Origin of the sequence: Campylobacter sp. P091, assembly GCF_002138935.1 — a bacterium.
In the GTDB taxonomy this organism is placed as follows: Bacteria; Campylobacterota; Campylobacteria; order Campylobacterales; family Campylobacteraceae; genus Campylobacter; species Campylobacter devanensis.
On record NZ_MJKZ01000001.1, the window covers coordinates 318,821 to 365,688 of the forward strand.

A 46,868-nucleotide genomic window follows, 5' to 3' on the forward strand; every position below is an offset into this window, starting at 1 on the left:
AAGATATTTTGTAAAGCCATTAGATGAAAAGGAAAATTTCTTTAATCTACTTCAATCACCTAGCTCTAAATCTCCAAATTGTAAAGAGAGATTTACCTATGATGAGCTAGAGCAAATCTTAAAAGACAAAGAGAAGATAAAGATAAGCCCCGATGCCCTAGAGCTAATACACAATATCAAAGTAACCATAGAGTCCCTAGCGACAAATACAGATCAAGCACTTAAAATCCTAGGTCTTAAATCACTCCCCGAAAATTTCAAAGCCCCTTATATATCAGACAGACGCTGGAAGCAGTGCGCTGAGCTACTCCAAACTGCTGCTTTACTAAGTGATAGAGATAAAGTGGAGAGATACGATCTAGCTCTTCTAGCTCACTTACTTTGGAGTAGTGAAGAAGATAAAGTGATAATAGAGAAAATTCTCTTTAATGTTTTAAATGAAAATTCAAATTTCGATAGTGAATTAAAGGCTTTAAAAGAAGATAATTTAAATCTTAAAAATCTAATAGAAAAAAACCTATACTCCCCAAACGGCAAACCCAAAAAAGTAGATAATAAAAAAGTAGGCGAATACCTACAAATATCCAAAGATCAAATCACAAAGGCTAATAATCTAAAAAACAATATAGAAGCCGAGTTTCAAAAAGCCAAAGCGAGTATCAAAAATCCATTTTTAAGCCAAAATGATATAGAGTTATCACTTAGTAGCTACACTCTATCACTCAAAGAGATTAATAACGAAATTCTAAAAGCCAAAGAGTTAGAAAGTAAATTTGATACCAACTCAAAAACCAAAGAAGAGCTTAGAGCGGAGCTAGTCACCATAATGCAAAACCGAATATCCCAAAAAACTTCAAACCCAACCGAGTATAAATACCACCCAAAAAATAATCAAGAGCTTAGAAAGCTAGTCTCTGATGAGAATGTAAAGCTAAGCGAGATAGATATAAGCGAAGTGAGTGATTTTTCTAGTTTATTTAATGGTAATAAAAGAAGCGATTTTAGTGGTATAGAAGACTGGGATGTATCTCATGTAACAAATATGAGCGGTATGTTTGCTGGTGCTGTAAATTTTAACTCAGATATATCTAGCTGGGATGTATCTAATGTAACTGATATGAGCTATATGTTCTACGATGCCACTAGCTTCAACCAACCGCTAAATGATTGGGATGTGTCTAAAGTAACAAATATGAGCGGTATGTTTCAAGGTGCCTTTAGGTTCAACCAACCGCTTGATAACTGGAATGTAAGCAGTGTAGCTGATATGCATTGGATGTTTTTTAGGGCTAATGGATTATACCGACTACCAAAATGGTATAAAAAATAATCAATAGGAGAGACAATGCAAGAACTACAAATAATAAACGAAATTTTATCAGCCAAGCCAAACAATCAAACTCTAAGCAGTTTCAACAAATATCTAAATAACTTTTATGATATTACCAAAAAAATAGCCGTAGAAAACGAAAGAGATTTGGTATTAAATTTAAAAGCTATTGAGAGTGAAATGGCTATTATCGCAGCTTATGCTGAGCTTTTCTCAAAGCATGTTATAGCAGTGGGCGGTGGATTTAGCGCAGGTAAATCAGCCTTTGTAAATAGCTTTTTAAAATCAAAAGATATCCAACTACCTATCTCTATAGACCCTACAACAGCAATTCCAAGCTATGTAATGTCAAGCGATAAAGACCAGATTATCGGAATTTCTAAAAACAATGGAGTGGCAAATCTAGGCAAAATTGCCCCTGATATTCTCTCTCGTCTTACACACAATGCAGATAGTAGACTAGATTTTAGCTTTAATCTAAAAGATATTTTACCTTTTTTGGTAGTTAGCAGTGAGTTTAATGACCCTAAATACCAAAATATCTGCTTTATAGATACCCCAGGATACAATCCAAATAGCGATGGCAACAGAGCCCAAGATTTCAATACAGCCAAAGAATTTCTAGCTAACTCTTCAAGCTTGCTTTGGCTCATAGCTTGTGATGCAAGTGGGGGCAATATCACTGAAAGCGATATAAAGTTTTTAAATTCAATAGGATTAGAGAACAAAAAGCTATATTTCATAATAACAAAAGCTGATAAAAGACCTAAAAGCGATTTAGATGAAGTGCTAGAAAATCTAAAAGATACCCTAGATATGGAGGGTATAGAGTATGAGGGAATTAGCCTATATAGCTCAACGGATATAGAAGAGTATGGATATCATAAGCTTTCTTTATTTGACTTTATCCTCTCTCAAATAAACAATAAGCACTCAAAAAGCCAAGAAAATGTAATGACAAATCTAATAAGAGTATATCAAAGCTACGAAAAAGCTTTGGTAAAAAAGCAAGACGATAATGACAAGATTTTCTCGGTTTTACACTCTATCACCATAGAGATGGCATATATCGATGATGAAGAAAACGAAGAACATACTTTTAAAGTAGATCAATACGCTAAAAATCTAAAAAGCATATTTAGTAGCACTTATAGCGATGAGTGTAAAAAACTTCTCAAAGAGCTAACAAAGGCTTTTAAAGAGCTTAAAAGTTCTATTGATGCTATTTTTGGTGCTGTGTATGATTGGGATGCTGATGCTAACAAAATCACCACAAAAGATATAGAGCAATTAAGTGACCTTAGAAAAACCATTGATTTAGATGGTGATGATGACTTGCCCAAAAAACCTAAAGGCAATACAAAGGCCATCCAAGAGGCAAACTCTGCTGTTCAAAAAACTGGTTTTTTCAACTTTGAAGTAAAATAGCTTATGAAAGCAAAAGCTCAAGAGATAAAAGGATAAATTATGCATAACCTCCTAATCCTATACAACCCAAGATATAATAGCGATTTGATAAAGGCGCATTTAGATATTCTAAAAGAGTGTGGCAAGGTGGCATTTGGCAAGGTGCGAGTCAAAAACAACAATATGCCACACCCCTTTAAGGGCGAATTAGAAAAGATATATAGTGATACAAATCCTGATAGCTTCACTCAGCTTTTTATCACGGATTATTCAAATTTATATGTCGCTAAGGTGGTAAAGATTAGTAGCGATGACCACACCGCCATAGCGCCTAAGTATTATCAAGAGCAAAATTTGCTAGTAGAGAGCTGGTTTGTTATCACAGATATGCGTGAAATTTATAGAAATGAATTTGAGAGTGTGAGGGATTATTTTTTGTCCCGTATCACCTTGCCTTTGCGTGATAATCACACCTACGCCCTATATGGCAATAACTATGTATATCCACTCATCATCGACCAAGACCAAAACTATTTCGAAGATGATACCCTACACCACACAGATATCTATAAAACCAAAAAATATCTAAAAACCAAAAAAACCCTATCTAGATACTGCTTTAGCGCAAATATCGATAAACTGATGAGCGATACCATAGATGCGGTAGTTTTGGCCGAGATCGAATACATACAAAACCAAAAAAATATGTCAAATGATTTTAGCTCTATTTTGGTGAAGTATTCTAAGAGCGTTGAGAGAGAATTTTACTCTCTTTTTAAAGCTCTTTTTGCCTATCTGTGCTATCATAATCCTGGACTTTTAACCATCAGATATGATGTCCAAGGGATCAAATATCAGCTAAAAGATATTTTCACACATAAACCAAATTTAGGCTCATATGGCTATTTGATGAAGCAAAGCGAGATATCTAGCACCTTTGAAAACCTAGTCCCAAATGATATAAAAAATGGCTTTTATTATAAAATACTTAATTTTATGTATATTTTAAAAGATATTAGAAACGAAAATATCCACGGCAAAAACGCCACCATAAAAGAGACCCAAAAGATCAGAAATGCGATTTTAGGCATAGGTCAAGAGAGTATTTTGATAACTTGTTTGGAGCTAAAATCCAAGCTAAATGCCCTATACAAAGAGTCCAAAATAGATCGCTCAAAACAAATTTAAAAAAGGAGAGAAAATGAACGGCTTTGTCCCACATATCCAAACCCTAAAATGCCCAAAATGTGGCAAGAAAAAGGTGATCACCGCTGGCTGTGTGATTAATTTTTATTCCTGCCCAAAATGCAATACAATAATGATCCCTTCTAGCGGAAATTTCATAGACAAACTCATAGGCAAACTCAAAGGCGGCCGATGAATTCCAATGGCTCAAATGGCGAAAATATGATCCGCAGACTCATGATAATGCTCAAAATGCTATATCTGGGTCAAGGGCTAAATCCTAGCGAGCTTTGTAGTGAGTTTAATCTTAGTTTGCGAACCTTACAAAGAGACATCGCACGCTTAAAAGAGTATTGCGCCGTAGATATACAAAAAGGCAAAGATGGAAAATACTATATCTCACGCACAGAATACGAAGATGGATTGCTAAGCTTTGGGGATATCAAAACCTTCGCCAAAAGAAGCGGTGTAGCCGATCTATACCCCAAGCTAGACACCCCAATGATAGCTGATATACTAAGCACCACAATCTCTAAAAGCCTTATCGTATCAAGCGAACCAAAGCAAGACTCCAAAGAGTTAAAAGATCTATTTGAGCTACTAAGCGATGCTATTTTAGAGCACTGCGTGATCAGCTTTTACTACAATGACTCACAGCGCACCATCAAGCCCTATAAGCTCATAAATACAGCTGGCGTCTGGTATCTCCTAGGTGATGAAAAGGCCAAATTAAAGCACTTCACCCTATCTAAAATCAAAAGCTACAAGCCACTAGACCAGCACTTCACCCCATCAAATACATTTTTAAAGCGGATAGAATCAAACAATCTCAAATGGTTTAGCACTAGCCTAAAAAACGCTAAAATCCTAGTTTTGCCCAAGGCTAGGGAGTATTTTGAGCGTAAGCAAGTATTTAAAAGCTATAAGTTAATCAAAGATGATGAAAACGGAATTTTGCTAGATGTAAAGTTTGCTTTTGATGATGAGCTATTAAACATTATAAAAGCTTGGATTCCATATATCAAAATCATAGAACCCCAAGAACTAGATACAAAGCTAAAAGATATCTTAAAATCCTATATAAATGATGAACCATAAGCGATCTAACTTAATCCGCCGCCATTTTAGCGGTAAATTTTTAGCCATTACAATTGCGGCGAATTTTAATCAACCTCGCCGCAAGAAAGCCAAATTTAACCAAATATTGTATTTAAAATTGTAAAATAATACCCAAATTTCACTTCTAAGGATAAATATGTAAATCTTCTTTTAAGTCGCTTTTTACTTTGGCTGTGCTTAACCCACCAATTAAGCTTTTTTAAGCTTCAATCAATCTTTTATAACTTGCTTTAATTCCCTTTTTATCATACTTTATTAGTTTTTTGATTATTCTTGATTTCAATTGCGGTATAATGATTTCCAATGAATTAGGTTAATTTTAGCGTAGTAAGGGTTTAAACTCAAAATATTGCTAAATATTTAGCAAAAGCTCTATATCGATAAAAGCGGGGAAACCCCGCAATGTTACCTAGCCTACTGTTTGATTTGTAATAAGCTAGTAAGCATCTGGTCGCTTGTGGTTATTGTTTTAGAGTTGGCTTGGTAGCCTCTTTGGACTACGATTAGCTGAGTTAGCGCCCTACTTAAATCCACATTACTCATCTCTAAAGCACTTGCTGTAATAGTCCCACGCCTGCTAGTTCCAGCTGCGCCAAAGATAGGATCGCCACTATTGGCAGTCTGGCTAAAGATATTTCCAGATCTACTCTCTAAGCCTTCGTTATTACTAAAGACTGCTAGGCTTACTTGTGCTAGTCCAAAGCTTCTACCATTGCTAAAGCTACCTATGATAGTACCAGCCTCATCAATTCTAGTACCTACTAGGTTACCAGCAGTATAGCCATCTTGGATTATATTATCAGTAGCGCTTGGGTTGTCGTTACTTCTTAGGCCATTAGAGTCACCGATTTTACCAAAGTTTAGCTCTATACCTTGTCCTGGTGCTGAGCCGTTATTTGCCGTAAATGATAAAGTAGTAGGTGTAAATCCTAGCAAGGTTCCATCATTATTAAATCTAGCTGAACCAGATACTACATTAGAAAATCCGCTACCATCAGTATTTAGTACACCTGGTTCTGGGACTTGGATTAGGACTGACCACTCGGTTCCATTTTCTGGACTGTAGCTTACCTTTCTCCACTCAAATTTAATCTCATGCTTAGACCCTAGGCTATCATATATCTCAGTAGTAGCTGCGTGGCTAGACATTGTTAGGTTGCTTGATACCTTTTCACCTGTACCTGTGGCCAGACTCCCGCCAAGAGCCTTAAATACATCAGCTAGAGCTGAGTTTTCATTTACATTTTGAGCTGCATTACTATAGCCGCTTACTGCTATTTGCATAGCGTAGTCGTTGGTGTATGTGTCTTGATTTGATGGGACTAGCTTTTGACCATTGGTATCAGTGTAGGCATCTGCGCTATCTTCTATCTTTGTACCTCCTGGTTGATTTTGAGCATTTTGGATTGTGTGTCCATCGTTTTGGCCGTAGCTTGCATCACCAGCTGGATTTCTAAAGACAAATTGTCCTTTTTCATTTACTGTTACTTGCACACCATCATTTAGGTTTATATCTCTATATGTGCCATTAGCATGAGAGCCGTCTGCTGCTGGGGCAGGCAAACCATCTGCAACATTTTTATCAAAGATATCAGCACCATCAGCATCTAGTGGAGAATCCCACTCATCTTGAGCCATTTGTGCTAGCTTATCATCTGTGATTAGTCCCCTTAATGCTTCTTTTAGATCATTTACACTATTGTATTGATTTCCAGCATCCGCACCGATAGCTTCTATATCGGTTATTATCTTTTTAATACTTCTTACTGCCGATTCTGAAATTGGCTCAGTTACTACGCCTTTACCTTTAAGGTTAGCAAATAAAGTTTTATAATCTATATTATTATTAAGATCTTCAATAGCTTGCTCTATTGTATCTTGACCCCCAGCAGGATTAAAACCACCTTGTCCGCCATCAATCCTAGCTATAACAGCATTTACAAAGTATGTCGCACCATTTACGGCATTTGAGACATTAGAGCCACTATAATTGACATACTCTCTAGCATCTGTTTGCATAGCACGCCTTAGATCCTCTGTAGTCTTTACCACTCTAGCAGCTCCGTCATTGTAGCTATGATCAGCAGTCTTTCCAGCGCCTGAAGAGTAGGTATACTTATAGGCTGTGATTACGTTAGTTGTCTGGATAGATGTGGTATCGCCTTCTAGTTTTTTAATCTTGATATTTTTAGTAGCATCGGTAGTACCTTGGTTATTTGTATTTGTTAGCTGAATTCCTTTATCACCATTTAAAGTAGCTATAACTCCAGTTTGAGGCGTATAGTCATTTATCTTTTTGACTACTTCATCCATCTTAGTTAACTCAGTAGCTGGTATCTCTATACCGTTGATTGAGATATGTAGCTTATATTTGTTAGTGCCTTGCCCAGCATTATTTGGAAGCTCGCCAAATGTAGCCTTTGCATCAGCGTAGCTAACCCATATACCTTGGCCCTCTCTTAGGTTTAGCCCTTCACCTGAGCCGTTAAATACTACACCTAGGTCTACGCCGGCTTCTTTTACTGCTACTTCTTTATTTGAGTTTATGTAGTAGGTGTTGTTGCTTAGGTCATTTGGATTCTTAGTTTCGCCATCTTCCCATAGGCCATTACCATTAGCATCTAAAAAATCATTATAATGGTCTAGAGTATAGATAGGTGAGTTTTTAGCTCCGATGTTTGAGCCTGAGTTTAGATTGGCTATTATAGCTAGCTCACTAGTAGGATTAGCCTCCATAGCCATACCAGGTTCTATTATGATATTGCTTAATGGGCTAGTAGGATCGATGGTGCCGGTATCTTCGTTTCTCATCCAGCCTTGGACTACATAGCCGTTACGATCTACGAAATTACCTTGAGAGTCTAGGCTGAAGTCGCCATTTCTAGTATACATATAGGTCTTGCCACCATCAGCTGATACGACAAAAAACCCATCGCCTTGGATAGCCATATCGCTTTGTTTATCAGTAGTTTGGATTGTACCTTGTTTAAAGATTTTAGTAACTGTATTAACCGTGGAGCCTAGGCCAATTTGCATAGAGTTTTTACCACCTAGGTCGCCTTGTGGGGCGGTGGCTACCTTTTGAGTTTGGCTAAATAGATCAGCAAAACTCGCACGAGAGTATTTAAAGCCTACGGTATTTACATTGGCGATGTTGTTACCTTCGACATCCATCGCTACTTGGTGTGCCTGAAGACCAGTAACTCCAGACCATAATGCTCCCATCATAATTTATCCTTTGTGTTAGAATTTATTTTAATTTTGGCTTATTAAGCAAATAGCATTCCAAATTTTAATTTTTGAGGCATTTTGTGTAATGGCGTAAGATTGTTGCACCTATTTAATGATATGCCAAATTTAAATCATAAAAAAGATCTTAAAAAATAGGATATAATGGGTTTGCCTTGTGGCATTACTAAATATAATAAAAAAGCAAATTTAAAACAAATTCCACAAAGCAAGGCTTTAGCCGTGGCTAGTTGCACCATAAAAATATAAAATCACCACAGCTTACTAGTATAATGCTTTTAATGGTGCTAGATTACTTCCAACCTAGTTCTTTATAGATTTTTTGTGCGTTTTCTAGCTCATTAGCAACTTTATTAAGCGATATGCTATCTTCTTTGAATTTGCCTAATGCTGCAATCTCTTTACTTGGTTTGGCATCTTTATTTACTGGGTATTCGTGGCTTGTGGATACTAAAATTTCTTGAGCCTCTTTGCTTAGCATAAATTCGATAAATTTAATTGCTGCATCTTTGTTTTGGCTAGATTTTAAAAGAGCGATTCCAGTGATATTAATATGCGTTCCACGGCCATCTTGATTAGGGAATATTACGCTTAGACTCTTGGCCGTTTCTTGATCGCTTTGCTTTTTAGAATTTAGTAGCGTGATAATATAGTAGCTATTCATCACGCCTACTGCTCCAATTCCTTCATATACGCCACGAGCCTGTTCTCTATCGCCGCCTTTTGGATCTCTAGCTAGGTTATTTAGAGTGCCTTTGGCCCACTCTTTGGCTTTATCTTCGCCATCATTTGCAATGATAGAAGCTAGTAAGGATCTATTAAATGAGACATTTGATGTTCGCATTAATAGCTTGCCTTTTAGCTCTGGTTTTGCTAAATCTTCGTAATTTTGGATTAGTTTTGGATCAATTGCCTTTTTGTCATAGACGATTACTCTAGCTCTTTTAGATAGCCCTATCCATTCATTATTTTTATCTTTTAAATTTGCTGGAACGATACTATCTATAATTTTAGATTTAGCTGGAGCAAGCTTGCCATCATTTTGCAATTTGGCAAATGTACTTACATCCATACCCATAAATAGATCGGCCTTAGAGTCTGGTGCGTTCATTTTAGCCATTTGCTCTTTATCTTTTATGATATTTATTTTAATTCCTGTTTGGGATTCAAACATATTAGCAAGTTTTGGATCTAGCCCTTTGCCACTATATAAATTTATCTCATTAGCTAAAGCCATACAAGCAAAAGCCACAGTTAAAAGTAATTTTTTCATCTATTTTTCCTTTTGTTGATTGGATTGCAAAATAGTAGCTAAAGAAGACTTATAATAATATTAATTATCAAAATTATGAATAAAATTATAAATTCTTTTTTATTAATATAAAAAGTGATAATAGTTGTATTATGATTATTAGATTTAATAGAATGAAATTTGATTTATAAATATAAGAGGCGGAGCCTAAGCCCCGCCTTATCTAGCTTATAGATTAGTCAAGTACCTTATGATTATAAGGTTTGTTGTTTTTGTCTAGCTCTAAAAGCTTCGCATTTGGGCCATCATTGATATTATCATGTTCATAATATCTATCACCAGCTTTATGACCTTTAGCTGTGCTTTGGCGAGCGTCGTTTAGATCTACTTTGTAGCGAATTTCACCTGGATTTAACTTTTGGATATCTTCAAAACCTAAATTGCTAGTTTTAAAATCGCTAAATCCGTATTGTAGCGCTATTTCAGCTAGTTTAGTTTGACCCATTCTAGCCATTTCTAGCGCTTGAAGTAGCATTCTACTAGCTTCTCTTGGGCTGTGGAAACCAGTTGAGTTTTCAGCACCTACGAAGTCGCCTCTCATTTGGCCTTTTCTGTGTAGTTCTAAAACCTCTTTTAATACTGCAGAGATTTTTTTGTCATCTGCTTTTCCATCTGTTTGGAACTCAGGAAGCGTAGCTAGTCTATCACGCATATTTTTGATATCGTTGATTAGGCTTACTGTAGCGTATTCTACTGATCTTAGGTCAAATGCGATTGATCTTTGGATATCTTGAATTTGCGCTTTTAAATACTCTTCGCTTTGAGTGTGGCAGCTTTTACAAGCAGCGTTAATATCTTTAAGCGGAGAAGTAACATTGTGATTTGTCACTTTGCTTGAGCCTTTTCTTACATATGGCATGTGACAATCAGCACAACTCACACCATTTGCTGCGTGAACTGAACTTGAGTATAGCTCTGTTTCTGGGTGTTGGATTTTTAGCATTGGTGCTTTTGTAATTTTGTGAGCCCAATCTTGTGGGAATATAGAGCGAGTTACATTCTCGTCATAATATTCATCAAACATCTCAATTCTAAATGGTTTATTTTTGCCCCATTGTTTCCATGGGAATACTAGCTCAATACCAGCAACTTCAATTTCAGTAGCTTTGTTGCCATCTCTCCAGCTATCAAATTCATCATAAGTTTTTTGAGTGCCGTTCCACCATTTTTTATCTGTATCACTAGCGATTGATTCACCGATAGTTTTAACTTTTTCACCTGTTGGGCGGAAATAGTACTCAACATGGCATTGCGCACAAACTAAGCTTCTCATCTCACTTCTAGTAGCTTTCACACCTGTTACAGGATCTGGCTCATAGCCTCTCCATTTTGTCAAAGCGTTAATTAGAGCTGTACGAGTTACACGAAGTTCCATTGTATTTGGTACATGGCAATCAGCACAGGCAACACCCATTCTTTTACCACCATGAGGGCCGCTGTGTTCTGGGCTATTTTCTGTGATGCCTTCTAGAGCTGGTATATTTTTGACCATTGTCCAGTATTTAGCACTATTAAATGAAACCCATTTTTCACGAGGAGTATCACCTAAAGCAGCGTTATTTTCTAACCATTTTGTCCAACCACTATGGCAATTCATACAAGCAGCTGGCTGACCATTAAAAGCAGCAAAACCATGTGAATTTAAGAAATCTTTATTGTTTCTTGCTGTATCCATTTGATCTACTTGAATCCAGAAGTGGCCACGCTCTTCATTTGCATCTATTGAAAATGGATATCCCGCCCATAAAATTGTAAGTTGCGGATATCTAATCAATTTAGAATAAGAGTGATTACCGCCAAATTCAGTCTCAAACGGTGCTTCGGTTTCGACTGTTTGATACATATCCATATGTTCAGGGAAATTTTTACCCCAGACATTAAAGCGTGGATCATCATCACTCATAGTCACCACATCTTTAGAGACTGCACCAGCCATATCAGGCTGAGCTTTTTTGCTTGAGATGTCTTTGTTAAATAAAACAAAGCCGATCAAAACAATAATGGCTAATATCGCCAAAAGAGCCTTTTTCATACTCTATATCCTTTCTGTGAAATTAAATTTACTTTGTTGCCAAAGTTCATAAATCAGCCTAAAATCCACGAGTGTGACCTACACTAGCGTGGCATTTAACACAGCTTAGCTGTTCATTAGCATGATTTATCTTTGTTGTTGGATTTACCACTACTGATACCATTTGAGAGTGGCAGCGAACGCAGTTTGCTTGAACCATATTTTTACTCATTTTAGTTGCAGTGAAATTTTGCGGTAAATCATCTAGCTTAAAGGTAAATGCATAAGCGTGAGATACGCCACTTTGGGCTTTGGCTATCCATTTATCTACAAATTCATTAGGCAAATGGCAGTCATTACAGCTTGCTATTGGCTTGCCGTTTATCTCTCTTGAGTGGGCGCTTTTACGCCAACTAGCATATACATCATTCATTACATGGCAGTTATTACAAGCAGCACTATCATCGCTAAAATACGACATACCCTTAGCATTGTAAAAAGTATATCCAGCGGCTATGATAATGATAGCTACAACAACTAAAAACCACATAAATGTAGAGTTTTTACTACTACTTTGCACTTTATCCTCCTTCCCCAAAAAGATAAAAATGTAAATGAAATTGTAATGAAATTTAATTTGTTTGTCAATAAAAATAAACTTAAAGTCGATTTTACGATGGTTTAAAAGCTCAATATTCGCATTTTTTTCGTCTAAATTCAGTTTAATTTTAATTAATATATTTTTTATCTTATTTTATACAACGGCTTTGGTTTGCCACTTTTTGCTCTTCCAACGCCAAGAATTTGTAAATCCACGAAGCGCCTCATCAGCACAAAATCCAATCCAAACCCCCAAAATACCAAGCCCAAAATTAAAGCATAAAATATATCCAACAGGCAGTGAAACCCCAAACATAAACACCACTCCACTAAAAAAGCAAAATTTCGCATCGCCACTAGCACGAAGTGAATTTACCATTATAATATTAAATGTCCTTGCTACTTCAAGAAAAATTGATAGCGTAAATAGCGGTATCATCAGCTCTTTTAAGCTTGGATTTAAATTTAGTGCGTTCATTGTCTCATCTTGGGCTAAAAAGCTAGTAAATGCTACCAAAAATGACGCCAAAACGCTAACATACAAGGCTCGCCAAGTGTGTTTATATGCTATTTGTAGCTTTTTGGCGCCGACTAATTTGCCAATTATAATCTCATTTGCGACGCTGATTGCTTGGCCTATCAACATTATAAATAGCGAAATTTGAAAATAGATAGTTTGGACGCTTAAATTCTCCTTGCCTAGACTAGCGACAAAGCCAAATGCGATTGTGTATTGGACTATCCAAAGTAGATTTTCCCCAGCTGACCAGCCGCCGATTTTGATAATTTTGTTTATAACAGCTCTTTCAAGCTTGATAAATTCGCTAAATTTAGGTATAAATTTCAGTATATAAATGAGTATAAATATCAAAATAATTATAGCCACCACACGGCCGATTATAGTGGATAATCCAACACCAAAAAGCTCACTTTGGGTGAAATTTAATACATAATAATTGCCAATAAGCGTAACTCCATCCATCAAAATAGTAACAAACATAACGCTATAAGCTCTATTATAAACCCTAATTATCGATGCCAAAACTATCCCAACCGCATCAAAAAATAGGCAAATTCCAAGCATATATAGATAGATTGAGCTTTGAGCCATTAGCTCTTTTGGGACATTCATTAGCTCCAAAATCAACTCACCATGCCACACTATCCCAGCAGCACAAATTAAGCCTAAAATAGAGTTTAAAAATAGGCTTTGATGGATGGCTTTGCGGGCTAAAATTTTATCTCTAGCGCCGATAGCTTGAGTTATAACTACTGAACAACCAATACTTAAAAAGGTAAAAATCGTGATAAAAATATCTAAAATTTGATTACCCGCACCCATAGCACCAACTAAGAAATTTGAGTGCGCTGCGACCATTAAGGTGTTGATAATAAGTGATAAATACCGCAAAAATAATTCAAAAAATATAGGCACGCTAAGAGCTTTTAAAGATAGTTGCTTAGAGGACATTTGACCGCCTAATTATAGGATTTTGAACCCATTATTTTATCAAATTTAATATAAAATATATTTTATTTATAACTTAAATTTATGATTATTTGATTGTAATATTAAATTTATTTTAGATATAATTCTGGCTCAAAATTATGACAAATCTCTATAAAACATAATTTTTAGCTATTGGGATATAACATGCAATTTATATTTAGGAAAAACAGTGCAAGATTATACAGTTGTCTCTTTATTTAGTGGGTGTGGCGGTTTGGATTTAGGGATTAGTGGAGGATTTTGCTATCTTGGTAAAGATTATAATAAAAATCCATTTAAAATTATCTGGGCTAATGATATCAATGAAAAAGCTACCAAAACACTAAAATTAAATTTTCCAAATACACATGTGATATGTGGTGATATTGTAGATATTTTAGATAACAATCGTCAAAATGACTCTTTGTTTGATAATGATTTTAAACTACCAAAATACGCTGATATAGTAATAGGCGGGTTTCCTTGTCAAGATTTTAGCCTAGCTGGTAAAAGGCAAGGCTTACATGTTCAAAGAGGAAAACTATACCAAAGTATGGCCAAAACTATCAAACGACTAAAACCAAAGCTATTTTTAGCTGAGAATGTCAAAGGATTAATATCATGGGAAAATGGCTTAGCTATTAAAACCATTACCGACGATTTTACAAAACTTGGATATGAAATAAAATATAAACTATTTAATGCTGCAGATTATGGCGTACCACAAACTAGAGAGCGTGTTATAATCATTGGAATAAGAAATGATATAAAGGCTAAATTTTGCTGGCCTGCACCTACACATTCAGCAGATTTGAATGCAAATTTAAAGCCTTGGGTTACAATCAAAGAAGCGATTGGCGATTTAGAAGATGATCGCATACATAACTCATTGCCAAATAGCGGTTACTCGAAGGCTAAATTATGTCAAGGCAAACAAGGCAACACCATCACAAAAGCCAATAAACCAGCTCCAACAATGAGAGCCGAACATCATGGAAATATTGAATTTCACTATAGTTTGCCAAGGCGATTATCAGCAAGAGAGGCTGCACGAATCCAAACATTTCCAGATGATTTTGAGTTTATCAAATCCACTACAGACGCATATAGACAAGTTGGTAACGCCGTTGCTCCAGTATTTGCGTGGCACTTAGCACAAATGTTAAAAGATATTTTAAATCAACAAGGCACTTAAATGAGTATTTATGATAAACTATTTGATGATAAGCTAATTATAAAAAGGGTTAAAAATAAATTACCTCATCTATTTCAATTAGCAGAATTAGAAAGCTCAAGAAATGGCAAACTTGGCATGGAAATAGGCTCTGTTAGAGAGAGAATTCTCATAGCACTTTTAATGTATAAATTTGGCATAGATATCGTAGATCCAAATATTCCAATAACTGCACCTGAAATTGATGTAATAGTAAATAATGAACCACTATCTATAAAAACAATGACAACGCAAAATAAATCTTGGATGCCAATTAAACTAATCTGGACTACAGATCATCAAAAGGTAACTGAATTTAAAGAACGATATCAACCATCTTGCGCTATGATGATAGCTAAGATTTGCTGGAATTCTCAAGGCAAATTATTATTATTTTCTAAAAAATCTCAACTAGAAATATTAAATTTAATTGGTAAAGATAGATATATAAAATTGCCAAAACCCAATACAAACTCAAGAGGCGTAGAGATTACAACTGAAGCCCTTGCTATGCTAGAACAATCAAGTCACACAAAATGTATTGATATAAATTTTGTTAGGAAAAATATTGATTATAGAGAGATCTATACAAAATGGCTAGATGCTTGGATAGAAGATTACTAAATTAAAGGAGTTAAATGAAACCTAAGTATCACTTTTATAGTAATACTATTTACGCACTTAGTGGATTAGCTGCAATGTGGAAAAATGAGCGCTCATTTAAAATTGAGTTATTTATTATTACTCCTTTATTTATAGCTATTTGGTTTTTGCCACTTAGTAGCATAGAGCAGATTATACTTGGAATGAGCTTGCTTTTTATCCTTGCGATGGAGTGCATAAATAGCGCTATTGAGGCGTGTATAGATCTTGTTAGTCCTGATTTTCATCCACTAGCTAAAATAGCCAAAGATTGCGGTAGTGCGGCTGTATTTATCTCTATTTGTTCGGCGGTGCTAGCTTGGGGCGTGATACTTTTTGGGGCGGTGAGTAATGCTTAGAGATAGTGCCTATTGGGATGAGTTTTATAGCTTAGAACACGATGAGATTAAAGAGCCTAGCAAATTTGCTAAATTTATATTTAATAATTTTTTGCGCAATAAAAACAAAGCAAGCTTGATCGAATTTGGCTGTGGTAATGGTAGGGATTCTTTATACTTTAACGCTAAAGGTATTGATGTTGTAGCTATCGATGGTTCGCATATTGCTATTGAGAGTTTGCAAAAACAAAACCAAAAAGCTAGCTGGATTTGTGCTGATTTTACTGTGCCACTTAACCTAAAAGATAAATTTGATATATGCTATAGCCGTTTTACGCTACATGCTATTGATGATATCGCTGAGCAAGGGCTGATAAAAAATGTCAAAAATTTACTCAAGTCTAGCGGGCTTTTTGTTGTAGAGGCTAGAAGTATAAATGATAGTAAATTTGGTATTGGCAAAGCCATTAGCAAGTGCGAGTTCATCAGCGATGGTCACTACCGACGATTTATAGACCAAGATATATTTAAAGCAAATTTAATCCAAAATGGCTTTAAAATTGTTGATATTGATGAAAGTAGCGAGTTTGCTCCGACACCAGGGCAAAACTGTGTTTGTATTAGAGTCATTGCCTCGCTATAAGTGCTTCTAATTCGTCCTTGGTTTTTAAATTTAAATAGTCATTTGAGCTAAATCTTTTTGGCTCAAATGAAGCGCTTTTTGATAGTATTGGTTTGATTGAGTTTTTAGCAGAACTTGAGTAAGCGCTTTATGATGAGTTAAGTCAAAATGAGTTGGCAAATACAAATTCTGGTTTTACTTCGCACGGAATTTTCTATCTTTATCCTATGATTGATATTTCTACTAGCACAGAGAGCTATTTAACTAAGGCTTTACAAAAAACTAGATAAAGTCTCTATAGTTAAATTTAGTTTTGACTAAATTTAACTAAAATTATATAAATAGTAAATTTTAGAGATGAGTTATAAAACCAATGTTTGATATAAAAATATATTAATTCATTTTTTACAACATTTTTCTCAATTTTCTTGACTTACACTTGGTGTAATGTTTTATAATTTTTGCTAAACTTTTAAAAAAGGAAGCAAAATGAAAAAAATAATTCTAACTCTTGGCATTACCGCAGCGGCTTTTTCGCAAGATTTGCCATTTGAGCGTGGCGAGATAAATCCGTATAGCAAATATTTCACCGGCACTACTTATCTAAATACCTTTGATGATGCAGGGGGCGGCAGAAGTGCAAATGCTAGTTTAGTAACCTTCGAGCCTTGTTCTCGCACGCATTGGCACACACACGAAAAGGGCCAACTTCTAATCATTTTAAGCGGTGAAGGAGTAGTGAAAATAGAGGGGCAAAAAGCCATAAAAGCTACGCCTGGCGCAATTATCAAAATAGATAGCGACGCTAAGCATTTTCACGCAGGTGGCAAAACCACGCAAATGGCACACATTTCAGTAATGGGTATGCCAAACAAAACTACTTGGCTAGAAAAAGTAAGCGACGAAGAGTATGAAAGCGCTTTAAGAGAACTTCAATGAAAAAGATTTTAGCTGTTTTTGCGGTGTTTGGGGGTGTTTTGATGAGTGCAAATATAGAGGATAAAACGCTTAAAGCGATATTTGAAAACTTTGAGAAAAGTAGCAAAAATGACAGTATAAAAGCTGGCCTTAGTCCTAGGCAAATCGAGCTTAGTAATCTAGCTGCGATAATAGCATCGGGTTCGCTTAGGCTATGGCAAGAAAGGCTAGAAAAAAGCGAGTTAAAAGCTGATGAGATAATGGAACTTTTACGCCAAAGCACGGCGTATCTTGGTATGGCTAGGATTAGGGAATTTATCTTTGTTACAAGTGAAATTTATAAGCGTAAAGGGGTTAAAATCACAGATTTTGCCCTAGAAAGTGATGAAAATAGACTTAAAAATGGGCAAAATTTACAAATAGAGCTTTTTGGCAGTGCTACTACAAAGAGTATGAGTGGCGACTACGCACAAATCGGCAGGTATTTAAGCCAAAATTGCTTTGGGGATTACTATACTAGGGTTGAAATTTTAAGCCTTATCGAGCGTGAGATTATCACATTTTTTCTTTTAGCGGCTCAAGGAGATACATCAGCACAGATGAAAGCTCACGCAAAAGCTATTTTTATTCAAGGTTTAAATAAAGAAAAATTAATCGCCCTAATCAACACAAATATCGCTCTTATAGGCTATCCACGCTCACTAAATGCCACCACCGCTGTAATAGAGGCTAGCAAATAATGGCATACACAATCATAGAAGTCTCACAAAAAACAGGCGTAAGCCCACGCACTTTGCGTTATTGGTGTGATAATGGGCTTTTTCCTTTGATTGAGCATAGCTCTAGTGGTATTAGGTATTTTAGCAAGAGCTATATAGAGTGGGTAGAATGGGTTGTGCGTTTTCGTAAAATGGGTATGAGCGTTAAACGGCTTAGAGAGTATATAAATTTAGCTATCAAAGGAGGTAGCACACTAGAAATTCGCCTAGCGATGATAAAAGAAGAAAAAAGTAGAATTTTAAATGAGCTTGATGAGATAAAAGGTGCGCTTGATTGCGTGGATAAAAAAATTGAATTCTACGAAACTGCCATAAAAGCCAAAAGCGACCCACACGCCAAAGGTGACAAAAAATGCGAGTGATTTTATCGCTTTTTTGTCTTTTTAGCTTTGTTTTAGGAGAGAAAATGGAGATTTTTGTTATCATAAATGAGCAAAAGTTAAAGGCTGTTTTGGCCGAAAATAGCCGGGCTTTGGCTCTATATAAAGAGCTAGAAAAAGGCGATATCATCATAAATGCTAGTGATTATGGTGGCTTTGAAAAAAGTGGCAAACTTCCATCGCCACTACCACGAAATGATGAGCAAATCACAATGCAGCCTTGCGATATAATTCTTTATAGCGGTCAAACCTTCGTATTAGCCTACGATACGAACTCATGGCCCTTAACTCGCCTTGGCAAATTAGATGGCATAAGCAAAGATGAACTAAAAAAGCTACTAGGCACAGGTGATACAAAAATAAGGCTGTCTGTAAGATAGAAAAATAGCTTAGGGAATTCTAGAATTCCTTAGCATTCCTCAGCTTGATTCTAAAAAAAAGAGTTAATGAGCAAAAAAATATTATTACCTATAACTTTACAATACTATCATAGCTTTTAGTGTCACAATAATTCATCTTTTGTAAACATAGTCAATATTTTTTTGCCTGGTACGCTAGATAATGATACGAGTTTATTTAGAATTGCAATAGGAATAAATGATTTATCATACATATTGCACTTCAATTTAAATAATAATTGTAAAATATTTTGAATGTTTAAACAATCATTTATATTTGGATTTTCTATATATTTTCCATATTGAGCATTTGTGCCAAAAGGTATAGAGATGTCAAGCACAAATGCTAAATCTTTATTCTTTTTAACAAAAGACTTTATGCCAAAATATGTTCTTTCTCCAAAATTTGTTTTGTTATCTCCTGTGATAAACTTTTTTATATAATCAATACTGGGAGTAAGTATAGTATTTTCATTAATCGTTGCTTCTGTATTTCTTAAATGTTCCATAAACATTCCGCTTTTTTCGAGACCTATTAAGTTAATATAGCTTGTTTTTTCATTTTTAGATTTTTCATACATAAATTGCAAAAAAGGTCTAATTACCTTGTATGAAAAATCATCCAATTTGCTAAATAAAGCCAAAGATCCATCTTTTATAAAAAGAGTTTCGCTGAGCCATTTTGAATTATTTTCTAAAGCATATCTGATTAAAGTAAAAATTAACACCACTTCAAAAGCACTCATTACATATGAAATAATAGGTCCAGATCCGTTTATCTCATCTATCAAATCATACATTTGAAAACAATCGGTTATATAAATTCTTTCTCCGCAATCGCAATCTGTAAAATCATTTTTACTATCAGCATAAAAATTGGTTTTATTTTTAAATTGAGATGAGTGTCCGCAAGATGGGCAACGAATTTCTATACTTCCATCTCCATTTGCATAAGATTTAAATATTAGCCATTTTATCGTATTTAAAAGCGAATTACTAGAATCTTCTGTTTCACCACCTAATTTATTGTCTTTAAAAGATTGATAAATGGTTTCTCTTATAGTGGTTATAAAATCTTTTTGTTTTAATTTAATATTTTGCACAGGCAATACGAAATGAAAGCGATCTATATTTTTTAACCTGCCTACATCATTTGGGTTAATTGTGTGCTGTTCTTCTAAATTATCAAGATCTTTTACTGAAAAGCAAAGAATTCCAATGCTATAATAACATAATCTATTCGTTGGATAACTATCATCTAAAATAATTTCTTGATACCCAGCATCTACTGTAACAACTCTATTTAACTCATTTGATATCTCAGATTTTATAGAGTCTATATCTACTACAAAATTCTTTTGATCAATTTTTTCTGGCGTTTTTTCACTTGTTCTATCACAACGAGATAAAAAATTCTTTACCAAAGGACTTTCCATTACATACTGATGCGCGAATTTTGATGCTTTTTCTCCCAGATATCCCATAAAATTTCCTATTTTTCAAATTTATTTATTTGTACAGGTATAATAAAATTATTAGAATAAGTTTTTACTCTAGCAAAACCTACATCGCTATTTCTCAAAATGTTATTTGAAAAATCTTCAAAATCGTAATAACTATTAAGTTTTTTAATTTCTTCTTTATTATTTAAATGTGATATAAACCAATTTTGTGTATTTTTTAAAATGCTAGGAGAAATTGAACTTACTTCTTGTGTAGAATAGCTTATGCCGATTTGTAATTTTGCTCCTTCTTTTGCTAAACGATTATATATATTTTTCAAATCTTTATCATCTTTTGGAAAAATATTATGAGCTTCCTCAAAATACATTTGTATATATTCTGGCTTTTCCCCATTTGTAAATTTATCCATAGAATGACTAAATATATAAGTACATAACTTATCTATATATTTTTGTTGTGTTTCTGTAGAAGCATTAGATAAATCTACCAAAACTATTTTACCTTCTCTTAATAAAGTATCTATCGTTCGCTTGTAGTCTTCTTTACCAAATTGTGAATGCAAATATTTATGTCTCATTAATGCTTTAAAACCGGAAGCATTTGTGCCTTTAAATACTTTAAACATAATATTCCAATCTTCATCTTTTTTGTATTTTTCGTCTATAGAATTTAAATCTACTTTATCAAAATATTTAATTGCTTCATCTATTGTTAAGCCACCACTATTTACAGACTGACCACCGGTAAATCCTGAAAAATATATTTTGTAATTACTAGGAACATCAAAATTTGCTTTTTTTAGTATACATTTATACAAAGCTCTTTTTCTTTGCTGATTCCTATATTCTGTTGAATTTCTATCTTCTATATCTTCAAATAATTTTACGTTAAAAAATGCTGAAAAATAATCTGCATTTTTAACACCCATAACCTCATCTGACAATAAGTTAAATGATTCTTCTAAGGTATCATCATTATAAAAATTGTATTGTATAATATTAACATCTTCATAATCATTTGCTTTTTTTAGCGAAGTAGTAAATCTTACAGCATTATTTGAAAATTTATCATATATACAACAATCATCTTGCTCATTTTTAAATGTATATTCACCATTTATATCAAAAATTATTTGCCCAATTTTTTCATTTCTTTGTTTATTTAATTTTTGTATTGCACTTATTATAATCTTTATAGTATTAGATTTTCCAGTTCTCGTCATACCAAAAAATGCTGTTCTTCTAGCTACTATATCATTAGTACGTAACAATACTTCTGGAGCATATAGACCATCTAAATCATAGGACTTACTAGATGAATATCTAAGTTCTCCAATAATTTCTGTTGCCTCATCATTATTTAATTTAGCATTTTCATTCACTATAATTTTTAATTGCTCTTTTTCTGGTTTATATACTTGATAATTATGCGGACTTAAGAAATTCTCAACATCAGTTCCAAAGACTAGTTTCTTATCTTTATCATAAGAAAAAGTTCCTAGTGTCCTACAACGCAATCCGCTAAACTGATAAAAGTTTTTAGTATATGGGTCAGGGTTAGCATTTTCCTCAATATTTTTTTGGGCTATAAATCCATCTGTCATGCTAGCAACTATTTCTTTTTTCTGTGGAATATCCGCTACATCTATTACTCTTAATAAAATTCCTTCTATATTTTTAGTATTTTCATTATCATAAATAGCCATTAGTAAAGATCCATGTGGAATTCCATGAACATTATTTTTTTGGTAATCATTTACCAAAACATTTGCTATTTCATAGTTTAAATCATATAGCTTACCTACAAAATTTTTATCCTGTTTAATGCTTTCAAAAAAACCTATTTTTACATTTTTATTGATTGAATCTACAATCGACATTATATCTCCTTTTTCAAAATTAATATTCTATCTATTTTAGTGGCTTTACCACTTTTCTTACCCCAAATTCTTGTAACTTTTTTAAGACATTTTTCCTCTATATTATCTGCTATTATATCTATATACTTTAATTTACAACCCCCATTATTTTCGATAAAATTCCAAGTATCATTAGCCAAATTTTGTTTTTCAACATCTCCTATTACAACAAAAGCATAGGAACCTAGCTTTAATATATCATACCAACTATTAAAAAGATTTTGCATGTAGATAGCATATTGTTTAAATGGCAAATTGTCTTTAATGCCCCTAATTTTTTGCGCTTGATGATAAATGCTTACATCTGTATCTACTTTTTTTACATCTTCATTTAAAAGCCAAAGTCTAATCCAATTATATTTTCCATAGTTTATATTTTTTAAATACGGAGGCGATGTCACTATAAGTTGAATGCTATTTTTGCCATATTTTTTTAAAATAGCATTACTACATTCTATAGCATCTTTATTAAAGCAATAACCTTTAGAATATTCATTCATCCTAGATTCATCATAATTTTTTATTCTAAAAAGTTTATTTACTCTATCTGCCAATAGATCAAAAACATTTTGCTTTATTTTTTGCAATCTATGTGTTTCAATAAATTTTTTTATGTAGTTTGGTGACATGCTAAAAGTGTTTGGCATATCAATACTGCAATAAATAGATGTTCCATCTTTTCTATGTTTTCCATGCATTATTCCAGTCAAAACTGCCAGTATAAAATTATCAACTTTTCTATGTCTATTTAAGGTATTTTTCAAAAAAAATAATTGAGGCAATGTGGTTGTTTCCTCATAAAGCATCTTTATGTCTTCAGCAATAAGATTTACTGAATTAATATAATATTCTTCTTGCTCATAATAAAGATTCTTTAATAAGCTTATTCTTTTTAATATATTAGAAATTTTTGGTAAATTAATTTTGCTTTTTGTAAGGCAAAATGCTAATGGATTTAAATCATTCCCAATACCAATTCTTCCGTTCCTACAAGCCTCAAAAGGAGTTGTTCCTCTGCCAGAAAATGGATCTAAAATTAAATCACCTATTTGTGAAAAATTATTTATTAAATAATTTGGAATATTAGGCGGAAACATTGCTAAATAAGCTGTCATACCGTGTAAATATGAAAAATTGTTATAAGAATAATTTTTATAATTTAAAATATCTTTCATATTTCTACTTTCAAAATAAAAATAGCCAATTTTTATAAATAAACTCTTTATTGTAAACTATTTTTTCTTATTGAATGCTTAACGCTAAAAATAATGAAATTCTACTAAAATTTTTCAAAATCTCTTGACTTACACTTGGTGTAATGTTTTATAATTTTTCATATCTTTTTAAAGGAGCAAAAAATGAATGAAATAAAAAACAAAGAGCGCAGGGAATTCCTAGCAAAAGCAGCCGTTGCTGGCGTAGCAATCGGTGCTGGTACAAATCTTTTTGGCGCAGTATCTAAGCCAAATATCGCTTGTAAAGGTTGGGCGGCTTTTGATGAGAGTGGTAAGCTAAGGCCATGGAGATTTGAGCGTAGAGCTGTTGGTGATGATGATATCTTAATAGAAGTGATGGCTGCTAGTATCTGCCATAGTGATATACACACAGAACTAGGGCATTGGGGTAAGCAAATTTATCCACAAGTACCCGGTCATGAGATAGTAGGTCTCGTGCGTGAAGTGGGTAAAAATGTCAAAAACTTCAAAATCGGTGATAGAGCTGGTGTGGGCTGTATGGTGGATAACACTGATATCGCTACGGCTGGGAGCGAGGAGCAATACAGCCCAAATACGATTTTTACCTACGGGTATCCATATCCTAAAGAGCCTACTGGCATAAGTCAAGGCGGATATAGCGATTATTTTGTGGTAAATTCGCATTTTGCTATCCATATCCCAAATGAGCTTAGCTGGGATGAGGCAGCCCCGCTAATGTGCGCTGGAATCACCACCTACTCGCCTATAATGAAATATATGAAAAAAGGTGATAATGTAGCGATCATCGGTATCGGCGGCCTAGGGCATCTTGGGATTAAAATTGCTATTGCTAAGGGTGCGAAGGTAACGGCATTTACAACTACTAAGAGTAAAATAAAAGATATAGAGAGCTGGAGCGCAAAAGCCGTGCTAGTAAAAAATAGCGATGATTTAGCTCCGTTTAGGGCTAAATTTGATTTTGCGCTTAGCACTATTCCTTATGAATTTGAGATGGAGCCATATATTGCGATGGTTAAGCCTTTTGGTAGTTTCACTCTAGTTGGTATGCCTATAAATTTCAGTCAAAAAACCCAAACCTTAAATCTAGCTAGTACAAAAGTAAATTTAAATGCTAGTTTAATTGGCGGTATGAAAGAGACTGCGGAGATGACTGAATTTTGCGCTAAAGCTGGAGTTCGCCCAAATATAGTAAAAATCACTGGCGAGCAGATAAATCAGGCTTGGCGTGATGTAGTAGCAAAAAGAGCTAGATATCGCTTCGTGATCGATCCAAAGAGCTTTTAGGCTTTTTTAAATTAGCGAAATTTTGCTAAAATTCCGCAAAAAGGAGTAAAAATGAAAGTTCTAATTTTAGATGGTGGTAAAAATTTTGGTAGTAGCGGTGGCAAGCTAAGCACCTTGCTTTGCGATATAGCAAGCGAAGAGCTAAAAGCCAAAGGATGCGAAGTTCTACGCACAAGAATAGATGATGGCTACGACATAGAAACTGAGACAAAAAAGGTGCTGGGCGCAGATGCTATAATCTGGCAATATCCTGGCTGGTGGATGAGTGAGCCTTGGATAGTAAAAAAATACCTTGATGAAGTTTTCATGGCAGCAGCAGCAAGCCTGCTAAAAAGCGATGGCAGGCACGCAAGCGACCCTGAGCACGGATATGGCACAGGCGGACTTGCTGTAAATAAAAAATACATGATAAGCACCACTTGGAATGCGCCAATTACTGCCTTTAATGACAAAAATGAGTTTTTTGAAGGGCGTGGGTGCGATGGCGTAACCTTTGCTATGCATAAGGCAATGGAGTTTTGCGGCATGAAGGCGCTACCTAGCTTTATTTGTAATGATGTGGTAAAAAATCCAAAAGTAGATGAGTATGTAAATGCATATAGAGCGCATATAAGAGCGAATTTTTAGTGAATTTATATAGATTTTATAGATTAAATTTGCTAGGTTTAAAAAGGTTAGAGGGCTGAAATTTAAGGCTCTCTGGCTTAAAATTACTTTAAAAAGCTAAATTTTAACGGTTAATTTAAATTTTGCTTAAATAATTTGAATTTTATCTTGGATGAGGATGAGTTTGCTAGGATTTGAAAATTTCAAAACAATAAGCGATATTTAGTCCAAAGTCGCCTTATATTCACATTTTTGGCATAGATTTTCTATCGCTTTTCCCTGTTTAAATCCATCTATTATAGCCTTAGCTTTGGGGGAATTTACTATCTCATTTAGGCTATTTTGGCCGATATTGCCTAAGTTTATCCTAGCGTTAGCATCTACGCAACAAGGCACCACGATTCCGCTACTTTTAATGCCGATTTGCGAGATTAGGCCGTGGCAATATTTACTTGTATTTTGCGAGTTTGGCTCTCTCCACTCAAAATACTCTTTAAAAACCAAAAATATCTTATAAGCTAGGCGAACTCTACTCTCATTACAACCGATTTTCACCCCAAAAAACTGCTCAAATTTAGCCTTAATCATCTCAAATTTAGGCTCATTTATCATATGTTTTTGGATTCTAAAATTGATAAAAATCTCACTTTTTATCTCTTGAGTAAATTGACAAAAAGCTAGCAAATCATCTATATAATCTTGGTTAAATTTAGCATTTTTATCCACAAAGGCACTTAGAGAAAATGAAATTTGATGAGCCTTGCTAAGTACGCTAAAATCATGCTTTTTAAGGTATTTGCCCGTTGTAACTAGATCTATTTTAAAGCCCTTATCATAAGCTAAGCTTAGATATTGATTTAGATTTAAATTCGCTAGCGGATCGCCTAAAAGATGAAGGCAAATCGCCCTTGTCTTGCCCATTATCTGTGACAAAATCCGCTCATAAAGCCCCAAATCCATAGAGCCAAATTTAGCTAAATTTACAGATGGGCAAAAGCTACACTCGCACCCACAAACATCGCTAATTTCTATATAAACTTTTTGAAATTTACCCACGCCAATCCTAGATAAAATATTTTGCAGCTTCACTCTTATCGCATTTTGTAGCTTCTATAATCTTATCACCTATTTTGGCTTTATACACTACATTTGGTTCGCTTTTGCAATAACTAATTGCTAATTTTGCAGCCAAAGCTCTATCTAAATCACTTGCATTTTTATCTATAAAACTATGCGCTCCTATAATTCCATCATAATTTATACTATCCATCTTTTGAAGTTTTAAAGTCTCAAGCTTTTCATTATCATTTTGATCCCTGCCAATTATCATTTTAGCGCCATCTGGTAGCCTTAAATGCCTGCCATATCTTAGGCTTTGAAGGTCATCTTCGCTCATATTTTTATCATATTTGATAAAATCTCTAATTCTATTACTAAAGCCCTCCATCGTATATGGACAGCCTCCACCAGGGCTTTCAAACTCATCAAATCCAAACTCTTTAGCCAAATTTAGCTGAGCGTTTCTACCACGACCATTTAATCCTAGCAATTTTTCTCTATCTACCCAGCCTTCACGCTCTGGCATTGTCGGCTTTAAAAGCTTAGCGCATAATGGTCTAAGCACTATATCATCTTTATCATCGGCTAGATTTTTGACATGTACCATCGCATCATTTCGCTGACTCATCGGCCTTTGGCCTACGACTTCTCCACTAATTACAAAACTAGCATTATAATCATCAAGCATAGAAATAGCCGTTCTAAACATAAATCCATGGCAATCAATACATGGATTAAACTGCTTCCCATATCCAAATTTGGGATTAAATAGCACATCTTGAAGATATTTGCTACGCACATTTACACTCTCAAATGTAGCCCCTGCCATCGCTGCTCTTTTGGCTAGAGTTTCATTTTTAACTGGGTCTGAGCCAAATCCTATATCTATATTTAAAGCATGAACCTCAATACCTTGCATTGTAATTAATTTTATAGCTAGCATACTATCAAGTCCGCCGCTAAATAGCGCTAAACACTTTCTTTTCATCTTTTTCCTTTTAAAATTAATATTCTTTTTTTACACTCGATAATCTCTTCGATACTAAGCCCGCCACTCTTTAAAAGCCCTTCATAATACCTAATAGCAAGTGGTCTAATAGCATTATGAAGCTCATTTACACTTTTATACTCTTCTAAATTTTGGCTTAACTCTAGCTCTCTTATATGCTCATTATTTTGGCTTTGTGAGCCTGTAACTGCTCTATATGTAGCCTTATCTTTAAAAATTTCAACCCCATAATACTGCTCTACAATCTGACAATACTCAGGATTTTTAAGCATATTTTTTAAAATTGATAGCTCTGCTATATCCTTTTTTTCTATAACTGGAAGATTTTGAATTTGAGTATTTGTTTGAGTTTTTGCTAATTTTGAATTATCTCTTCTTTTTGTAGTCTTACTTAGTCTAAATGAGCCCGGATCGATCCTTAAAAGTGTAGATACTAAAGGCACATACGCATCAGCTACAATTGGATTTAAACCAAAGCTAAACTCTTGAATAGCTTTTAGTGATTTTGCTATCTCTATTGGGGTTTTGGGATTTAAATTTTTTACAAGTTGAGTTATATAAAACTCCCCAAGCTCCACACCGCCACTTAGCATATCTCTTAGCTCCATATCTTTGCCACTTGCTACTAGTTCGGCTGGATCCTTGCCACCACTAATTAATACTACCTTACCATCTATTTGATGCTCCATAAGTAGCCTTGCACTCTTAAAGGCTGCATTAATTCCGGCACTATCACTATCAAAACTTAGAGTTACTTTGATATCTCCACGCTGTATTAAAGGTATATGCTTTTGAGTTAGAGCCGTGCCAAGGACTGCTACGGCATTATTTATCCCAGCAGCATGTAGCATGATACAATCCATATAGCCTTCACAAATCACCATTGATTGAGATCTATATATCTCGCTTTTAGCCTTGTCATATCCGTAAAATATCTTAGATTTATCAAAAATTTGACTTTGTGGGCTATTGATATATTTAGCCGGATTATCGCTAATGGTGCGACCGCCAAAGCCTACTAAACGCCCAAGATGATTATATATAGGGAATGTTATGCGATTGATAAAACTAGCGTAATATCCATTTTCATTCTCTTTTATAGCGCCTACTTCTAAGGCCTCTTTTGGCTCTATGCCTTCATTTTGAAGTAAATTTAGAGTATTTTGCGAAGATGCCGCCCAGCCAAGCTCCCATTTTTCTATGATAGAATCAGTGATGGAGCGACTTTTTAGATAGTTTAGAGCTTCAGGATTTTTATACAAAAGCGTCTTATAATGCAAATTTAAATTCTCTAAAATTTTCTTATCTATCTTTGATTCATTTTTGCTGCTTGTATATTCTAATGCGACATTATATATGCTTGCTAATTTTTCAATAGCTTCAACATATCCTAATTTCTCATACTCCATTACAAACTTAATCGCATCGCCACCAGCTTTACAAGAAAAACAGTGATATATCCCTTTGCTAGGACTTATAGACATTGATGGGTGCTTATCATTGTGAAAGGGACAGACACATACAAAATTTGCACCAGATTTTTTAAGCGGTATATAACTGCCTACAACATCAGCAATATCAACTATATTTTTTAAATTTTCTATACTATTTTTAGATATCATAAGCGAGATTATACATTGATTTAGCTATAATCGCCATTAAATTTAGCAAGGTAGTTTGGTTTGGACTTTTTTTTCATTGAGTATAGAGATCCTATTTTTGGACTTATTGTGCTTTTTAGCATGCTTCTTTTGGTGGCTATTTTTAGCTATTTTTGGGGAGTTTTTTCGCTTAAAGATCAAAAAAATAGCATAGATAAATTTGTCAATAAATTTCAATCTCAAAGCAATCTAGACCAAAAATATCAAGATATGCTAATTCGCCTTGATATTGATTCAGGTTCACTTAATGCACTTGCTGGAATTTTTGCTAGAAGCGGAGAGTTTAATAAAGCTATAGCCATTTATCTAATCGCCCTTCAAAAAGCAATCACAAAATCTCAAAAAGAGTTAATATTTTTAAATTTAGGCAAGGCCTATTTAAAAGCTGGATTTATGCAGCGCTCTATAGAAGTATTTTTAGAAGCTATTAAGATTAGTCCTAAAAATATTGATGCGCTTAGTCACCTTGGGCTTGGATTTGAAAAGCTTAGATTGCACGATAAGAGCCTAGAAGTGCTTGATGCATTACAAGAACAAGGCGTAGATGTCGCCCAAGAGATTGCCTATACAAAGGCGTTAAAGCTTAAAAATAGCCAAATGGAATTTGAACAAAAAGTTGCTAAAATGGCTAAATTTGCTAATGATTTTAAGCTAGTTAGTCGTATGATTTTAGAGCTTTTTATCATAAATGGCAAGGATGTAAATTTAATCAATATAAAGCTAGATTTAGCTCACTGCCTAGATATTTTGTATCTAAATGATGGAGTTTTAGATGGTGATGAGTATAAAGAACTTTATAGCGCTAAGGGGTTAAATAACGCTCAAATAACTGATTTTAATCTAAATCTTTTAAAGGTTGCTAGGGATAATAACCTTAATGCTACTTTAAGTTTTAACTATATCTGTAAGGAGTGTAAAGGCTCATATCCTCTATTTTTTTATCGGTGTAATCACTGTGCTAGGCTAGGAAGTTGCGCTATTATCCCAAATGTTATAAAGGAGAGCGATGAAAATAGTATCTCTTTTTAGCGATGGTAGTTGCTTAAATAACCCTGGAAATGGCGGCTGGGCCTATATCTTAGAGTATGAAAAATATACCAAAAATGATAGCGGAGCCATCAAAGATACCACAAATAACCAAATGGAGCTTTTGGCCATCATCAATGGCTTAAAAGCCCTAAAAGAGCCTTGTATTGTCAATCTCTACACCGATAGTAGTTACGCTGCAAATGGGATTAACTCTTGGCTAGATGGATGGAAAAAAAAGAGCTTTAAAAATGTCAAAAATATAGAGCTTTGGCAAGAGATAGATAGATTAACTCAAATTCACAAAGTCAAAGCCCACTGGATCAAAGCCCACGCCGGCCATCCACAAAATGAGTTATGCGACAAACTAGCAAAAGATGCAGCGATGAAGCTTACAAAGGATTAAAAAGGATTATTATGGATAAATTAACAGAGATTCAAAAGCTTTTAAAATATAAATTTAAAAATATAAATTTGCTCAAAGAGGCCATAACTCACAAAAGCATCAAAAGCTCTATTAATAACGAACGGCTTGAGTTTTTAGGTGATGCGGTGCTAGACTTGATAGTAGGTGAGTATCTATATCACAAATTTAAAGGCAAAAAAGAGGGCGACCTAAGCAAATTAAGAGCCTCACTAGTCAATGAAGATAGCCTTGCTAAGATAGCCAAAGAGCTAAGACTTGGCGAGTTTTTGTATCTTTCAACCGCCGAAGAAAATAACGGCGGCAGAGAGAAACAAAGCCTAATAAGCGATGCTTTAGAAGCTTTGATGGGGGCTATATATTTAGAGAGTGGATTAGAAAAAGTGAAGAGCATATTTATAGCTTTATTAGAAGCAAATTTCCCCGATATTAGCTTAAATCTAACTAAAGATTACAAAACAACTCTTCAAGAGCTCACTCAAGCCAAGATAGGCTTAGCACCAAAATATGAGCTAATAAGCTCAAGTGGGCCAGATCATAAAAAGAGCTTTGAAATGGCGGTGATATTAGAGGGCAAAGAGATCGCAAGAGCCATAGGAAATAGCAAAAAATCAGCCGAGCAGGCTTGCGCTTTAAAGGCTTTAGAGATACTAAATTCAATGAAAGGATAGCTATTGAATACATTTGGGACTAAATTTAGATTAAGCACATTTGGCGAAAGTCACGGCGTAGCTATAGGTGGGGTTATAGATGGAATTCCAGCCGGTATTAAAGTCGATATGAGCTTTATCCAAAGTGAGCTTGATAGGCGTCGCCCCGGTGGCAAATACGCCACTTCAAGAAAAGAGAGTGATAAGATAGAGATTTTAAGTGGAATTTATGATGGTTTTACCACCGGTTGCCCTATTGGCTTTATAGTGGCTAATACCTCTCAACACTCCAAAGATTATGATAATATCAAAGATCTATTTCGCCCAGGACATGCTGATTATACATATTTTGCTAAATTTGGGATTAGAGATCATAGGGGTGGTGGTAGAAGTAGCGCTAGAGAGAGTGTAGCAAGGGTTGCTGGTGGGGCATTTGCGGGGTTGTTACTAGCCGAATTTGGCATAAGCGTACAAAGTTGCGTAAGGCAAATTGGCGATATAAAAGCTGATAAAATCGACTTTGAATTTGCGAATTCTAGTGAGATTTTTTGGGCTGATGAATCCACAGAAGAGAGCGCTAAAGAGCTAATACTAAATACCAAAAACTCAAATGATAGCCTTGGGGCTAGTGTTTTAACTATCATCAAAAACGCCCCCGCTGGACTAGGCGAAGTGCTATATAATAAGCTTGATGCCGCTTTAGCTAGTGCTATGATGGGGATAAATGGAGTAAAGGGTGTAGAGATAGGAGATGGGATAAGCGTGGCTAATATGCTTGGAAGTCAAAATAATGATTATATGGATAAAAGTGGCTTTATAACCAATCATTGTGGCGGGATTTTAGGCGGTATTAGCAATGGAAGTGATATTGTGATTAAGAGCTATTTTAAGCCAACGCCGAGCATTTTTAAGGCTCAACCAACTCTAAATTTAAATGGTGATGAGACGATATGCCAGCTGCGTGGCAGACATGATCCATGTATTGGAGTGCGTGGGAGCGTGGTAGCTACGGCAATGGCAAGGCTAGTTATAGCTGATATGTTGCTTTTAAACGCAACTTCAAATTTAAATAATTTAAAAAGGATATATAGATGAATGGAGATTTTAGGGGGGGGGGGTAATGCGATATTGTGATTTTTGCGTTATGCCTGATAGCAGACCGGGGATTAAATTTACTACCTTAGATGATGGAAGAGTTAAATGTAGTGCGTGTATAAATCACGAAAATAAGAAAAATATCGATTACAAATCTAGATTTAAAGAGCTTGAAGCTTTATGCGATAAGCACAGAGGCCGAAATGGCAAAAATGACTATGACTGCGCCATCGCCGTAAGTGGCGGTAAGGATAGCCACTTTCAAGTCCATATAATGAAAGAGGTTTTAGGGATGAATCCGGTGCTTTTTAGCGTTGAGGATAACTTCACAATGACAAAAGCTGGTAAGAATAATTTAAGAAATTTAAGTGAAGAATTTGGTTGTCATATAATATCTCTAAAACCAAATATCAAAACCCAAAAAGCCCTAATGCTCTACACATTTGAAAAATACGGCAAACCAACATGGTATATAGATCGCCTTATATATAGTTATCCATTTGCCATGGCGGCGAAATTTAATACTCCGCTTTTGGTATATGGCGAAAATGTGAGCTACGAGTATGGTGGTAGCGACGCAGTAGAGACTCCAAGTGCTAAAGATATATTTTTAAATGGCGTAGCAAGCGATATTGATTTAAGTGGCGTAGATATAGACCTTAAAGATCTACAATTATTCTATGACCCAAATAGCTCAAATTTAGATATAGATAGCCTTGAACCTATATATCTAAGCTATTTTATCAAGTGGAATTCATACTCTAATTATATCTTTGCTAAGAGCAGAGGCTTTAGCGATTTAAAGAGCGAATGGGATAGAACTCACACTATAGAATCTTTCGATCAAGTAGATAGCGTAGCATATATTGTCCATGCCTGGATGAAATATCCTAAATTTGGTCACGCCATGGCTACTGACTACGCTGCTAGGCTAGTTAGATATGGACTGATGAGTAGAGATAAAGCAATCGAGCTAGTCAAAGAGAGAGACCATGCACTAGACCCTAGATGCGTGGAGGATTTTTGTAATTTTATAGGCATTAGCAAATCCAAATTTTGGCAAATTATAGAAAAACACTATAACAAAGATATATTTGCTAAAAATGAATTTGGCGAGTATAAACTAAAATATGAGATAAGTTAAATTTGAATTTAATCTATATTTTTATAATTTCACTTTAATTTAAAGGGTAAAGATGAAACATATCAAAAGATTAAAAGATATAAGCATAGCTAGTGGCGTGGGCGCTATAATAGCATTTGGTTTAGCAGGATGCGGCGAGTCTAATAGCACAAACACAGCCCAAACTATCCAAAAACAAGGCGCAACCGTATTTATAGAAAAAACAAGCGATGGAAGCTATAAAATAGCAGATGAATTCCCAAGTAATGATACAAGAGTATTTTTGCGTGAAAGCGATGCTAATGGCGTAATGAGTGAAAGATTATTAAGCCAAGCTGAAATAGACAAACTTCTTCAAGAAGAAAACGCCAAAATAGACGCCGGCACAAGCGGTCTGACAAACTCAAATTTAAGTAGCGGAAATGGTGGCTTAGGTCTAGGTGAAGCGATCCTAGCTAGCGCAGCAGGTGCGATCATAGGTAGTTGGATCGGCTCAAAACTCTTTAATAACCCAGCCTACCAAAACTCACGCCAAGGCGCATACAACAACCCAAGCGCATACAACAGAAGTGTAAATAGCTTTAACAAAGCCTCCACCGCAACTTCTGCTACAAAAGCCGGTAGCAACGCTAGAAGCGGATTTTTCGGTGGTGGAAGCGGAAGTGGCTCAACCCAAGCTACTGGCGGTTGATATTTTGGTCTAAAATTTGCTTGTGCAAATTCACAATACAAGGCTAGAATATGACAATAGACAATGAGCTAACCACAAAATTAATAAAAATAGCCACAAATCAAGCCAAATTTGATGAAAGTGGCAAATTTGATGAAATTTTACAAAATTTAGAAGGGATAAAAAACAACTCTAGCGATATAAACTCAGCCATCTCAAATGCCACCAAAGAGGCAAATAATGACGCCAAACTCTTTGCTACATTTGACTTTATGCAAGCGATGAATCAGCTATTATATGGAAATTTAGATGATAATGAGCGATCAAAACTACTAGCTAAGATGGAAAAAATCGCAAAAAGCGTTTAATATAGCCCAAATTTACCGCTAATAAGCAAAGAAATTTAGTGATTTTGCCGCTATTGATTTAAGCTAATCACTTATAAAGATTGCTAAATTTTGGTAAATAATAGATAATAATTTATCAAATTTTTAGTAAATATTAAATGATAAATTGTTACAATTTATAAATTTATATTTAAATATGGAGATAAAAATGAAATTAGTCAAACTAAGCTTATTTGCTATTATAAGCGTAGCTACCATCTCAAGCGTATCAAACGCTAAGACGCTTGAAGAGACTATTAAAAATATAGATATATCAGGGTATTCAAGATATAGGTATGATATCTATGATAGTGAATATGATATTCTTGATATTAATAGGCATAGATTTACATCTGAAATAAATGTTCAATCTGCTTTAGATGATAACTTCTTTGGCGTTATCGGCTTTAGATATGATAGCGGTGATAACTCTGGCCAAAATTATAACGCTGCTACCCAGGTAGGGACAAAGGATACAGGCTTTAGCTATGATAATTATGGTCAAACATTCAATGTTCGCCAATTCTATCTAGGATACAAAGCTGGCAACACTACTATCACAGCTGGTCGCCAAGTGCTAGGCACATTCTTTACTGATGATATGGTAGGTACTGGTATTAAAGTGCTTAATAACGATATTAACGGGCTTACTTTAACTGGTATGGCATTTGATAACCTTCAAAATGATAGTGATATTCTAACAAATTATTTTTTAATCGGCAAGAAAAACTACAAGCAACCAGAATATGTAACCGATAGAAATCTCTATAGTGTAGCTGCTATTGGCTCATATGATCTAGTTAGCTTCCAACTATGGTATGCTGCTATTGATAGCGTAGCTCAACTATATGCTACTGATTTACTAATAGGAACAAATATAGCTGATATAGACCTAAGCTTGCAAGCTCAATATGCCACTTCAAGTATGTGGGCAGAAAATTTTGGTTTAAAAGGGGTGCCTTTAGATGATGCTAAATTTGCAGCTATAGAAGCTGGCGCTAAAGCTTTTGGCTTTGATGCGAATGCTGGTTATGTATGGTTTGATACAGATAAAGTGTCGTTAATCTCATTTGAAGACCAAGGTAGTTTTATAGACGCTGGTGAAGATATACTAGAATACTCTTTCATAACTGGCGAAGGTAAACATTGGTTTTTAAAAGCTGGCTATACATTTGCTAACAAAGTAAGAGTAGGTGCTGATTATGTATCTGGCGAAGTAACACACAAACTAAACAACTCAACTACCAATAAGTATGAAACCGTAGCTAGAGTGGATTATAAATATAGCAAAAAGCTAAATTTTAAAGCTTGGTATTCATATATTAATAGAGACTCAGATCCAGGAGATTATAAACATTTAAGATTTGAGGCTAGATATAATTTTTAATTTTATAGCAAAGCCCCACATGCACAAAACCAGCGAATGCGACCCATTTAGGGTGGTTTCCTTGAGTTGGTGACCCATATTTCTTACTTCGCAGCTGAGCTAAGCCCAGCTTTGCGACAAAATTTTCACAATAGGCGTTTTATCTTATAGATGAAACGACGGCGAAAATTTTGAGTACGCACGGACTTAACAACCTTTCAAAACTCTAATAAGTGTAAAAATAAATTTGTTTTACTTCTTAGTCAAGCTAATTAATGGTGAAATTTGATCTAAAATTTGCTTGTGCAAATTCACAATACAAGGCTAGAATATGACAATAGGCAATGAGCTAACCACAAAATTAATAAAAATAGCCACAAATCAAGCCAAATTTGATGAAAGTGGCAAATTTAATGAAATTTTACAAAATTTAGAAGGGATAAAAAACAACTCTAGCGATATAAACTCAGCCATCTCAAATGCCACCAAAGAGGCAAATAATGACGCCAAACTCTTTGCTACATTTGACTTTATGCAAGCGATGAATCAGCTATTATATGGAAATTTAGATGATAATGAGCGATCAAAACTACTAGTTAAGATGAAAAAAATCGCCCAAAGTGTTTAATAGTTTAAAATCTATTTTCTAAATTTATCACTATCAGATGAACAAAGCGGCGATTTATAGCATTAAATTAAAAAATTATCTTATCTTTTCATACTCAATCACACTAATTATCCCATTTTCGATCCCCTTATGACAAGCTGCGCAATTTGCTTTGGATTTGATATCGCTCTTTGAAAAGATTTTTTCATCTATTTTTCTATGCTTTTTTATCCAATATGGATTTTGAGTGATGGCGATATTTTGGTCGTTTTGAGCATATTTTAGTATATTAAATGCTGTTTTATTGCCTTTTTGTTCAGCCGAATTGGATCTTAGGAAATTTAATATCTCTTTGTTTGTCTCTTCATCTACACTAGCATCATCACCAAAGTGATCTTCTAAATTTGCCATCATAATCTCCCACGATTTTTTAGGCAACAAAAATGGCGCATAGATCATATGGCAGCTACCGCACTCTTTGGCAAATACGGCATTTTGCGCGCTATAATCTACTTTTAAAGCGTGAGATTTTAAGATAAAATTATCTTTATTAAAGATATATAAAAATATTGCGATAATAGCCAAAATCCAGACAAAACAAAATATTTTTTGAGCTAAATTTGCCCTTATGCTCTCATCATTTTGAGTGAGCTTATAGCCTGTTATCATGGAATTTACAGAATCATTTTTGTGTATAAACTTATCTATCAAAGCCCCACAAATATGGATAATCGCTACAAACAAAAGTGTATTTGCTGATAATTCGTGGATGGATTTTGCAAATTCAAATTTCGCATAACTATCGTATAAAAAAGCGAAAATTCCACTATTTTTATCTAGGCCATAAAGCACCAATCCAGATACCACACAGACAAATCCAAGGGCCAATATAATGATAATTGCTATACTTGAAGCGGGATTATGACCGATAAATCTCTCTTTTTTACCCAAAAATGAGCCAAAATAGCCAATTAATCCTTGGAATTTAAAATCGCTAAATTTAGAATATTTTGTCCCTACAAATCCCCAAACTATCCTAAATACGATCGCCACACCAAATATCACGCCAAAAGCAGCGTGAAAATACACCAAATCATCAAATTCGCTAAACACATAAGCAAGAGCAAAGCTAAGTATCAAAGCAAGATGAGAAAATCTCGCCGCAAAACTCCAAATATAGCTTTTAATCACGCCAAACCCCATAATTTGGTATATTCACGCTATCATCACCATAAATGCCTTGATCGGCCTTTTTGTGACAGGCTGTGCAGTTAGATAGAGTTTTGACCTCTTTTTGCGTTATCATCCATTTTTCTATCTTTCTATGCTTTTTGATATGATATGGAATTTCAGTTATTGACTTGTATAAAACGCCGTTTTCTAGGGATTTTGTGATTTTCGCACTTCTTTTATAGTTCATCGCATTTTGGCTAGCATTTGCCAAAAGATAGCTAAGAATGCTTTTATTTGCTTCATCATCAATGCTCGCATCGCTCCCATAGTGGTTTTCTAAATTTTGCATTATAAACTCCCACGACTGGGTCGGTAAAAGTCCAGGCTGATAGCCGTAATGACAGGTGGCACACTCTTTTTTATATAGCTCATTATCAACCGGCCTTACATCTGGCCCCTTTGCTTCTAAGCTTAAAATCGCTATAAATACAAATAGTAAAAATCTCATTTTTTATCCTTTATTGTTTGATTAGATAGTATAAGACATCGCCCTTTTCTATGGCGGTTCCCTCTCTTAAATAGACATCTTTGAAATTTCTTTTTAGCCATTTTTTCACCTCTTTGACATCGCTTAGCCTAGATGGATTAACACTTGGCGAGAGAGGTGGGATAATTTTGTTAGTGAATATATTGGTAGCTTCTTTTTTGAGGTCATTGCCATGGCAACTTTGGCAAGAAAGCTCTTGAGAATTTTTGCCTATATGCTTGGTTGTGAAGATTTTCTCACCCCTTAAAGCATCAAAATCTTTAAAATTTGGATCTAGCTTTAGAGCCTCGGATTTTAACTCTGTTATATACTCACTCATAGGTGCATTAAACGAAGTAGCATTGAGCGCATAAGCATACAGACAAACTAGGGCTAATTTTTTCATAATTTCTCCTTAAAATAATAAGGAAATATTATAAATCTAAATTGTTTAGCAGTTGTTAAATTTAAATTTATTTTTATAAAATTAGCTAAAAAATATTTATAATATTGCTATTAAACTCATTTTTTGGTGATTTCATATGAAATTTCAGATTATACCACAGAGATTGGCCTATGGCTTTAAAGAATAGATAATAAATTATTTTGATTTGTAATGCGATATTGATTTTTACGATGATATAGTTATATCTGAAATTCACCTTGATTTCTTGCTAAATTTAAGTTTTATTGTGCTAGAATTTTCTATTTTTTAAGGTTTTAGTATGCTTGGAGTGTTTAAAAATCTTGTATTTTGGGTTGTTTTAGCAATAGTGCTTGGTATTTTCGTAGGTTATTTTTTTCCGCAAATTGGCATTGATAGTAAATTTGGAATTGACTATTTTATCATGATTTTAAAGTGGATGGTAGGGCCCATTATCTTTCTTACTATTATTGCTGGCATTGTGGGTTTAGAGAGCTTGAAAGACCTTGGAAGTATAGGTTTAAAGGGCTTTATATACTTTGAAGTAGTTAGCACGGTGGCTTTGGCTGTTGGTATTTTAGGTTCGCTATTATTAGAGCCTGGCGTAGGAATGCATTTAGATGCTAACTCCTTTGATCCTAGTAGCGTAGAGAAATTCTCTGGGGTCTCAAAAGATGTAGGCTCGATCTGGTCGATACTAGCAAACGCAGTGCCAAAAACTCCGCTTTTTGCCTATGATGATTTAAGTACGCTTAGCGGATTTGGCTTTGTTTTAGGTGTGTTTAAAAATGCCCTTTTAGCCCTAAGTATCGTTATCACCCCATTTATCAAAGCTAATACACTTCAAGTGCTTTTCATGGCTTTAATTTCAGCAATTGCGTTAAGCTTCGCACCAAAGAAAATTAAAGATTTTTTCATAAAACCTATTGAAAAAGCCCAACACTGGGTGCTAAAAATCCTTAGTATTTTTATGTGGCTTAGCCCTTTAGCGGCGTATTGTGCGATGGCCTATCTCATCGGTAAATTTGGGATTGAGAGTCTCATTGGTATGCTAAGTCTGCTTGGGACTATGCTAGTATCGTGTTTGATATTTATCTTTGTTGTGCTTGGCGTGATTTGCTACTTAGCTAAGGTAAATATATTTAAATTTATGCGCTTTATCGCAAAAGAAGTGCTAGTTGTCTTCGCTACTAGCTCAAGCGAAGTCGCCTTAGCTCCACTTATGAAAAAGCTAGAAAGTGCCGGAATTCACAAAGGCTGCGTCGGCGTAATCACCCCTTTTGGCTACTCTTTTAACCTAGATTGTACAAATATTTATCTATCATCTTGCGTTATATTTTTGGCTCAAGCTTTTGATATAGAGCTTAGTTTTTCACATTTGCTTAGTATTTTACTAATTTTGATGGTTACTAGTAAAGGCGCTGTGGGCGTAACGGGATCTGGATTTGTGGTGTTAGCCGGGACGCTTGGTTCTATGCATGATGTCATACCTGTGGTGACTGTGACGGTGCTACTTGGGGTTGATAAATTTATGAGTGAGATGCGTGCGGTGGGAAATCTCTGTGGCAACGCAGTCGCTTGTCTAATCGTAGGAATCTGGGATAAAAAAATTGATAGAAATAAGTTTAATTATGCTATAAATCACCCTGATGAGTTTGACTTTGAGAGACTTGAGATAAAAAAGAGAGCCTAAATTTAGCAAAATTAAATATTATTATCTAAATTCAGTAAAATTTATATAAAATTTAGATTTAATATAAAAATAAGTAAAATATTTGATTGTTGCTACAAATTACCACACTTTTCAAGCTCCTTACAATGATAAAAAACTATAGTAAAATCATTTATAAAATATAGCTCAAATTTAATTTATTAAAATATAATAAGCATTTAAAATCAATCTATTAAAAGGACAAAAGTGAAGCTTAAAAAAATTAAACCACTTGATAATGGATATTTAGAGAGTATCGGATTTGGCTGGCATACCGATCTTGATGGTAGCAGATATATATCTAATGAGCTAGTAAGCATAACCCAAGATGAAGCCGAGGCCTTTTATGAAGCGACAAATGAGCTATATGATATGTATGTAGCAGCTGCTGAGTATGTTATTAATAATGATCTATTCCATGAGCTTGGGATTCCATTTAATCTAGTTGATACTATTAAAGCTAGCTGGGAAAATGATGTTCATTGGCATATTTATGGCAGATTTGATTTAGCTGGCGGCATAGATGGTAAGCCTATTAAATTAATTGAATTTAACGCCGATACGCCTACGAGTCTTTTTGAAACAGCAATAATACAATGGGCAATGCTTAAATTTAACAATCTTGATGAAGCAGCTCAGTTTAATGATGTATACGAGGCTTTAGTAGAGAATTTCAAACGCCTTGTAACGCTTCAAGAAGATACTAGCACATTTGATGAATATTATGAAGGGTGGAAGATTCTCTTTAGCTCTATAGCTGGAAGTGTTGAAGATGAAAATACTACAAGATTGCTAGAATCTGCAGCTAGAGATGCTGGATTTGAGTGTGATTTTGCCTTTGTTGATGAAGTGAGCTTTGATGATGAAAATGGGATATTTTGGAATGAGCAAAACTGGGAGTATTGGTTTAAACTAATTCCATGGGAGATGATTGCTATTGATGAGAGCGACCTAGCACTAATCATAAAAAACATAATCAAAAACCAAAAGGCTATAATCTTAAATCCAGCCTATACTTTATTATTTCAAAGTAAAGGAATTATGAAAATTTTATGGGATTTATATCCTAATCATCCGCTACTTCTAGAATCAAGCTTTGAGCCATTAAAGGGTAAAAAACAGGTCAAAAAGCCATTTTTAGCCAGAGAGGGTGCAAATGTATCTATAATAAATAGCGATGGTAGCATAGAGATACAAAATGATGGAGAATATGCAAGTGGCAAATTTTTATATCAAGAATTTGCTGATTTTGCTAAAGATGAAAACGGCGATAGCTATCAAGCTGGAATGTTTTTTGCCTTTGAAGGGTGCGCTCTAGGCTTTAGAAAAGGTAAAGATATAATAGATAATTACTCTAAATTCGTAGGACATATAATAGAGTGAAGCTAATAGTAGCAATCAGCGGAGCCAGTGGCGCTCACCTTGGAATCAAATTAGCAAATAATGCAAATTCTCTAGGCGTAGATACTAGCCTAATTATAACTCAAAACGCTACACTATCTATGCAAAAAGAGAATTTAAGCCAAAAAATTGATAGCAAAATTCAAATTTATGATATAAATGATATTAGCGCAGCTCCAGCTAGCGGCTCAGCGATGTTTGATGCTATGATAGTTGCGCCTTGTTCTATAAATACTTTAGCTAAAATCAGCTGCGGTATTAGTGATAATCTTCTTTTAAGAGCAGCTGCAGTAATGCTAAAAGAGCGCAAAAATTTAGTCCTAGCTGTGCGTGAAACACCATTAAATGCTATATCATTACGCCAGATGGCTAAGCTTGCTAGTATTGGCGTTGGGATTGTTCCACCAATTTTAGGATATTACACTCAGCCTAGCAGCATTGATGAGGCTGAAAATTTCATAATAGCTAAATGGCTAGATAGCTTAAAAATAAAACACAATCTAATAAGGCGATGGAATGGATAATATATTTAATAAAAATTACAACCACCAAGTTGACCCAAATGCAGTTAAAGAGTTTCACCAAGCAATCGATAAAGATATAAGAGCAAATGGCGGAACAACACTATTTATAAATAATATAATTGCCCTTTGTCAGATAAATTTCAACCTAGCAAAGGCAGTTTATGACTTAAAAAGCAATAGTAAATTTGATGTATTTGCTGGTAAAAGTAGCTTAGATATCAATATAATCAACACTCACACTAAAGAGCCACTTTATAGCGGCTCGCCAGCATCTCATACTAACGATATGCTAAACAAATTTAAAAAAGAGTATTCTCTTTATCCATCGCTATTTTTCTATGGTCTTGGTAATGGCAACTTCTACAAAGCCCTACTAGAAAATAAAAACCATAAAAAGATTATAGTATTTGAACCTGAGATTGAGATATTTTTTATAGTACTTCATCTAAATGATTTTAGCAAAGATATGCGTGAGAATCGCTTTGTGCCACTTTGTACTAGCTACTTACATGAGTCATATCTACATATAATTTGTGGCTCAAAAGATGTTATTTATAATGTTCGAAGTTATGACTTTCATATCTATAATGATTACTATGCTAAAAATTATGAATCTAGCGCAAATGCTATAAATAAAAGCCTACTAAACACCCAGCTTTTAGATATCAAATCAGCCGGAAATTCAGCCGAAGATACCCTTATAGGGATGAGGCATGTCGTAGCAAATATGCCGCATTTTTATGCCAATTATAGCCTAAAAGATATTTTAAACCTAAATGCTAACCGCAATAAAACTGCCATCATAGTCTCTACTGGACCTAGTCTAACTAAGCAGCTTGAGCTTTTAAGAGAGGTTGCGCCATATGCTATTCTTATCGCTGCTGATGCTTCATATCCGATATTAAAGCTTAATAACCTTAGGCCAGATTTTGTTACTACAATGGAGAGAATTGTTGAAAGTGGTGAATTTTTTAATTCTAAAGCGAGTGAATTTGATAATGGTATAACCTTTGTAGCTAGTTCACTTATTCATCCAAATACCATCGGACTTTTAAAAGGTAGAAATGCAGTTTTTGCTCATAAGCCACTTAAATTTGAGTACGCCCTAGGCGAGGATAGTAAAAACTATATGTGTAAAGGTCCTAGTACAGCGCATTTTGCATTTGATTTGGCTATAGAACTAGGCTGTAAACAAATCATATTTATCGGGCAGGATTTAGCAATGGCAAGCGATGGCACCACACATGCTAAGGGAATGGTATTTGGCGAGACCTCACCTACTATCGCCTCTAAAGAGTATACACCAAATATCACAACCGTGCTAGGCTATGGCGGCAAAACGCAGGTAAAATCCACTAAAAACTGGGATCTTTTTAGAAACTATTTTGAAGCGATGATTGATGCTTTAAATGCCTATACAGATGTAAAAGTATATAATGCTACTGAGGGCGGCTCTAGGATTAAAGGAGCTATTGAGATGCCTTTTGGTGAGCTTGTAAGCCAATTAATAGGTGCTGGAGTTAAAAAAGAACTGATAAAACCAGAGCCTATTTCGCCTAAACTTAGCCAACAAAAACTAAGCGAACAAAGAGCAATAATAGAAAATTTCATCAAAGTTGGCAAGGATAGACAAGCATTAATTACTGAACTATTTAAGAAAATTAGCAAGCTAGTAGAGAGTGCCGATAGAGATTTAGCCGCTAACAAGGAGCCACGATATGCTAAATTTTATGAGTTAAAAGATAGAATCGAGCGACTAAAGGCGACACTACAGAGTGATAAAGTCTTTAATGATGTCTATATGTATACCGCATATAACTTTTGTATTCATCAAGAGTTAGAATTTATGGCGCTAATGGTAAAACCTGAAAATAATAAAGGCGAACGTGATAAGAAAATTTTTGAATATGTACGCCAGCATGGGTATTACTTTTTTAGCTTGGCTGGAATGGTAGAAACTACGATTGATACGATACAAAATGCATTAGATGGGTGGGAGTAAAACCATCAATCCCAACAACAAATACCGCCAATCCTTGATTGGCGGTGTAATAATGATTTTATAGCTCTGAAATAAGATATAAATCTATATTTTACCTGTACCGACTAAATCATCAAACAATTCAATAGCTCGTAAAATAGCTTTATCCATATCATAATACTTATAGTCACCCAAGCGACCTAAAAAATAAATATTTTTATTCAAATTTGCTTCTTTTAGGTATTTTTCATACAATATTCTATTTTCTTCTTTTGGTATAGGGTAGTATCTTTCATTTTTTCCAAGCTCAAAAGCCTCTGAATACTCTTTGGCAATTACTGTTTTATCGGTTTTATCTTGAAGATAGTGTTTGTATTCATGAATTCGTGTAAAATTATAGTTACAAGGATAATTAACAACCGAATTAGACTGATAAAATTCCCTCTCATACTCTTCTAACTCAAATTTTACACTACGATAAGACAGTTGTCCATATTTATAATCAAAATATTCATCAATCGACCCAGTATAAAAAATCCTATCAAATTTATTACTATTAATATCCTTAAAATCAGTATTTAATCTAATTTTAATATTTTTATGAAATAAAATATTTTCAATAAGCTTAGTATAGCCTTCTAGCGGAATACCTTGATATTTGTCTTGAAAATATCTATTATCCTTGCTTAAATACACAGGTACCCTTGCAGTCACAGCGCCATCAACATTGCTAGGCGAAACTCCCCATTGTTTTATAGTATAATGCAAGAAAACCTTTTCATAAATATAATTTGATAAATATTTTAAATCCTTATCATCTTGTTTTTGAAATTCTAATATTGGCACTTTTGTATTGTATTCAAATTTTTCTAAAAGCTTTTCTTCTAAACGCCTTGCCATTGTTTGTGGGAAAAGATCATAAAGAGTATTGAAATTAAAAGGTATGATAGTCTCTATACCATCGATTAGAGCTATCACTTTATGCATATATTGATTAAATTTACCAAATTGACAAACAAAATCCCAAGCTCTTTCATTCGAAGTATGAAAAATATGCGAACCATATTTATGTATCATAATCCCATTTTTATCTCTATAATCATATGAATTACCAGCAATATGGCATTTTTTGTCTATTACAACAACCTTTTCATTGAGTTTTGTAGCAATTAAATTTGCGATTACTGCCCCAGAAAATCCAGCTCCAACTACCAAATTTTTCATTGCTCGTACTCTTTTGTAAGATTAATTATAAGATTATTATAATTTTTTGCAAAGTGCTCTAAAGTGTAATTATTTTCATACGCAATCTTTGCGAGTTTTCTTTGTTGGTTTTTATACTCTTTAGAAGTATCGATAAAATTTTCTATTTTATTTATGCAATCATCTTGATTATCATAAAGCTCTATAGCTTGCGTGTCTTGATATACGGTTTTGTTTCCGCCAGTATTTGAAGCCAAAATAGGCACGCCAGACGATAAAGTTTCAATTAAAATTAAATCAAAATAAGTTTGTCTATTTGGCAAAATAAATAAATCTGTTATTTTTAGTAAATCTGCTGGATTTATTTTTCCTAATTCTATCCATCTAGGATGGTCAAGGGGTGATATTTCGCTTGTCTGCCCTCCCCCAATTACAAATGTTATATCATCTCTTTTAGCTAGTATTTTATCTGCTATGCTCTTTAATACATCATACCCTTTAATGGCGGTATGTCTGCCGATAAATGATATTATATATTTAGTTTTGATACCAAATTCTTCCCTTATATCTCTAATACTATTTTCAATATCTAACCTAGCGCAACATGTTCTAATAAACATTAATTTTTTACTCTTAGTTAATTCTTCGAAATAATCCAAACCTTTCAGATACGGCTCCATAGCCTCTTTACTAGGAAAAACCAAAACATCCGCTTGATTAAAAGCATCTTTTTCTATTTTTTGAAGCATAGCATAAATTTTATCGGCATTTTGATCTTGTTCCAATTTCGCAAGATGATACGCTTCTTCTGACATTGGCTCTGGAGAGTGAGACATTAGCATTAACTTTGCTTCTATTTTTCTATATTTTAAATAATTTTTAATAAAAATAGCATCCTTCACATGGTGACAAATAATTGTTTTAAACTGATATTTATCCAATTGCTTGATATATCCCCTATATTCTATCGCATCTATCTCTAAGTAATTAAATGATGCCTTTCGGATTAAAAAAGCAAATATTTTTTCTCTTAATTTTTTTCTATATTTTCTTATTGGAATGAATAATGAAAAAATCCTTGCAATGTTTTTTTGTATTTTATATTGATGCTTTTTAATAATAACATTATCCATTGAGATAAAGGCAATACTACTAGAAATATGGTATTGAGAAATACTTTCTTTTAGATTTGCTATATATCCAGAAGGTCCTCCGGCTCTAATATCCAAAACACCATTGAAAAAAACTATATTATCGACATTTTCCTTTTGTTTCATCGCATTTCCTAAGAATTATTTTGATTTTTAACCTTGCTAAACAGCTCCATCCACTGCTTCATCACCACCTCTTTGCTAAATTTATTTTTGA

At 34.4% G+C, this 46,868-nt stretch carries 44 protein-coding genes; 28 read left to right on the forward strand and 16 right to left on the reverse strand.

The annotated features are described in order from the left end of the window. The 5 genes from CIGNP91_RS08565 to CIGNP91_RS01635 all read left to right on the forward strand — a co-directional run. Positions 1-1,330, forward strand: a 1,330-nt coding sequence (locus CIGNP91_RS08565) for a BspA family leucine-rich repeat surface protein (RefSeq protein WP_180383192.1), incomplete at its 5' end; no start/stop codon positions are given. A 15-nt stretch (positions 1,331-1,345) separates the two neighbouring features. Further along, on the forward strand, positions 1,346-2,758 hold the full coding sequence (locus CIGNP91_RS01620) for a dynamin family protein (protein ID WP_086253174.1): 1,413 nt from the start codon (positions 1,346-1,348) through the stop codon (positions 2,756-2,758). 39 nt (positions 2,759-2,797) lie between these two features. After that, positions 2,798-3,925, forward strand: coding sequence for an HP0729 family protein (locus tag CIGNP91_RS01625; RefSeq protein WP_086253175.1), 1,128 nt, complete (start codon positions 2,798-2,800; stop codon positions 3,923-3,925). A gap of 13 nt (positions 3,926-3,938) precedes the next feature. Next, positions 3,939-4,118, forward strand: a complete 180-nt coding sequence (locus CIGNP91_RS01630; protein ID WP_086224945.1) for a hypothetical protein — start codon at positions 3,939-3,941, stop codon at positions 4,116-4,118. Next, on the forward strand, positions 4,115-5,020 hold the full coding sequence (locus tag CIGNP91_RS01635; RefSeq protein WP_086253176.1) for a helix-turn-helix transcriptional regulator: 906 nt from the start codon (positions 4,115-4,117) through the stop codon (positions 5,018-5,020). Before CIGNP91_RS01630 ends, CIGNP91_RS01635 begins: the two co-directional genes overlap by 4 nt. A 435-nt stretch (positions 5,021-5,455) precedes the next feature. Here CIGNP91_RS01635 and CIGNP91_RS01640 read toward each other — a convergent pair whose 3' ends face one another. The 5 genes from CIGNP91_RS01640 to CIGNP91_RS01660 form a co-directional block, all read right to left on the reverse strand. Then, positions 5,456-8,269, reverse strand: a complete 2,814-nt coding sequence (locus CIGNP91_RS01640) for a flagellar hook-basal body complex protein (protein WP_180383193.1) — start codon at positions 8,267-8,269, stop codon at positions 5,456-5,458. Between the two features lie 313 nt (positions 8,270-8,582). Continuing rightward, the gene (locus tag CIGNP91_RS01645; RefSeq protein WP_086253177.1) at positions 8,583-9,563 is read right to left on the reverse strand and encodes an extracellular solute-binding protein; all 981 of its coding nucleotides are present in this window, start codon (positions 9,561-9,563) and stop codon (positions 8,583-8,585) included. A 214-nt stretch (positions 9,564-9,777) separates the two neighbouring features. Next, a complete protein-coding gene (locus tag CIGNP91_RS01650) occupies positions 9,778-11,634 on the reverse strand; it encodes an ammonia-forming cytochrome c nitrite reductase subunit c552 (RefSeq protein WP_086245112.1) in 1,857 nt (618 codons plus the stop codon). Positions 11,635-11,692: 58 nt separating this feature from the next. Continuing rightward, on the reverse strand, positions 11,693-12,163 hold the full coding sequence (nrfH, locus tag CIGNP91_RS01655; protein WP_086225007.1) for a cytochrome c nitrite reductase small subunit: 471 nt from the start codon (positions 12,161-12,163) through the stop codon (positions 11,693-11,695). 204 nt (positions 12,164-12,367) lie between these two features. Continuing rightward, positions 12,368-13,684 (reverse strand): MATE family efflux transporter, encoded by a 1,317-nt coding sequence (locus CIGNP91_RS01660; RefSeq protein WP_086253178.1) that lies wholly within the window; start codon positions 13,682-13,684, stop codon positions 12,368-12,370. A 208-nt stretch (positions 13,685-13,892) separates the two neighbouring features. Here CIGNP91_RS01660 and CIGNP91_RS01665 point away from each other — a divergent pair, with 208 nt between their 5' ends. The 8 genes from CIGNP91_RS01665 to CIGNP91_RS01700 all read left to right on the forward strand — a co-directional run bounded on the left by CIGNP91_RS01665 (position 13,893) and on the right by CIGNP91_RS01700 (position 18,974). Continuing rightward, positions 13,893-14,897, forward strand: a complete 1,005-nt coding sequence (locus CIGNP91_RS01665) for a DNA cytosine methyltransferase (protein WP_086253179.1) — start codon at positions 13,893-13,895, stop codon at positions 14,895-14,897. After that, entirely contained in the window at positions 14,898-15,539 is a 642-nt protein-coding gene (locus CIGNP91_RS01670; protein WP_086253180.1) for a ThaI family type II restriction endonuclease, read from the forward strand. Positions 15,540-15,553: 14 nt separating this feature from the next. Next, positions 15,554-15,916, forward strand: coding sequence for a diacylglycerol kinase (locus CIGNP91_RS01675; protein WP_086253181.1), 363 nt, complete (start codon positions 15,554-15,556; stop codon positions 15,914-15,916). Further along, on the forward strand, positions 15,909-16,538 hold the full coding sequence (locus tag CIGNP91_RS01680; protein WP_086253182.1) for a class I SAM-dependent methyltransferase: 630 nt from the start codon (positions 15,909-15,911) through the stop codon (positions 16,536-16,538). Before CIGNP91_RS01675 ends, CIGNP91_RS01680 begins: the two co-directional genes overlap by 8 nt. Before the next feature lie 468 nt (positions 16,539-17,006). Further along, positions 17,007-17,456 (forward strand): cupin domain-containing protein, encoded by a 450-nt coding sequence (locus tag CIGNP91_RS01685; protein ID WP_086252761.1) that lies wholly within the window; start codon positions 17,007-17,009, stop codon positions 17,454-17,456. Further along, positions 17,453-18,175, forward strand: a complete 723-nt coding sequence (locus CIGNP91_RS01690; protein WP_086253183.1) for a carboxymuconolactone decarboxylase family protein — start codon at positions 17,453-17,455, stop codon at positions 18,173-18,175. The genes CIGNP91_RS01685 and CIGNP91_RS01690 overlap by 4 nt, the downstream gene beginning before the upstream one ends. Then, entirely contained in the window at positions 18,175-18,576 is a 402-nt protein-coding gene (locus CIGNP91_RS01695) for a MerR family transcriptional regulator (RefSeq protein ID WP_086253184.1), read from the forward strand. Before CIGNP91_RS01690 ends, CIGNP91_RS01695 begins: the two co-directional genes overlap by 1 nt. Beyond that, positions 18,567-18,974, forward strand: coding sequence for a cyclophilin-like fold protein (locus CIGNP91_RS01700; protein ID WP_201790876.1), 408 nt, complete (start codon positions 18,567-18,569; stop codon positions 18,972-18,974). Before CIGNP91_RS01695 ends, CIGNP91_RS01700 begins: the two co-directional genes overlap by 10 nt. Positions 18,975-19,096: 122 nt before the next feature. Here CIGNP91_RS01700 and CIGNP91_RS01705 read toward each other — a convergent pair whose 3' ends face one another. The 3 genes from CIGNP91_RS01705 to CIGNP91_RS01715 are packed head-to-tail and all read right to left on the reverse strand — an operon-like array spanning position 19,097 to position 23,549. Beyond that, positions 19,097-20,476, reverse strand: coding sequence for a DNA double-strand break repair nuclease NurA (locus tag CIGNP91_RS01705; protein WP_086253185.1), 1,380 nt, complete (start codon positions 20,474-20,476; stop codon positions 19,097-19,099). Positions 20,477-20,484: 8 nt separating this feature from the next. Further along, entirely contained in the window at positions 20,485-22,335 is a 1,851-nt protein-coding gene (locus CIGNP91_RS01710; protein ID WP_086253186.1) for an ATP-binding protein, read from the reverse strand. Beyond that, positions 22,335-23,549 carry a DNA methyltransferase gene (locus CIGNP91_RS01715; RefSeq protein WP_086253187.1) on the reverse strand — a complete coding sequence of 405 codons (1,215 nt, stop codon included), beginning with the start codon at positions 23,547-23,549 and terminating at the stop codon, positions 22,335-22,337. Before CIGNP91_RS01715 ends, CIGNP91_RS01710 begins: the two co-directional genes overlap by 1 nt. A 183-nt stretch (positions 23,550-23,732) precedes the next feature. Between CIGNP91_RS01715 and CIGNP91_RS01720 the strand changes: the two genes are divergently transcribed. Both CIGNP91_RS01720 and CIGNP91_RS01725 read left to right on the forward strand, forming a co-directional pair. Continuing rightward, positions 23,733-24,875, forward strand: coding sequence for an NAD(P)-dependent alcohol dehydrogenase (locus tag CIGNP91_RS01720; RefSeq protein ID WP_086253188.1), 1,143 nt, complete (start codon positions 23,733-23,735; stop codon positions 24,873-24,875). 51 nt (positions 24,876-24,926) lie between these two features. Continuing rightward, positions 24,927-25,502: an NAD(P)H-dependent oxidoreductase gene (locus CIGNP91_RS01725; protein ID WP_086253189.1), complete on the forward strand. Its 576-nt coding sequence runs from the start codon at positions 24,927-24,929 to the stop codon at positions 25,500-25,502. 201 nt (positions 25,503-25,703) lie between these two features. Here the strand turns inward: CIGNP91_RS01725 and CIGNP91_RS01730 are convergent, their stop codons facing one another. Genes CIGNP91_RS01730 through dnaG form a run of 3 tightly spaced genes read right to left on the reverse strand, consistent with a single transcriptional unit; the run spans position 25,704 to position 29,171 of the window. Further along, entirely contained in the window at positions 25,704-26,570 is an 867-nt protein-coding gene (locus tag CIGNP91_RS01730) for a radical SAM/SPASM domain-containing protein (RefSeq protein ID WP_236848357.1), read from the reverse strand. Continuing rightward, positions 26,545-27,528 (reverse strand): ATP-binding protein, encoded by a 984-nt coding sequence (locus CIGNP91_RS01735; protein WP_086253190.1) that lies wholly within the window; start codon positions 27,526-27,528, stop codon positions 26,545-26,547. The genes CIGNP91_RS01730 and CIGNP91_RS01735 overlap by 26 nt, the downstream gene beginning before the upstream one ends. Beyond that, the gene (gene dnaG / locus CIGNP91_RS01740) at positions 27,525-29,171 is read right to left on the reverse strand and encodes a DNA primase (RefSeq protein ID WP_086253191.1); all 1,647 of its coding nucleotides are present in this window, start codon (positions 29,169-29,171) and stop codon (positions 27,525-27,527) included. The genes CIGNP91_RS01735 and dnaG overlap by 4 nt, the downstream gene beginning before the upstream one ends. 60 nt (positions 29,172-29,231) lie before the next feature. Here dnaG and CIGNP91_RS01745 point away from each other — a divergent pair, with 60 nt between their 5' ends. The 9 genes from CIGNP91_RS01745 to CIGNP91_RS01785 all read left to right on the forward strand — a co-directional run bounded on the left by CIGNP91_RS01745 (position 29,232) and on the right by CIGNP91_RS01785 (position 36,578). Continuing rightward, a complete protein-coding gene (locus CIGNP91_RS01745; RefSeq protein WP_086253192.1) occupies positions 29,232-30,239 on the forward strand; it encodes a tetratricopeptide repeat protein in 1,008 nt (335 codons plus the stop codon). Then, positions 30,217-30,642 carry a ribonuclease HI gene (gene rnhA / locus CIGNP91_RS01750; protein WP_086233486.1) on the forward strand — a complete coding sequence of 142 codons (426 nt, stop codon included), beginning with the start codon at positions 30,217-30,219 and terminating at the stop codon, positions 30,640-30,642. Before CIGNP91_RS01745 ends, rnhA begins: the two co-directional genes overlap by 23 nt. Before the next feature lie 11 nt (positions 30,643-30,653). After that, positions 30,654-31,331, forward strand: coding sequence for a ribonuclease III (gene rnc / locus CIGNP91_RS01755; protein WP_086226076.1), 678 nt, complete (start codon positions 30,654-30,656; stop codon positions 31,329-31,331). A 3-nt stretch (positions 31,332-31,334) separates the two neighbouring features. Next, positions 31,335-32,405 carry a chorismate synthase gene (gene aroC, locus CIGNP91_RS01760; RefSeq protein ID WP_086253193.1) on the forward strand — a complete coding sequence of 357 codons (1,071 nt, stop codon included), beginning with the start codon at positions 31,335-31,337 and terminating at the stop codon, positions 32,403-32,405. Positions 32,406-32,430: 25 nt separating this feature from the next. After that, positions 32,431-33,549 carry an N-acetyl sugar amidotransferase gene (locus CIGNP91_RS01765; protein ID WP_086253194.1) on the forward strand — a complete coding sequence of 373 codons (1,119 nt, stop codon included), beginning with the start codon at positions 32,431-32,433 and terminating at the stop codon, positions 33,547-33,549. Positions 33,550-33,601: 52 nt separating this feature from the next. Further along, the gene (locus tag CIGNP91_RS01770) at positions 33,602-34,219 is read left to right on the forward strand and encodes a UPF0323 family lipoprotein (protein WP_086253195.1); all 618 of its coding nucleotides are present in this window, start codon (positions 33,602-33,604) and stop codon (positions 34,217-34,219) included. A gap of 50 nt (positions 34,220-34,269) precedes the next feature. Beyond that, positions 34,270-34,566, forward strand: a complete 297-nt coding sequence (locus tag CIGNP91_RS01775) for a hypothetical protein (protein WP_086228375.1) — start codon at positions 34,270-34,272, stop codon at positions 34,564-34,566. Positions 34,567-34,753: 187 nt separating this feature from the next. Further along, positions 34,754-35,971: a major outer membrane protein gene (locus tag CIGNP91_RS01780; RefSeq protein ID WP_086226080.1), complete on the forward strand. Its 1,218-nt coding sequence runs from the start codon at positions 34,754-34,756 to the stop codon at positions 35,969-35,971. Between the two features lie 310 nt (positions 35,972-36,281). Continuing rightward, positions 36,282-36,578: a hypothetical protein gene (locus CIGNP91_RS01785; protein ID WP_086253196.1), complete on the forward strand. Its 297-nt coding sequence runs from the start codon at positions 36,282-36,284 to the stop codon at positions 36,576-36,578. Between the two features lie 75 nt (positions 36,579-36,653). Here the strand turns inward: CIGNP91_RS01785 and CIGNP91_RS01790 are convergent, their stop codons facing one another. Genes CIGNP91_RS01790 through CIGNP91_RS01800 form a run of 3 tightly spaced genes read right to left on the reverse strand, consistent with a single transcriptional unit; the run spans position 36,654 to position 38,662 of the window. After that, positions 36,654-37,748, reverse strand: coding sequence for a cytochrome b/b6 domain-containing protein (locus CIGNP91_RS01790; RefSeq protein ID WP_180383195.1), 1,095 nt, complete (start codon positions 37,746-37,748; stop codon positions 36,654-36,656). Then, on the reverse strand, positions 37,741-38,238 hold the full coding sequence (locus CIGNP91_RS01795) for a diheme cytochrome c (RefSeq protein WP_086253198.1): 498 nt from the start codon (positions 38,236-38,238) through the stop codon (positions 37,741-37,743). Before CIGNP91_RS01795 ends, CIGNP91_RS01790 begins: the two co-directional genes overlap by 8 nt. 10 nt (positions 38,239-38,248) lie before the next feature. Then, positions 38,249-38,662: a DUF1924 domain-containing protein gene (locus CIGNP91_RS01800; RefSeq protein ID WP_086253199.1), complete on the reverse strand. Its 414-nt coding sequence runs from the start codon at positions 38,660-38,662 to the stop codon at positions 38,249-38,251. A gap of 319 nt (positions 38,663-38,981) precedes the next feature. Between CIGNP91_RS01800 and CIGNP91_RS01805 the strand changes: the two genes are divergently transcribed. The 4 genes from CIGNP91_RS01805 to CIGNP91_RS01820 all read left to right on the forward strand — a co-directional run bounded on the left by CIGNP91_RS01805 (position 38,982) and on the right by CIGNP91_RS01820 (position 44,318). After that, a complete protein-coding gene (locus tag CIGNP91_RS01805) occupies positions 38,982-40,373 on the forward strand; it encodes a cation:dicarboxylate symporter family transporter (protein WP_086253200.1) in 1,392 nt (463 codons plus the stop codon). 225 nt (positions 40,374-40,598) lie between these two features. Then, positions 40,599-41,774, forward strand: a complete 1,176-nt coding sequence (locus tag CIGNP91_RS01810) for a glutathionylspermidine synthase family protein (protein ID WP_086253201.1) — start codon at positions 40,599-40,601, stop codon at positions 41,772-41,774. Further along, positions 41,771-42,316 (forward strand): UbiX family flavin prenyltransferase, encoded by a 546-nt coding sequence (locus CIGNP91_RS01815; RefSeq protein WP_086226085.1) that lies wholly within the window; start codon positions 41,771-41,773, stop codon positions 42,314-42,316. Before CIGNP91_RS01810 ends, CIGNP91_RS01815 begins: the two co-directional genes overlap by 4 nt. Beyond that, positions 42,309-44,318, forward strand: a complete 2,010-nt coding sequence (locus CIGNP91_RS01820) for a motility associated factor glycosyltransferase family protein (RefSeq protein WP_086253202.1) — start codon at positions 42,309-42,311, stop codon at positions 44,316-44,318. Before CIGNP91_RS01815 ends, CIGNP91_RS01820 begins: the two co-directional genes overlap by 8 nt. A gap of 84 nt (positions 44,319-44,402) precedes the next feature. Here the strand turns inward: CIGNP91_RS01820 and glf are convergent, their stop codons facing one another. Both glf and CIGNP91_RS01830 read right to left on the reverse strand, forming a co-directional pair. Further along, the gene (gene glf / locus CIGNP91_RS01825) at positions 44,403-45,521 is read right to left on the reverse strand and encodes a UDP-galactopyranose mutase (RefSeq protein ID WP_086253203.1); all 1,119 of its coding nucleotides are present in this window, start codon (positions 45,519-45,521) and stop codon (positions 44,403-44,405) included. Beyond that, positions 45,518-46,777, reverse strand: a complete 1,260-nt coding sequence (locus tag CIGNP91_RS01830; RefSeq protein ID WP_086253204.1) for a glycosyltransferase family 4 protein — start codon at positions 46,775-46,777, stop codon at positions 45,518-45,520. The genes glf and CIGNP91_RS01830 overlap by 4 nt, the downstream gene beginning before the upstream one ends. Positions 46,778-46,868: the final 91 nt, after the last annotated feature.

Coding starts and splice junctions, on each gene's coding strand:
- CIGNP91_RS01620 (WP_086253174.1), top strand. CDS start 1,346: ATGCAAGAACTACAAATAATAAACGAAATTTTATCAGCCAAGCCAAAC.
- CIGNP91_RS01625 (WP_086253175.1), top strand. CDS start 2,798: ATGCATAACCTCCTAATCCTATACAACCCAAGATATAATAGCGATTTG.
- CIGNP91_RS01630 (WP_086224945.1), top strand. CDS start 3,939: ATGAACGGCTTTGTCCCACATATCCAAACCCTAAAATGCCCAAAATGT.
- CIGNP91_RS01635 (WP_086253176.1), top strand. CDS start 4,115: ATGAATTCCAATGGCTCAAATGGCGAAAATATGATCCGCAGACTCATG.
- CIGNP91_RS01640 (WP_180383193.1), bottom strand. CDS start 8,269: ATGATGGGAGCATTATGGTCTGGAGTTACTGGTCTTCAGGCACACCAA.
- CIGNP91_RS01645 (WP_086253177.1), bottom strand. CDS start 9,563: ATGAAAAAATTACTTTTAACTGTGGCTTTTGCTTGTATGGCTTTAGCT.
- CIGNP91_RS01650 (WP_086245112.1), bottom strand. CDS start 11,634: ATGAAAAAGGCTCTTTTGGCGATATTAGCCATTATTGTTTTGATCGGC.
- nrfH (WP_086225007.1), bottom strand. CDS start 12,163: ATGTGGTTTTTAGTTGTTGTAGCTATCATTATCATAGCCGCTGGATAT.
- CIGNP91_RS01660 (WP_086253178.1), bottom strand. CDS start 13,684: ATGTCCTCTAAGCAACTATCTTTAAAAGCTCTTAGCGTGCCTATATTT.
- CIGNP91_RS01670 (WP_086253180.1), top strand. CDS start 14,898: ATGAGTATTTATGATAAACTATTTGATGATAAGCTAATTATAAAAAGG.
- CIGNP91_RS01675 (WP_086253181.1), top strand. CDS start 15,554: ATGAAACCTAAGTATCACTTTTATAGTAATACTATTTACGCACTTAGT.
- CIGNP91_RS01680 (WP_086253182.1), top strand. CDS start 15,909: ATGCTTAGAGATAGTGCCTATTGGGATGAGTTTTATAGCTTAGAACAC.
- CIGNP91_RS01685 (WP_086252761.1), top strand. CDS start 17,007: ATGAAAAAAATAATTCTAACTCTTGGCATTACCGCAGCGGCTTTTTCG.
- CIGNP91_RS01690 (WP_086253183.1), top strand. CDS start 17,453: ATGAAAAAGATTTTAGCTGTTTTTGCGGTGTTTGGGGGTGTTTTGATG.
- CIGNP91_RS01695 (WP_086253184.1), top strand. CDS start 18,175: ATGGCATACACAATCATAGAAGTCTCACAAAAAACAGGCGTAAGCCCA.
- CIGNP91_RS01700 (WP_201790876.1), top strand. CDS start 18,567: ATGCGAGTGATTTTATCGCTTTTTTGTCTTTTTAGCTTTGTTTTAGGA.
- CIGNP91_RS01705 (WP_086253185.1), bottom strand. CDS start 20,476: ATGGGATATCTGGGAGAAAAAGCATCAAAATTCGCGCATCAGTATGTA.
- CIGNP91_RS01710 (WP_086253186.1), bottom strand. CDS start 22,335: ATGTCGATTGTAGATTCAATCAATAAAAATGTAAAAATAGGTTTTTTT.
- CIGNP91_RS01715 (WP_086253187.1), bottom strand. CDS start 23,549: ATGAAAGATATTTTAAATTATAAAAATTATTCTTATAACAATTTTTCA.
- CIGNP91_RS01720 (WP_086253188.1), top strand. CDS start 23,733: ATGAATGAAATAAAAAACAAAGAGCGCAGGGAATTCCTAGCAAAAGCA.
- CIGNP91_RS01725 (WP_086253189.1), top strand. CDS start 24,927: ATGAAAGTTCTAATTTTAGATGGTGGTAAAAATTTTGGTAGTAGCGGT.
- CIGNP91_RS01735 (WP_086253190.1), bottom strand. CDS start 27,528: ATGAAAAGAAAGTGTTTAGCGCTATTTAGCGGCGGACTTGATAGTATG.
- dnaG (WP_086253191.1), bottom strand. CDS start 29,171: ATGATATCTAAAAATAGTATAGAAAATTTAAAAAATATAGTTGATATT.
- rnhA (WP_086233486.1), top strand. CDS start 30,217: ATGAAAATAGTATCTCTTTTTAGCGATGGTAGTTGCTTAAATAACCCT.
- rnc (WP_086226076.1), top strand. CDS start 30,654: ATGGATAAATTAACAGAGATTCAAAAGCTTTTAAAATATAAATTTAAA.
- CIGNP91_RS01765 (WP_086253194.1), top strand. CDS start 32,431: ATGCGATATTGTGATTTTTGCGTTATGCCTGATAGCAGACCGGGGATT.
- CIGNP91_RS01770 (WP_086253195.1), top strand. CDS start 33,602: ATGAAACATATCAAAAGATTAAAAGATATAAGCATAGCTAGTGGCGTG.
- CIGNP91_RS01775 (WP_086228375.1), top strand. CDS start 34,270: ATGACAATAGACAATGAGCTAACCACAAAATTAATAAAAATAGCCACA.
- CIGNP91_RS01780 (WP_086226080.1), top strand. CDS start 34,754: ATGAAATTAGTCAAACTAAGCTTATTTGCTATTATAAGCGTAGCTACC.
- CIGNP91_RS01785 (WP_086253196.1), top strand. CDS start 36,282: ATGACAATAGGCAATGAGCTAACCACAAAATTAATAAAAATAGCCACA.
- CIGNP91_RS01795 (WP_086253198.1), bottom strand. CDS start 38,238: ATGAGATTTTTACTATTTGTATTTATAGCGATTTTAAGCTTAGAAGCA.
- CIGNP91_RS01800 (WP_086253199.1), bottom strand. CDS start 38,662: ATGAAAAAATTAGCCCTAGTTTGTCTGTATGCTTATGCGCTCAATGCT.
- CIGNP91_RS01805 (WP_086253200.1), top strand. CDS start 38,982: ATGCTTGGAGTGTTTAAAAATCTTGTATTTTGGGTTGTTTTAGCAATA.
- CIGNP91_RS01820 (WP_086253202.1), top strand. CDS start 42,309: ATGGATAATATATTTAATAAAAATTACAACCACCAAGTTGACCCAAAT.
- glf (WP_086253203.1), bottom strand. CDS start 45,521: ATGAAAAATTTGGTAGTTGGAGCTGGATTTTCTGGGGCAGTAATCGCA.
- CIGNP91_RS01830 (WP_086253204.1), bottom strand. CDS start 46,777: ATGAAACAAAAGGAAAATGTCGATAATATAGTTTTTTTCAATGGTGTT.